Below are 56915 nucleotides of genomic sequence, written 5' to 3' on the forward strand. Positions count from 1 at the left end.
CCCGTTCGTCAACCCGTTCGTCAAGGAGTCCGCTGAGCGGATCGACCGCGGTCTGTTCCGTGTCGTCGTCGTCAGAGATCAGCGCCGCATTGTCATCTCGGGCCGCATCCTGCCCCTCGTGCTGCTTGTCCGCTGTACCAAACGCCCGCGACAACTCGTCGAGCACGGAGTCCTCGGTGCGCACTCGTTCGCTCGCCGGTGTCGGCTCGCCAACGTGATTCTCGGCAGGTTTCTTGCGTCCGAACATCAGAAGTCGTCCTCGAAGCCGATCAACCTGATCTCACTGCGCAATCGCCAGCCCGAAGCAGCTTCGACTCGATCACGGACAAGACGCATCAGCGCTCGAACATCATCGGCGCTGCCGTTCTCGTCGGCCTGAATAAAGTTGGCGTGCTTCTCCGAGACGGTTGCCGACCCGTGCCGAAAGCCGCGGAGGCCGGCGCTGTCGATCAATGCGCCGCAGGTCACTTCGCCAGGTACCGGGTTGACGAACACCGATCCGGCATTCTGCCCACCGGGCTGATTGGCCCGACGCCACTGCACGATCTCACTGAGTTCACCTTCGGCGGCCTCTCGACTACCGGGTGCGAGCTGCACGGTCGCGTCGATGATCAACTGGGTCGGCGAGAGCCCGCTGCCGCGGAAACGCAACCCGAGTTGTTCGACATCCATCGACTGCACGATGTCACCGTTTGGGTCATCAGCGAGGTCAGCCAGCGTGACCGATGTCAGTGACGCCGACATATCCGATCCATGTCCGCCTGCATTCATTCGCACGGCGCCCCCGACCGAGCCCGGCACGCCGACCGCCCACTCGAATCCAGTCAAGCCCGCCGATGCGATACGGCGCGCCAAGACCGGAAGGAGGACGCCACTTCCCGCCGTCACGGTTGATGTCTCAGTGTCGATCTCGATGTCGTTGCAGATATCCGCGATCGAGAGAGCAACCCCACGGAAGCCGGCGTCGGCGACGAGCAGATTCGACCCACGCCCGATGACCAGAAGAGGAAGTCCAGAAACGTGGAGCGCTGTGGCGACGGTCGGGATCTGATCACGAGCAGTGAGACGGACAAACAGATCGGCCGAGCCACCCACGCGGTACGTGGTCATGGGGCCGATCGGCACGTCCCGCGCCGCTAACGGCCCCAGCAGTTCCGCAGCGCGTGCGACCGCCTGCTCATGGTTCGATTCCATGTCAGGCCGATCTTCGGGCATCGAGGACTTCTGACGGGAACGATGCGATGTCGCCACATCCCATCGAAATAACAACGTCGCCCGATCGAGCTTCGCCGGCGACAAACGACACCAGGTCGGAGCGGCTGGGGAGCCAAATAACACGTCTGCCCGGGTGCGCCTCGGTGACGGCGTTGACGATCAGCTTGCCGGTGATCCCCGGAATGGGCGTCGTTCCAGAGGCGAAGATATCGGTGAGCACGACGAGGTCGGCCTGGCCGAATGCATCGGCATAGTCACGCCAGATCTCTGAGATGCGGTTGAAGCGATTGGGCTGGAAGACGGCGATAACGCGATTCCAGCCATCGCCGCTCTCGCGCGCTCCGGTGAGGACCGAGTCGATTTCGGTCGGCAAGTGGGCGTAGTCGTCAACGAAAGTTGCTCCGCCGTCAACGCCGCGAACGTCGAACCGCCGGGCCACCCCACCGAACTTGGCCAGTGCTGCGGCGATGTCGGCAAACTCAACGCCGATCTCCAAGGCCATCGCAGTGGCCGCGAGTGCGTTGCGCACATTGTAAATGCCGCGCATCGGCAGATGAATCGCGCCGAGCCGGTCCATACCGCTCGCTGAGCGCCGTTCGACTTCGAACGTGAACGATCCGTCGGCGGCTTCGATGTCGACCGCACGAACGTCTGCGTCGCTGCCGAGGCCAAACGTGATGGCACCGCACTTGGCGCCAAGCCGACGGGTCACGTCGTCGTCAGCATTGACGATTTTCGGTCCGGGGATTTGCGCCAGATACGTATCAAAGCTGTCGACGATGCCATCGAAGCTGCCGTAGTGGTCGAGATGGTCGGTCTCGATGTTGGTGATAATCGTGCCGTACAACGGCAACTCAAGATGCGTGCCGTCGCTCTCGTCGGCTTCAACGACGAGCCACTCCCCGCCCGACCAGTGCGCACCCGTACCGACATCGGTGACATCGCCTCCAACGATGAAGCTTGGCCGCAGGCGTGCTTCGGCCAGCATCAACATCAGCATGGACGTGGTCGTGGTCTTGCCGTGCGTCCCCGCGACGGCCAGCGACTTGGCCCGCGCGCAGATCGAGGCGAGCATGCCGGCGCGTCGGAGGACGGTGACGCCCGTGGTGCGGGCTTCGTCAAGTTCGATGTTGTGCGCCGGGATAGCGGTCGATGCAGTAACGGCGTCGACACCGTGAACGTAGTTGCGATCGTGCCCCACGTGCACTCGCGCCTGCGCTGCACGAACTCGTTCGAGAACAGGGTGCTCGCGCAGGTCGCTGCCGGACACGTCATGTCCCATCTCGGCGAGGGCGATGGCAATGGCACTCATGCCCGGTCCGCCAATGCCGACGACGTGCAGGCGGTGTGGAATCGAAAGGTCAAGCGGCGGGGCAGGCATCACGATGCAGCAGATGTTAGAGCGACACGCTCGATCAACGCTGCCAATGCGCCAGATCGATGAACATCACCCCGCGAGCTGGCCCCAGCACTGAGTTGGGAGAGTGCTGCCGGGTCGGTGCGCAACCGTTCGATCGTGTCAGCGAGTCCGACTCCGGGATGATCCAAGTTCTGCTCGGCAAGCAGCACCGCCCCACCCTGCTCGCTGAGCCATTCGACGTTGTCGGTCTGGTGATCGTCAGCCGCATTCGGCCACGGCACCAGGATTGCTGGCGTCCCTGTGACGGCAACTTCGTGCACTGTGCTCGCCCCACCGCGTCCGATGAGTAGATCGGCAGCGGCATAGACCGACGGCATGTCATCTTCGTAGCCAACGAGTTGGTGGAGCACGCCCGGTCCGTCGGCAGCACCGTTGCCGACCCGATCAATCCCGTCCACAAAGCGATCACCGGCTACTTGTCGGACGGCGAGTTGGCTGTCGTGAGCGTGCTGTTCCAAGTAGTCAGCCACCGCTCCGTTCAAGACGCCGGACCCCTGCGACCCGCCCATGACCGCCACGACGAAGCGATCTTCCGGAAGCCCCAGACGAGCGCGCGCCGCAGCGCGGCTTGCCACCCGATCGACATCGAAGATCGCCTGACGCACTGGTGCGCCCGTGATCTCGGCCCGTGGGAGCGGCGAGTTCTCAAACGCAACGGCACATGCCACCGCACGGCGCGCCGACAGTCGGCTGGCTCGTCCGGGCGTCCGGTCATAGGAGACCACGACGACGGGCACCTTCAGGCGGCGCGCAGCGAAGACCGACGGCACGCTGGCGTATCCGCCGACCGATACGACAACGGAGGGACGGCTGGCACGGAGGTCCTTGATTGCCTGGCGGGTACTGCGGATCAGCTTCGGGACGAAGCCGAGATTGCGACGAGTCACACTGCGCTGTAGTCCGATGACGTCATAAAACCGGTGCGGGAACGGGGTGCCGGGCAGCAGCCGAGTCTCGATCCCGCGTTCGCATCCCGCATAGACGATGCTCGCTGGATCATGTCCGCGTGCCACCAGCGCTTCGGCCACAGCCAGAGCGGGGAGCACGTGGCCGGCCGTGCCACCACCAGTCACGACAGCGAACGTTGCGCTCGGCGATTCGGTCATCAGCGACGAGGCACGCGCCGAGCGACGCTCAGCAATAATCCCGCAGCAAACATGCTGACGAAGAGCGAACTACCGCCTGCGGAGAAGAAGGGCAGCGTCAGACCGGTGACGGGCATCAAACCCGTCACACCACCGAGGTTGACGATCGCTTGCACCCCGAACCAGGCCGAGATACCGCCGGCAAGCAGCATTCCGAAACGATCGGGAGCAGCCAACGCCGTCTGCACGCCAAAGGCCACGAGCACGATGAAGCCACCGACCACTGCCGCTGCTCCGATCATGCCGAGTTCATCGGCGATGATCGAAAAGATGAAGTCACTGTGCGCATACGGAAGGAAGCCGGTCTTGGCCCGGCTCCCGCCGATACCGGATCCGGTGAGGCCACCGTTCGCGATGCTGACCAGTCCCTGATACACCTGATACGACTCAAACTCTTTGTGGGCTTCGATGTCGGTGAAGGCCGTGAATCGACTGAGCCGCCGCGGGCTGGACACGACAAAGATCAGCGCACCGGCGATCGCAACGAACCCCAACATCGAGATTTGGCGCATCGGCAGTCCGGCAATCCACGCGACGCTCAGCACGATTGCACCGATCACGATGGCCGATCCGAGGTCACCCTGCACCAAGCAGAGTGCCGCAGCGAGTCCGGCAATCGCGGCGACGGGAAGCACGGTGCGAGTGGGGTCTGCCATCCCGCGCTCGCGGCGTGTCAGCAGGTCAGCAGCAACGATGACCACCACAAGTTTGAGGAACTCCGACGGCTGCATCGAGAACCCGCCGACGCGGATCCACGAACGAGCACCGTTGATGCTGACCCCAAGGCCAGGCACGAAGGGTGCTGCCATCGCTCCCACGCCGAGCACCGCAAGGGGGATCGTGAGCGGACGCCACACGGTGTACGGCACCTGCGTGGCGAAGATCATCCCAATGAGACCGAATCCCGCCCACATCGCCTGCCTCCCGAAGACGGCGTAAGGCGAGTTGCCGACGTTGACCTGGGTGATCGCTGATGCGGAGAGCACCATCACGAGTCCAAGCATCACGAACACTGCGACGATGCCGGCAATGACGTAGAACGTGCCGGGTGGCGGGCCGAGTTTCCCGCGGGTCGTCCAGGCGGATTTCGTTGCCTGCCGAGCCGGCTGCAACAGCGGCCGACGGCGTGCTGGAAGCGTCTTCGAGCGCAGGGACTTCGCAGTCTGCGACTTCACACGCGCGGCGGACCGCGCCGGCGCCGCCGACGCAGTGCGGCGTTCGAGCGCCGCCCGACGGCGGTCGGCAACGGTGAGTGTTGATGTCATGCAGAGACCTCCTGCGAAAGAGCGGCGACCAAGCGGCGAAAGGTGTCGCCACGCACTTCGAAACTTGCAAACTGATCGAGGCTGGCGCACCCCGGGGAAAGCAGAACGACATCGCCATCGCCGGCCCACTCGGCCGCCTGTGTCACGGCGCGTTCAAGGGTCTGCACATCGACAACCCGTTCGGCATTGACGCCTGCAGCGATGAACAATTCAACGATGTTTGGCGCTGTTGCACCCAGACCGATCACCCCTGCGAAGCGTTCGGGCTCGGCGGCCATCGATGACAGGGCTACGCCCTTGTCCGCTCCTCCGGCGATCAACACAATCCGTTCGAACGACCTGATTGCGGCGGCCGCGGCGTGCGGTGTCGTGGCCTTCGAGTCGTTGTACCAATCGATGCCGTTGATCGTCGCGATGCGTTCCAATCGGTGCGGCGGACCGACGAACGTTGCGAGACCACTGGCAACGGCGGCCGCGTCGGCGAGCCCAGTCTCGAGCACCAGCGCCGATGCAGCCAACGCGTTGGTGACGTCATGAGGCAGCCGTCGTCGCAGCGATCGCAGCGGCGCAATGGTCCCGTTGGGGCCGACCAGCGTTGCATTCTCGACTCGGTAGTCCGCATCGGGTCCGCCGAAGCTGCACTGCCTCCCAGGGGCTTGAGCCAGCCATGCCATCACGACGGGGTCCTCGGCGAAGCCAATCGCAACATCAGCAGCGGTCTGGTTGGCGAAGACCTGCGCCTTGGCAGCCTCGTATGCGTTCATGGACCGGTGCCAGTTCAGGTGATCCGGTTGCAGGTTGAGCCATGCAGCGGCATCGGCCCGGAATGTCGGGGTCCAAGCGAGGCGGAAGCTGCTGCACTCGACGACGAAAGCGTCGTAGCGTTCGTTGCCAACCTCGTCAACGGCATCAAGAGCGTCAACGAGAGGCGTGTCGGTGTTCCCTGCGTCAATCGAGCGAACGCCGGCTGCTTCGAGCAGGTGAACGGCAAGCTTGGACGTTGTGGTCTTGCCATCGGTTGCGGTGACTGCGAGCATCCGGCGGGGGCCACCCGGACGTTGCTGTTCCCACCGGTAAGCCAGTTCAATCTCTGAGACGATCTCGATGCCGCGAGCGAGCGCAGCTTCGATGATGGGATGCGTCTCTGGCACGCCGGGCGCCGGGCAGAGCATCGAGCAGCCGTCAAGCAGTTCGTCGACGGACCGGACTGAGGAATCGATCAGCTCCACACCGAGTTCAGTGGCAGTCGCAAGGCGTTCTGGTGTGATCGTGTCATCGGCGGCGATGACGTCATGTCCATGGCGAAGCAGGGCGCGCACGGTCGACACACCGGCGACGGCCAGGCCGTAGACCAGCGCCTTCGGACGGTTGTCGGGACGGGCGCTCATGGAACTCTGAGACCGCCGGCGACGTTGGTGAAGTCGGCGATAAAGATCGCAACAGCCGTGGCGATGGAGATGCCGGACAGGAGCCAGAATCGAATGATCACCGTGGTTTCGGGCCAGCCAATGAGCTCGAAGTGATGGTGGATCGGCGACATCCGGAAGAGGCGTTTGGTCCGACCCGATGCCTTGAACACGACCATCTGAATGGCGACCGACCCTGCTTCCATCACGTTGATGCCACAAATCAGGATGATCAGGAGCATGGTGTTGGTGGTCAGAGCGAGAAAGGCGAGTGCGGAGCCGATGGCCAAGGCCCCGACATCGCCCATGAAGATGCGCGCCGGTGCAGCGTTCCACCACAGAAAGCCGAGACAACCACCGGCAAACGCGGCGGCAAACACACCCATGTCGAGCGGGTTGACCGCGCCGTCGTAGACATCGGGATTACGGAACAGCCAGTAGCCGATCAGAGCGAACGCTCCGAAGCCCATCAGCGCGGAACCAGCGGCAAGGCCGTCGAGACCGTCGGTGACATTCACCGCGTTGGTCGTTGCCCAGATAATGGCGCCAGCGAACAGCACCCACACGATCGTCGGCACCTCGATGCCGATCTCTGGGCGGGTAATCGAGATCGTCTCAGAGATACCGGTACCGATGACGAGGAACCACGCCATGGCGAAGCTGGCAAGCATGGTGATGTAGTTCTTCTGCTTCCAGAAAATGCCGCGGTTGTGCCGTTTACGCACCTTGATGTAGTCGTCGAGGAAGCCCATGGCAGCGAGAAAGAGCACGCCACCCCACACGATCATTGTTTGATTGGAAAATGCGAGGTCTCGGACGTGGGCGACGACCCAGCCGACAAATGCGGCCACGACGATCGCAATCCCGCCCATCGTCGGTGTGCCCTGCTTGACCATGTGATGTTCGGGCCCGTGGTCCTCCTTGCCGAGGATCGGTTGGCCCTGTCCGCGAGTCTGAAAAAAGACGATGAGGTATCGAGTACCGAAGAGCGAGACGAGTGTCGACACCGCGGTGGCGATCATGATGGCGATCACGAGAGATCCATGCTTTCTGGGGTTGTCATGTCCAGGAACGAGCGAGCGACGGCCCGGTCGTCGAACGCCACGACGTTGCCGCCGAGGTCCTGTGTTTGTTCGTGACCCTTGCCCGCAATGACGACGATGTCACCCGGGCGGGCCACGTCGAGTGCAGTACCGATCGCCAGGCGCCGATCGGGTTGGGAGACGACATGGTCACGGTAGTGGTCGTCGACACCCTCGTTGATGTCATTGATGATCGACATCGGGTTCTCGGTTCGCGGATTGTCGGAGGTGATGATCACCCGATCTGCGCCCGCCGCCGCAGCTGCCCCCATTGCGGGGCGCTTGGCATGATCCCGATCGCCGCCGCAGCCGAACACAACGATCACCGCTGCGTCGCTCGCGACAACCGAACGAGCTGCGGCGAGCACTTCGGCGAGTCCATCAGGAGTGTGGGCATAGTCGACGACCACCGAGAACGGCATCCGGCTGCCGTGAGATGAGCCGATGCTCTCGAAGCGGCCCGGAACGACCGGGAGACCACTCAGAGCCGATGCCGCGATTGCCGGCTCGACGCCCAACGCCACCGCGGATTCGAGCGCGGCCAACGAGTTTGAGACATTGAAGTCACCACCAATTGCAACCGAGACGTCATGGCCACGCCACCGATAGTCGATCGAGGTGGCGGTCACCCGCACATCGGTGAGATCAGAGGTACTGAAGGGGATCACCGTGATGTCCTCATCGCTGGACGTGACCACATCGACGAGCAGCCGACCATGCGTGTCATCTGTGTTGATCAACGCAAGCGGTGTGAACTCGGACCGAAACAGCGACGCCTTGGCCCTGAAGTATTCCTCAGGAGTTCCGTGCAGGTCGAGGTGATCGTGTCCCAGGTTGGTGAAGACGACCGCATCAAACCGCGTCCCGTCAACACGGTGGAGTGCAAGCGCGTGCGACGAGACTTCAAGCACCGCAGCTTGGTGGCCCTCGGCCACGAAGTGTGCGAGCGTTGCCTGGAGTTCCGGCGCCTCGGGTGTCGTGCGGAGACCGTGCAGCGTGCCGATGATGCCCGTTGCCCACTGATTCGCTTCGAAGACCGCGGCGAGCATCGCACAGACGGTGGTCTTGCCGTTGGTCCCGGTCACGCCGACAGTCCTCAACGCGGATGATGGCTCACCTGCAACAAGCGCGCTGATCGGACCCAACCGGCGCCGAGCACTGTCGACGACAATCTGTGGCACGCCGGACAGCTCGGGTTGGGTCAATTCACGCTCAACCAACAGCGCTGTGGCGCCCGCCTGGACTGCGTCAACGGCGAATTCGTGTCCGTCCGCTCGATCGCCGACGAGGCAGGCGAACAACGTGCCAACCTGGACCTGGCGCGAGTCATGCGTGACCGAGGTGACGACGACCGCGGTGGCGTCAGTGCTGGACGGAACGAGCACGGCGTCTGCTACCTCCAGCAGGGCCATGATGCGACCGACTTCGGTCATTCCTGACATCCGGTGCTGCCAGGTGCGGGCTGGATTCCCAACTCATGGATGAGCGTGGGGACAAGGGCGGCAAAGACCGGCGCAGCGGCGGTGCCACCGAAACGATCATTCGTGCCTGCTGGCGGTTCATCGACCGAGACGAGCACAGTGACCTGCGGGTCGTCGGCCGGGAAGAATCCGACGAAACTCGCGTAGTAGATCCGCTGGCCCTGCTCGTTGTAGTACGTGCCATTTGGCGCCGCCTTGAACGCCGTTCCGGTCTTGCCCGCAATGGGCAGGTTGTCGACCTGTGCCCGCGTCGCAGTGCCCTCACACACGACTCGCTGCATCATGGCGGCGGTCTGGTTTGCGGCTTGCTCGGACACAACCCGTCGGCTCGGGGCGTCTGGAGCCGGGGTCTGCGTACCGTCAGGTCCGACGACCGCTCGCACGAGCTTGGGTGCCACGTAGATTCCGCCATTGGCGATGACGTTGACCGCTGCCGCGAGTTGGAGTGACGTGCTCGAGACTCCCTGGCCATACGACACCGTCACCCGCTCGGAGCCCCACAGTTCGTCCGGCGCCTTGAGGATGCCGTCCGACTCACCAGGGAAGTCCAGTGCTGTTTTCTCGCCGAGGCCGAAGTCCGTCATGTATTCGTGATGTTCGAATCGCCCCAGGGCTTGCTGCACCATGATCGTGCCGATGTTCGACGACTCAGTGAGAATGTCGGACACGGTGAGATAGAGGTCAGGGTGTTCGTGGCTGTCCTTGAGCAAGTCGTCCGCGTACTGCTTGCGCCACGGCACCGTGAACGCCGTGTCGGGCGTGACCGCTCCAGCGTCAAGCGCTCCAGCCACGGTGATGACCTTCGCGACCGAGCCCGGCTCATACGCGTCGACCGCTGCAAAGTTTCCGTTCGTGACTGCATAGCCACCCGTGTCGTCGTCACGTCGCACCGAGGCCATGCCGAGGACCTCACCCGTTGGTGTGTCCAATGCGATGACGGTGCCGCCCTTCGCCCCGATGCGCTCGAGTTGGGCGAGCAGCACCTGCTCGGTGGAGAACTGAATCGAGCGATCGAGCGTGAGGACGAGGTCGTCGCCGTCGACCGGCGCCTGGGCGATCGACTCCGAACCGGCAATCGTGCGCTGCTTCGGGTCGACTTCGCGCGTCATCGAGCCGCTCGTTCCGGTGAGGACATCCTCGTACTGCTTTTCGAGCCCGGCGATGCCCTCGCCGTCGATGTTGGTTCGACCGAGCACGCTCCGACCGGTGTCGCCACCCGGCATCTCTCGACGCGACTCGTCGTCGACGTTGACACCCGCGTGACCCAGGTCGCGAATGAACTGTCCGATATTGGCGTCGATCTGCCGAGCGACATAGACGAACCCGCGGTCTTTGCGAGCAATTTCGTCGAGGAGGTCAGCGCGCTTCTCGTCGGAGAGTTCGAGCAGGTTGTCGAGGTCGTTGACGACCACGGCTCCATCGACGATGAGCTTCGGGTTGATCGAGATCGATGCAGCCGGCACAGACATCGCGAGTTCGTTGCCGTGACGATCGAACATTGTGCCCCGCTGAGCGGGCAGCGTGTAGGAACGCGTCCATTGATCAGCACCGGCAGACCGCAGGCTGTCGGCTTCCTTGGTTTGCAAGTATCCGACGCGAGCGATGATGCCGCACAGGATCAACGCGATGACCACCAGCGCCAACCGAAGTCGACGTTGCGGCAAACCGACACCGCGCTCAGCTGCCCGCTGGTCTGGCTTGGGGGCTCGAACGTTCCGCCGTGACCGCTGCTGGGACCGTTTTGATGCGCGAGGCTTTGATGGGCGAGAGGGCGAGCTGGATGCCGTGCGTTGACTTGGCCCGACCGGCGAGTGCCGGAGATCGCGTCGGGCGCGCTCCCCTGTCCGCTTGGTCGCCGGGCTCTGCGCTCGCCCCGACGCAGCACGCTTCGATGCGACGGTGCCGCGCACGGGTGTCTGCGATGACGAGCGACGAGTTGATGAATGTGTGCTTCGAGGAGTGGATCCGTGTGTGCGAGTCGCCATGTTCAGGTGCTCCTAGGGCTGGCCCGCTGAGACGCGCTTGACGTCGCTGAACTGTTCAAGTGGATCGGTGTCGATGATCACATCGCGCGACTGATCGTCGACAACGCCCGCTGCAGCAAGTTGCCGTGCGAGCTGCCATGGATCGAGTTCGACGAACGTGCCGGTGTCGCCCGGACCCATACCGAGATCATCTGCAGCAGCCGCCAGGCGGACCGGGGAACGCAGTTCGGCGCGCCGGTGACGGAGCTCGTCGAACCGCTCACGCTCGTCGTTGACAGACCGCTCGAGTACCCCGATGCGAATCTGCCGCTCGGCGAGTTGTGTATGGAAGACCGCCGCCCCGAGCATGCCGGCGAGGACTGCGAGCAACGCGAAGCTGCCCAAGACAGCGGGCCAGCGGCGGCGCGGCGCGGGTGAAAGCGTCAGAGCCGGGCGATGTTCGGCGGGCTTCGGCGTACGCCGCGCACTCACCGCGCTGTTCCGCAAGGGAACCGCCATCAGATCGTTCCCACCGGTTGGCCATCTGACTTGCGGACTGTTTCGATCCGTTCGACAACGCGGAGGCGGGCTGAAGCGGCTCGACGATTCGACGAACGCTCCTCATCCGACGCACGCTTCGGGACGCCGCGCACAATCCGTACGGTCTGGACGGCACCGCACACACACGGCAGGTCGTACGGGCAGTCACACGCGCCGGCAGCGACGGCAAACCGTTCCTTGACGATGCGGTCTTCTCCCGAGTGATACGACAGCACCACGACTCGTCCACCGGGGACCGTGGCCTCAACTGCCTGGTCGAGTGCGTCGGGCAGGACATCAAGCTCTCCATTGACCTCGATGCGGATGGCCTGGAATGTGCGCTTGGCAGGATGGCCGCCACTCCGGCGCGCAGGCGCCGGAATGGCGTTCGTGACCGCCTCCGCGAGTTGGGAGGTGGTGGCGATGGGGCGGGCAGCGACAATTGCTGCTGCGATTCGTCGAGCGAACTTTTCGTCGCCGTACTTCTTGATGATCCGGGAGAGTTCTCGCTCGTCATACCCGTTCACGACGTCGGAAGCGGACCATTGCTGTTCGCTGTTCATCCGCATATCGAGTGGACCATCGTTGCGATATGAGAACCCCCGGTCACCGCGATCAAGCTGCGGCGACGAGACACCAAGGTCGAAAAGTGCGCCGCTGATCTCGGTGATCTGATGGTCGGCAAGCGCGTCGTCAAACTCGTTGAATCTGCGATGGCTGGTCCTGAGCCGCTTGCGTTGACTCTTCAGGCGTTCGATAGCTGCACTGAGCGCGTCGGTGTCCTGGTCGATGCCGAGAACGTCGAGGTGGGGATGAGCCTCGAGAATCGATGCAGCATGTCCGCCACCGCCGAGAGTGGCGTCGACGACCGTGCCTGCTGGCACATCGGCGAAGAGCTGAGTGATCTCGGTCAGCATGACGGGGCGGTGTTCGAAATCGTTCGAGGGTGCCGGGGCGCTCATGATGCGTCACCCGTGAGTTCGTTACTTCCGTTGTCGCGGTGTCTTGCATATGCCGCGGGTTCCCAGATTTCGACATGGTCGAGGTCGCCGAGCACAACGATGGCCGACTGCGGCTTGATCCCGGCGTATGTACGAAGTTCCGGGGAGAGGGTGACTCGACCCTGCTTGTCGATCGATGCTTCACTCGCCGAAGCAGCGAACGCACGCTGTCGGTCGCGAGTCGCTTCACCGCGCTTGACACGAGCGATCAAGTCAGTTGCTTCGTCTTTGAACGAGTCGACGCTGCGGATGCTGACGCAACCGTCCTCGCCGGAAAAGAGGTAACACAGATCGCCGAGGGGATGTCGAAAGGTCGGCGGCAGTGCCACTCGTCCTCGATCATCGAGCTGTCGCTCGTGCACCCCGACAAACACCGGTTGCGTCTCGTTCCTGCCATCTCCCCCGGGATGGGCCTGTTACTGCTGGTGAACGAGGGAGATCTCCCCAGCGCGCCCCATTGTGCCCCCATTAAGCCCCACCGTCAACCATCTCCCCCCATTATTTCCCCAAGCACCCCCATGAACTCCCCCGCACCTCCCCGATCACCGGATTCCCGACAGAGGATTCTGGCCCTACCTACCGGTCGGTCGGGCGCGTACCGTTCCTGCAATGGACTCCGCCGCGCCCCAGACCCTGCCGCGTCAGCGCAAGCGATCGCTCAACGACGTCCGGGCGGTGATCCCTGCCACGTGCTACGAGAAGTCCAACACCAAGGCGTGGCTGGCTCTCGCGCAAGGCGCAGTCCTCTACATCGCTCCACTCACGCTGCTCGTGCTGACCACGCAATGGTGGGCGATCCCACTCCTCTGGCTGGCCGTGGGCCTCGCCATCGCCGGGCTCTTCGTACTTGGCCACGACGCCTCCCATGGCGCACTCTTCGACTCGAAACGGATGAATCGATTCGTCGCCCGCAGCTGCATGGCGCCAAGCGCTCACGTCGAAGCAGCTTGGAACCTCGGCCACAATCGCATCCACCACGGCTATACCACGCGGGAAGGATTCGACTTCGTGTGGCACCCCACTACCGTCGAACAGTTCGCGCAGATGGGCACACTCGGGCGGCTTCGCCACCGATTCGAATGGTCACTCCTCGGCTCAGGCGCGTACTACCTACGTGTGGTGTGGTGGGAAAAGATGTGGCGCTTCGCTGCAGCCGGCAAGAACCGCAGCGCAATCCGACGGGACAAGTTCGTGTTGGGGCCGGCGCTGGCGCTCGTCCTCACGGTCCCCGTGCTCTTCGGAGCGACACAGGGCGGGCTCCTTGGAGCCATCTGGCTACCCATCAAGTTGGTGGTGGTGCCATTTCTGATCTTCGTCCACATCATTGGGTGGACCGTCTACGTTCACCACGTATCGCCCGACATTCGCTGGTGGTCGCGTCGCGAGTGGTCCCAGTTCGCAGGACAAATGGAGTCGACGACCATCTTGAGGATGCCGCGCCTGATCAACCGACTGTGGTTCCACAACATCTTCGTCCATATCCCACATCACGTCGATGCCCGCATTCCCTTCCATCAGCTTCCCCAGGCGGCCACCGCGATCGCGAGCGAGTACCCCGACACGGTCAAGGTCGAGCGCTTCTCGATCGTCGACTACGCGCGAGCAACACGATCCTGCAAGCTCTACGACTTCGAGGCGGGTTGTTGGCTTCCGTATTCTGCAGCCGCTGCCTGACACTCACTTCACAATGATCGAGCGAATCCACTGAGCACAGACCGCACATCATCGGGGTCAAGGGTGGCAACCGGGGTCAACTCCTCGACCGCTGGACGCCCGACAGCGTCGAGCAACCCGACAAGGCGAGCCGGGTCGTAGCTGCGATACCAACAACACTGCAGGCGCGAGGCCGCTCTGGTGCGGCGTTGACTGATGCCCACAAGTTTGCGACCGTCGACGAGCACCTCGCCGGGGCCGAGTCCGTCGAAACAGATCAGCGTCGACCACGGCGTCGAAACCATGCCCGGACCCTTGACCGTGGTCTCGCCATCGATCACCGGCGCAAGGAACTGACCCAACCGCTCCCCGAGCCACAACATCGGCGCGTGCACATCGCCGCCCAGTCCGGCGACGGCACCGGTGGGCACGATGACGTCGAACCACACAACCTCATCGGGGATCAACAGGACCGCCCCTCCCCCGCTTCGTCGACGAACGATCTCGATGCTCGCTTCGGCACACGCAGTTTCGTCGACGACATGCTCGACCCGCTGCGTTGAACCAAGCACCAACGCTGGCTCGGTCAGCCGGTTCCACCACACCTGTGGCGCGGCGCTGTCAGGGAGTTCGCGACCGTGAAACCTTCGTGGCGATTCGGCGAACTCGATGAGTTCGAACTGCGTCACGATGCGAGCGGCAAGTACCGGCGCCACGTGTCGGGCACCGAGTTCACCGACACCACCACCCATGCCGTTGAGCGCGGCGCACGGCATGGTCGAGCGAGCCGCATACCGGCCTCCTCCGGCGTGCGATCTCGCTTCGTCAGATTGCACGGCTTACATGCCGCCGCGACGTTCTCCCAGTGATGGCCACCGCCGCGCGAACGCGGAAAGACGTGATCGATCGAGTCGGCGTGCGCACCGCAGTATTGGCAACGATGTTCGTCACGGGCGAAAATTGCTCGACGCGACACAGCGCTGCGGCGCACGTAAGGCACCTTCACCATGTACCGCAACCTGATCACAGAGGGTTGCGCGAAGTCGAGCCTCTCGGAATGCAGCACGATGCCGTCGTCTTCGAGCATTTCAGCCTTCTCAGACAGCACAAGACAGGTAGCCCGGCGGGCAGACACGACGGACAGCGGCTCATAGCTGGCATTGAGAACGAGCGCGCTGTGCATGGCCGGACCCTACTGAGCAGCCCACATGCCGGCGACGGCGGTTATCTCGTACGGTCCCATTCCCGACACCATTGCAGGTATTTCACCACATCGTCAGACTCAGGTCGATGCGCGGCGTCGCCGTATTGGGTCACGAGTCGGAATTCGAGGTAGGCCCCGGACGGAACCGGCAGGAATGGACGACGCTTCCACCACCCTGGCGCAGCGGTTCGGCGAGCCTGACGAATCGCTGTCGGCCACAGACCGGGCCGGCGGACAAGACCGCCGAGCGCGCTGATCACTGTTCGCAATTCATTGGGCCAGACTTCACCGCACCAGAGCTATTTCGCGGGTGCCGGCGGGCGAGGCTCCTTCGGGAGACCAAGGATCATCTCGCCGATGATGTTGCGTTGAATCTGCGACGATCCAGCGTAAATCGTTCCGGCACGAGCGTTCAGGAACGTACCAATCCAGGATGACGGATCGTTCAGCGCGCCCGAATCGTCCGAACCGAACGACGACGGGGGCTTGCGGCCTTCCCAGTGCAACGCGTCGGCGCCAAGAATGTCCATGGCCAGCTCAGTGACAACCTTGTGGTATTCGCTCCACTGCAGTTTGCCAATGGCAGCGTCGGGGCCCGGGTGATGCCCGGCCAGGAACTGCGTGAGCACACGTTGACCGAGGAAGCCCATGATCTGAACCCTCGAGTAGCACCATGCCAGCTTCTGGCGGATGACCGGGTCGTCGGCAAGACCGCGGTCCTGCGCCATCTTCAGGAGGCGGGCGAACTCACCCTTGAAGCGGATTGGACCGGTTGCTGCGGCTTCGCCGCGCTCGTAGCCGAGCAGCGACATGGCGACGGCCCAACCGTTGTTGACACCGCCGATGACGTTCTCCTTCGGGACGCGAGCGTCGGTGTAGAACACCTCGTTGAACTCGCTGTCGCCTGAGATCATCTTGATCGGGCGGACTTCGATGCCCGGCTGGTCCATCGGCACCAGGAGGAACGAAATTCCCTTGTGCTTCGGCGAGTCGGGGTCGGTGCGGGCAAGGGTGAAGATGTGGTCAGCGAGGTGACCCGCAGAGGTCCAGATCTTCTGACCGTTCAGCACCCACTCGTCACCGTCGAGTTCGGCTTTCAGACCAACGTTGCCAAGGTCAGAGCCAGCGTCGGGCTCGGAGTAGCCCTGACACCAGGTGTCCTCACCCTTGAGCAGGCGGGGCAGGTAGTGCGCCTTCTGCTCGTCGGTGCCCCACACAAGAATCGTGTTGCCGAGCATCTGGATGCTGAAAGCGTCGTTGGGGCCACCGGTGGGGACGCCCGCCTTGGCGAACTCCTCAGCCAAGATGACCTGCTCGGTCGCGGACAAGCCGGCGCCGCCGAACTCGACCGGCCAACCCGGGGCGAGATAGTTAGCTTCGTAGAGCGTGTTGCGCCATTCGGTGACGAATGTTTCGAGTTCGGCGTCTTGAAGTCTGCCGATCCCGTTCCAGTTTGAGGGGAGCTTCTCAGCGAGGAATGCCTGCACCTTTTCGCGGTAGGCCTCTGCATCTGCGGTGTACGTCGGATCCATGAACGCGACACTAACGGCTGCGGGTTACCGCGCGGTAGCCGAGCGGCGAAACCACGCCCAGCCCACGGACATCAGCCCTCAGCTATCAGCGGAGAGCGAGCGACGCCGCTGCGGTCAGGGGCGACAGACGCTCGTGGGGCTCGATAACCCGGAGCCCTGACAGATTCTTCAGGCGTGACCGCACCGCCAACTCGCGGTGCATCGATTCAAGCATGGGGTCGCCGAGCACATCGATGACGTTGCCCGACAGAAACACTGTGGTCAGGTCGAGGGTCGCGCAGATCGATGCCAGCGCACGGCCAAGCATGATGCCAGTCCGATCAACGATCGGCGACGTTGCGCGCCCCAACGGACGATTCAGTTCGGCTTCAAGCGCAGTGGACGACACGTACGCTTCGAGGCAACCAAGCGCCCCGCATTGACACTCCTTGCCGCCGGGCTCGACGTTCACGTGCGCAATCGCGCCGGCATTGCCCAGCGACCCGGACAATCGCACCCCGTCGATGACGCAGCCGGACTCGACAGTTGTATCGATCTGCACTTTCAGGTAGCTCGACACCCCGGCCGCCTCGCCGAGCCAGCGTTCCGCCTCGGTGACCGCGCCGCCTGCCGTGTCCAGCTCGACGGGCCGCCCGGTCAGGCGTTCGAGGTGCTCGCGAAGCGGAAAGCTCGTCCAAGCTGGCACGAGCGGCGGGGAGACGGTTCCGGCGCGGACGTCGATCGGCCCGGTGCAGCTCACGCCGACGGCACGTGGCGCACCCAGTCCTTCGGGGGCAGCTGCGATGACTCTCCGAATCAACTGCTCGAGGGCCCGCCACACATCACGAGACGGAGTCGTGACGCGGTCGCGGAGCAGCACGGTGCCAGAGGCATCGACGAGACCTGCGGCCAGGCGTGACGGCTCGATGGCAACCGCCAACACGTGGTCTGGTGAACTCATCGACAACGAACGTAGCGCCGACTTCCCCGGCACAACGTTTGCATCTACCCTTTCATTCGTGACGATCGATGTTGGAGCAGACGGAACGCCTACGGCCTCGGACGGGTTCGCCAACGCCTCGGCAACCGCCGCCGACATTGCGCCACGGGGTTTCGCCGCTCTCTTCGACGCCATCACCGCCAACATCGAACAGGCGATTCACGGTAAGACCGAAGCCGTCGAACTCGCCATCATGTGCATGCTGGCCGAGGGCCACCTCCTCGTCGAGGACGTACCTGGCGTCGGCAAGACCAGCTTGGCCAAAGCGTTATCCGCGTCGGTCGACTGCGTATGGAAGCGCGTGCAGTTCACCCCCGACCTGCTGCCGACCGACCTCGTCGGCGTCAGCGTTTATCAGCGGTCCTCCGAGAGCTTCCGCTTTCAAGCCGGCCCGCTCTTCGCCAACATCGTGCTCGCCGACGAAATCAACCGCGCCTCCCCGAAAACGCAATCCGCACTGCTCGAGGCCATGGAAGAACGCCAGGTCACCGTCGACGGCGTGAGCCGCCAGCTTGCGCCGCCCTTCATGGTCATCGCCACGCAAAATCCGGTCGACCAGGAAGGGACCTACCGGCTTCCGGAAAGTCAACTCGACCGCTTCCTTCTTCGGATCTCGATCGGTTACCCGGGCCGCGCCTCCGAGATCCGCATGCTCGATGATCAGGGGTCGGCCAAGGTCCTCTCCGGTCTCGACCCCGTCGTGTCCGCCGAAGAGATCAACGGCATGATCGACGCTGTGCGCACGGTCTACGTCGCGGGCGCGCTGAAGTCGTATCTCGTCGACCTCGCCGAGGCCAGCCGCCACCACCCCGGAATCGAACTGGGACTCTCCCCTCGGGCCACGCTGCAGCTTGCAGCGGCCACTCGCGCTCATGCCGCAGCGCGCGGCCGCAGCTATGCAACGCCCGACGACGTCAAGGCGGTGGGCATCTCGGCATTGGCTCATCGCATCATGGTGCGCACCGATCGTGGGGCTGCCCTCTCCCCAGAGGATGCCGTGCGCGAGGTCTTCGAGGCCGTCGCCGTCCCGGTCGCGCGGTGAACACCTCTTTTAGCGAACAGCGCAGGGCACGGCAGTCGTGCTGACGCGCCAGGGGTGGAACTGCCTGGCCGCTGGGATCATTGCCATCGTCATCGGACGCATCTTCGCCATCGTCGAACTGTTCGTCATCGGCGCCGGCTTCCTTGTCGCCGTCATGGTCGCATTGCTGTTTGTCCGGCTCCGCCGCCCACGCGTTTCGGCAACGCGCTGGGTCCACCCGACCGTGCTCGTCGCGGGTGACACCGGGCGCGTCGACCTGCGACTCGAGTACCAAGACGCCATTCGTTCGACCAGCTTTGAGTTGGCCGAACGGGTCAGTCGAGCCAATGCGACCGATTACGTCGCCCGACTGTCGGTTGCTCCCCTCGCACCGGGCACGCGATCGTCGGCCGGGTACCAACTCCCCACGACGGTCCGAGGCATCGTCCAGCTCGGCCCGCTTGATGTCGAGATTCGTGACCCGCTGGGGATCGCCACGACCACGGCGGTCGCTGCCGGGACCGACTCGGTCACGGTGGCGCCGCGGACGTACCTCCTGAAGATGCCAGTGCTGGGCCAAGGCCAACTCGGACGGCACCTCGTCGTGCAGGCACGCCGGCTTGGACAGGGTGAGTTTCATGGGCTCCGCACCTATGTCGACGGCGATGAGCCACGCTCGATCGATTGGAAGGCCTCGGCACGCTCTGAGAATCTGTTCGTCAAAGAACACACCGTCGAGGGGCTCAAGCGCTGCACCGTAGTGTTCGACGCCAACCCGACTTCGTACCTCGATGCCGATGGCTTCGAACGTGGTGTCACTGCCGCAGCAAGCCTTGTGCACAGTTCCGAGCAGGCCGGACTCACCACACGGTTTGTCACTTCCGGCGGCATTGATCTCCGGGGACCAGAAACTGGTGCCAACACGCTGAGCGTCTTGGCCCGCATCGAGCCCGACTCGTCTCCGCTTGGCCAACTCGACCGCGACCCGGGCGAGGGTCTCGGACTCATCATCCTCGTCACCGGGTCCCACGGGAGCGCTGGGTGGCGCGCGATCCAGGCGATCGTCGATCCGACCTTGACCACCATCGGGGTCACGACCGACGTGCGCTCACGGTCGGCCATTGGGGTCTCGGCGCGCAGTGAAGTCGAGTTCCTCGACACTTGGAGCGCGATCAACGGGGTCGGCGCATGACAATGACCGACGAACGTCCCCCTGCCGTGGCCACATCGCCGCAACCGGGTCGCCCGCAGACGCCCCCACTTCCACCCTCGATTGATGCAAGGCTCGTCACCGAGTTGCTCGCCACCGTCGCGCTGACCGGGTTTTCAATCGCGGTCGCAGCCGGCTACGCACGCGTCTTTGCTGGCTGGCAGTTCTTCGACAACTTCGTCGTGCTCGCTGTCATCGGCCACGCGTTCGGTTTCGTCACCCGCCGGTTGCGTCTCCCTGGCCTCGTAGCGGTTCCGTTGATGATTGCGCTGATGGGCTGGATCATCGCCATCGTCCACTACCGCGATTCCATGTCGCTCCTGGTCCCAACGGGCGACACTGTCGAACTCTTCCGCCAAGAGATTGAACTCGTTCGCCAGCAGTTCCGAACTGCGGTGGCACCGGTGATCTACGGAGGCGGCTGGGACGTACTCGCCGCAATCGGGATCGCTCTGACCGTCATACTCTCCGACGCATTCGCGTTCCGAGCATTCGCTCGTGCCGAAGCCCTCATGCCTGGTGGCGTGCTGTTCGTCTTCATCGCTGCGCTCGGGGCCGATCGCAGCAGGGTCGCGCTGGCCACAGCGCTCGTGTTCGCCGGCGTGGTGGCCACGGTTGCCCTGCGCGCCCACCACGCTCCGCAGCGCACTACGGTCATCGGCTCACGACGTTCGCCGATTCGTCGCATCGTCCCCGTTGCGCTCGGCATGGCGGCGGTCGTGGCCGTGGCCGCCTCTTTCATCGGGCCACGCCTGCCTGGCGCTGACGCTGACCCCATTTACGAGACGCGTGGCGGGAACGGCGGCAGCGTCACAAATGTCATCAGCCCGTTGGTCGATATTCGCTCGCGGCTCACGAATCGGTCGAACGCCGAGTTGTTCTCCGTCCGCGCCGACTTCGCGTCGTACTGGCGACTCTCTGCGCTCGCCCGTTTCAACGGCACTGAGTGGGGCCTCCCCGAACGCTCTCTCACCAGCGCCGACGGTGAACTCTCCACTGCCCGGGCAGGCGCGAACGAACTCCGTCAAGAATTCACGATCGCGGCGTTGGGCGAGAAGTTCGTACCCACCGCTCCCGACCCTGTCGCTGCCTCCCCGCAGGACGGACTCCGTTGGAATGCTGACTCATCCACGCTCCTGAAGACCGACGGCGACCTTGTCGCCGGCAACACATTCGATATCGTCTCGGCCTCACCGCGCTTCGATCTCGCGACCCTCCAAACTGCCACAAGCACCGACGCTGGGGACCCGATCTACCTCGAACTTCCCGACGACTTCCCTTCGTCGGTCGGCGAACTGGCCCGCAGCGTCACCGCTGATTCGTTGACTCCATACGAAGCCGCAATCACGCTGCAGGATTGGTTCCGCAGTGAGTTTGACTACAGCCTCGAGGTGCAGGCCGGCCACAGCAATAGCGCCATCGAGGGTTTCCTCCGCGACCGTGTCGGGTACTGCGAGCAGTTCGCCGGGACCTACGCGGCGATGATGCGGACGATTGGCATACCCGCCCGAGTGGCGGTCGGGTTCACGCCGGGAAACTTCAATGGTGAGCGATACTCGGTACTGGGCAAGAACGCCCACGCCTGGCCAGAGGTCTGGTTCGACGAACTCGGCTGGGTTCCCTTTGAACCCACTCCGGGCCGAGGCGCCCCGGGTGCCGAGAACTACACCAACGTCGCGCCTGAACAGGACGCGACGGGAATCGACCCCGATTCACTCCCCGACGAGTCACCCGCAGGCGCAGCACCCGACGTCGAGGTCTCACCGCCGACCACCGTCGCCGGACCAGCCGCAACGACACCCGATGGCCTCCCTATCGACCCCAGCACCATTGATCAGTTCGATGATTTCGCTGGAGGTGCGGGCGGGACCGCCAATGAGAAGAACAACTCGTTCCCGACCGGCCGCTTCATCGCGCTGCTGTTGGTCGGTCTGGCACTCGCCGCCCCCGAACTCGTACGACGGTGGCGCCGCCATCGTGTGCCTGCCGACACCGCAGCTGCCATCTCGCTGCTATGGCGTCAATCCGTGGACGACCTCCGCGAGATCGGGGTCCGCCCCGCAGCATCGCTGACTCCGATTGAATACGCTGGGGTCGCAGCCAGCACATTCCCCGTCATCGCGCGGCCTTTCGGCTCGCTGGCCGCGGTCATCACCGAAGTGTCGTACGCACCGAACGGTTCGTCGCATCAGATCGACGAGTGCCGCCAATGGAAACGCCAGATCGAGCGAGCGGTCAAGGATTCGCTCTCGCCGCTGGCGCGTGTTCGACGGTACTTCACCCAGCTGTCGTAAGCGCCGAGACGAGCGTCTGGTTCAGGAGTCTTCTTTGTCCCGGGAGACCGGCCGGCGGCTGGCGTTGAGCCAGGCCGAGATCGGCAACTGCCCGAGTCGGTCGCGTCCGACCAGGCGCAGCTCGGATTCGAGCATGACTGCCATGACCAGAACGAGCACAAAACCAGCGAAGGCGACGACGAAGCTGACGGCCAGGCCGCCGATGGTGATCGCAAGGCCAAGCAGCAGTCCGAGGACGAGCAGAAGCGAACGACGTCGCGGTACTCGATACCCCTTCTGCGCAAAGGTGGGGTCCTGCTGAAGTTCCTCTTCGATCTGGCGAAGAATGCGCTGTTCGTTCTCGGAGAGCGGCACGCTCTCATCATCGCACGTTCGCGGTCGATCCTCAACGCGGGAACCGAGATCATCGCGAGTCCCACGCGTCACATGTCGATCGACGGGGCGGTCGGCACCGCAGGAAGACCCGCCGCCGCATGGCGCTCGCCAGTATCGGTGCCCCATGGCCTGCCTCCAAGAAACTCTGCAAGTCCGTTCTGAAACGCCCCTTCTCAGACGTCCTGGAGTCACGACGTGATCCGGCCTGCGGGAAGCAACTTCCACGGCCGATTCGGGATGGGCGTGGGCGGCGAGAGCGTCGACGGGGTTGCGACCGACTCAGCGAGGTCGACGCTGGAGCCAAGATCAGGACGTGATCAGCTGCGCGAGGGTGCCAGCGGGGAGTAACCGCTCCGCGCAGATTCGCCCGATGCACTCCCAGTAATAGCCGGTGAAGGTGTGCAGCAATGGTGCCGATGGTGCCGATCCAATCGGCACCATCGCAAACTCGGACCGGAACATGACCTCGCGCGCATCGTAGAACGCGGACCGCCGGGCGCCCGAGGCTCCCAAAACGATCGCAGCACACACCTCTTCGCTGATGTGCGTGTTCGAACACGGATATTCCGCCGGCTTGGTGACGAAGTTCAAGGCCACCGACACGAACCGGTCGAGCATCGCTGCGACCTCTCGGTGGAATCCTGATCGGAACAGCATCACGCCGGTGTTGAACACCGGCCAGATGTCGTACCCGGAGGCACGCCCGATCCGGTCCATTGCGGCCCAGTCAACGACGTCACCGCCACGGCCACAGCGCGTCTCCTCGCGGGCCACGAAGTCGGCATCCTGCTCGAAGAACCTTTCGACGTCATCAAAGAGCACGGTGTCGGCATCGAGAAACAACACCTCGTCGACGTCGGGGACGTATTCGAGCGCATGCCACTTGGCGAAGAATGCTCCGCCGGCGCCGCCTGCAAGCGGTGGCGCAGCGACGACCTCCAGCCCTGGGGCCGAGCTGAGGAGATCGCCAGCATCGGCCCGATCGCTGGAGAACACCACACAGCAGACCGGAATCGAGTCGTTGAACGCCCGCAATGACCGAACGCTGTTGACGACCATCTTTTCGTAGAGAACTGGGCCCGACACGGCATAGACGACCAAACGTCGCTTCGGGTCGGCTGCCGAGTGGCTCACTGATCCGGCCCCCACTGCTGCCCGCCCCGTTTCACGTTGCGCACCTCTCCCCCGCGTACTGCGCTCGCCGGCCCGATCGCGTCGGCGCCGAACCGATCTCGAATCTCATCCAATGCAGCATCGGTCGCTCCGTGAGCGGGTGCATCTTCGGCGGCTTCATCGAGCGTCATCTGATGGAACACTGGGCCGAGATTTGATCCGGACACACCGAGCAGTCGAATGCCTGGCGACGGGTCAATCGTCTCCATAATCGGCTCCAACATCTCCATGATCACCGCAGCACTGTCGCTCGCTTCCCTGCTCGTCGTCGATCGGGTGATCGTGTGAAACCCGTCATCGAACCGGATCTTGAGTTGGAGCGTTCGTGCGCCCACACCTGCCTGGCGCAACCGGCTCGCAACCGCGTCAGTGAGACGTACGAGGTTGGTTCGCATCTCGGAAACACTGTGCAAGTTTTGTGCGTACGTCTCCTCGTGCCCGATCGACTTGGCGTCGCGGTCGACCTCGACGGGGCGGTCGTCGAAACCGGTCGACAGAGCAATGAGATGGTCGGCTTGGTTCCGCCCGAGCGCAGCGGCAACAACGGTGGGGTCAACGCGATGCAGATCCGCCACGTGCGCAATTCCCAGACGGTGAAGGCGTTCGAGCGTGGCCGGCCCCACGCCCCACAGTCGTTGGACGGCAAGCGGATCGAGGAACGCCTGCTCGGCATCGGGGGCCACGACCATGACGCCACGGCCCGGTTCGATGCGGTCCGGCAATGCCCTCGGTTTTGCCTCGACCGACGCCAGCTTCGCCAGAAACTTGTTTGATGCAACTCCGATGCAACAACCCAACTCGAGCTCGGCGCGCACGTCGTCGCGAATCTTCCAAGCAATGTCCTCTCCACTCCCGAATAGTCGTCGCGATCCGGTCACGTCGAGAAAGGCCTCATCGAGTGACAGCGGCTCGACGAGTGGCGTGTACCGATCGAAGATCTCGCGTACCTGGGCGCTGACCTTCCGGTACAGCTCATGGTCGCCGGGCAAGAAGATCGCATGAGGACAGCGACGGCGAGCGATCGAGGATGGCAATGCCGAGTGCACACCAAAGCGCCGAGCCTCATACGACGCTGCAGCAACGACACCACGGTTCCCGGTACCGCCCACGACCACGGGCTTGCCCGCCAGTTCGGGATGGCGAAGCAATTCAACTGAGACGAAGAAGGCATCCATGTCGGCGTGCAAAATAGATCGCTCCCCGCCTGACCTCACGCAATCAACCTAGTACCGCGCCCGGCAACGTTGCCCCCTGCCTCACCGTTGCTTCGGAGACACGCGGCTGCCAGCAATGGGCGGGATCTCTGCAGCGTCCCGAGGGCGCCCGCGGCGCCATACTTCGCCGGCTATCGGGCGGGGTCAGTCCAGTCACAATCAGACCGCGTTCCCGCCGGCCGATTCCCGAATCGACTACGAGCGACGCCAGAACGCCGCCGACGGCAAGGAGGTGAACGAACAGGACTGAAGGGGCCAGCGACCGGTCGTCGACTATGGCAGCGTCATGCAACTCAAGCAGGATCTCGTGGCAAATCTGCCTGACGTGTCGTCGCTGCGCGACTTCGGCGGGTGCTACATCGTTGAGGGTCGATACTTGCTGGAGCCCGCCAAAGCGCTCGGAGCGAGTTTTGTGAGCATGGTCGATCACGGAGACATGTCGGCGTATCAGGCGCGTGCCGACGATGCAGCAATGCACCTTCCCGACGCCCGATTCGAGGCAGTGAATGCCAATTTCCGTTATCCCGCGGCATATGTCGGGCTCGAACCCGTCGACGCGTCGATCCTCTTTGAGGTCCTCTTACACCAGGAGAACTACAGCGAGGTTGTCCGCAATGTGACCAACACTTCTACCAAGTTTGTCTGTGTCGCTCAGCCTTGCCTTCGCGAGGAGTGGTTCCCACTACCGGCCAGTTCCACGCTGCTCCAGTTCTGGGACGAGGAACTCAAAGATGAGATCAGGCGCGGCAGCAACCAGCATCGGCGGCAGCCCGCAGCCCTCGGGGGCCGTTGACCCCCATGATCCAGGGAACCTCGATCGGACGTTCCACTGCTTGCCCAGGCCAGTGCAACATGCGCACCGATTGTCCGTCCACCTCAATGTCTTCGCCCCGCAAGAGCGCACGAATATCGTCGACCATGCCTGGGAAGTGTTTCCAACTCAGTGGCTTTTGTCCCATTGCCCGACGACCCGTGAAGCCGGTGCCAGCTCCCACGATGACGCGATCTGGACCCACCAGCCCGACAAGGGTGGCGATAGCCGCCGCCGCCATGGGGTGACGAAGCGATGGAATCATCACGCCGGGTCCCAAGCGGATTCGCTCGGTGCGAACTGCGGCGAGCGCGAGCGTCATCCAACAGTCGAGTTGCAGCGCTGGCGTGTCGTAAACACATGCGGTCTCGAAGCCAAGTTCTTCGGCGAGCACAATGTGGTCGGGGGTCTGCGGGACCGGCGGAAACGCGCAACTGATCTTCATGCAGACACCCTTTCACGTGACCTGGCTGCGGTGTTTACCGGATCTTGCACTCTCACCGAGTCTGCTCGGCATATCGAGCGCCCGATAATCACGGCGGCTGCTCGTCAGCCGAACACGGTCGGTGGTCGCGTTATGTGCGGCCTGTTGCCCGGGTCGAGCCGCACACTTCGCCGGTTATCGGGTGGGTGGCTGAGTTGTAGTTCGAGTGTGGCCATGACTAGCCGGGACCAAGCAGTCGATGAGCGCGTCGCACGGGCGGTGACCGCGGGACTGTTGGCCTAATACTCACAGCACACTTCGCGGGAAGCCGAGCGCGAGACGGCGCGTTCTGAGCCGGGACGATCGCGCGGGTCGGGGCGACTGGCCGACCGAGCGGAAGTACCCTCAGCGGCTCTCACTCTCGGGCGAGTCGGAGAATCGTTCGACCAGCGGGTCACCCCTGTGGGTTTGGACGCCAAACCCGGGCACGAATCAGGCCGACTACGGTCGCGATATGGCCGACTCCCCGTTCGATCCGTCTGCGTACAAGCGCACAACACGCGACCAGTGGGATGCCTCCGGAGTGGGCTATGACGCCTGGGGGGCGACAATCCAGTCAATGATCCGACCAGCGGCCGAAGAGATGCTGGAGACGATGGGCGTCGACCAGGGAAATTCAGTGCTCGAGCTCGCCTGCGGCAGCGGTGCATTCACGCAACTGCTCGCGGAGCGGGTCGGAGCTGATGGGCGCGTCGTCGCGACCGACCTGTCGCCCGGCATGGTGGCGCTCGCCAGTGCGAACGCCGACCGCTCCGGCTTATCGCAGGTCGAGGTGCGTGAGATGGACGGGGAAGTGTTCGAGTTCCACGGCCAACGCTTCGACGCGGTGGTGTCGAGCCTTGGTTTGATGTTCTTCCCCGATCCGGCGTCGTCGTTACGCGCTCAGAAAAGCGCTCTTGTACCGGGCGGTCGCGTCGGAGCGATCGTCATCTCCGGGCCCGCCGCGAATCCGTTCTTTTCGGTTCCGGCACAAGTCATCGGCGCACGCGCCGGAATCGCGCCGCCGGCACCGGGGGTACCGGGCCCATTCGCCCTTGGAGATCCTGCACGGCTCGCAGGGCTTTATGAGGCGGCCGGGCTCTCGAATGTTGCTGCGTGGACGGTCCCGGCGGCCGTCCAGCTCGAATCGGTGGACGAACACCTCCGCTTCCTGAAAGATGCGTTCGGAGCGCTGCACATGCTCATGCAGGACATGTCCGACAGCGAGCAGGCTGACACCTGGGGCGCCGTCGCTGAGGCGCTCGCCGAGTACGAAGGTCCCGACGGGTTCGTTTCCCCCGCCGAGCTCATCGTCTGCACCGGCACCGCCGACTGATGCAACCGGCGCGCCAGGGCGACCCGGTCGGACACCATCAGCCGTCGCATTTCGAGCGACCAGTTGGACGGGCGACCGCGCACACTTCGCCGGTTCTGTCCTCCCAAGCCAAGCGTTCTGGCCCGCGATGAAGAGCGCCCGCAAGGTGAGCCGTCGACTGAGAATCTGGGCGACCCCACAGTTATCGAGGGCGTGCGACCCGAGAAATGCCAACTTGGGAAGCGTCGAGCGAGTGGCCAAGCCAGCAGAAAATATCGAGATGAGAACCTGTCCATGTCGGCAGGACAGATGGAGCACGGTCTTACCTCAACCGCCACACTGCAACCATCAGGCACGCGCAACGAGTCACCATCCCGCTCCGTGTCGAACATGGTGCCTATTCTCTTCGTATGATTAGAAACCTGTTGAGCTTTGTCCTATCCGTCGCAGCCATGCTGATCGTGGCCCTCATCGTCACGTTCCCCGCAACGTGGCTCCTGATGCTCTTTCTGGGCAATGTGATGGACACGGGTCCGTCCTACTGGGGATCGCTCCCAGGCGGCATTCTGCTTGGAGCGATCATCGGCGCCTCGGGCCACAACGATCAGTGGAACGTGTTCGTACGCTCCGACAACCACTGAACAAAAGACGTCCGACGCGGCGGTAGCGGCTGGCCGAGACGCTGAGGTGCATCACCGATACCCTTGGCCACAATGGAAGAGACCGCTCGCCCGTTGTCAGCACTGCCGTCCGTCGGCGTCCGAGTCGGAGCGTTTGTCGCCATCTGCCTCAGCGGTCTCGCCGGCGCATTGATCGGCTATTCACTCATCTCGCTGCAGTGCGAGGGCGACTGTGGGCTGCCGCTTGGCTTGGGCATTGTCGTCGGCGCCATCGTTGCCGCCGGGGGCATGGCCATCGTTGCCGTGCTGGTGATGCGTGCACTGGGTGAGTGGCGCGAGGTTGAGGATCGAAGCGACGCTGGCCATGCCCCGCGCTGATCAATCGGCTGATCCAACGAAACTCCGTACGTTGGCCGAAGGCCTGGCACGGACTGCCGGAACAGCGGCGCTCGCCGGCCGGCGGGAACTGCCGATCGGCCAGCCACCGGCACACGACACCAAGTCCAGCCTCACCGACCCAGTCACCGAGTTTGATCGCGCTGCGGAGGCCTACATCGTCAATGAACTCAGGCGGCTCCGACCCAACGACGCCATTGTGGGCGAAGAGGGCGCCGCCGACATCGGCACCAGTGGCATCGAATGGCACATCGACCCAATCGACGGCACCGCCAACTTCCTGTACGACCTCCCCGCCTGGTGCACCTCCGTCGCAGCTGTCCGCAGTGGCCGGCCAATAACGGACGCAATCGCTGGCGCCGTGTACGTGCCGGTGACCGACGAAATGTTTTCCGCGCACGCGGGCGGCGGTGCCACGCTCAACAACCTCCCGATCTCGGTCAGCAAAGCCGACGCAATCTCGATGAGCTTGATCGGGACCGGCTTCAGCTATCTCGATGATCGGCGCGTCCTGCAAGCGAATCGCATCGGCTCACTTCTGCCGCAGGTGCGCGACATCCGCCGGTACGGATCAGCAGCAATCGACTTGGCGTTCGTCGCGTGCGGTCGGCTCGACGCCTACTTCGAAGAACACTTGAACTCGTGGGACATGGCTGCAGGCCTCCTCATTGCGAACGAAGCCGGCGCCGAAGTGTCCGGGTTCGACGGCGGCGTTCCTGACGAGCTGGGCGCAGTGGCAGCAGCACCGGGCATCCATGCCGCGCTGCTCGCGGCCATCAAAGTTGCGTCGAGCTAGCCCGTCGCGCCACGATTCGAAAGATTTTTTGGCCGGCACTGCCGACCATGGTCGTCAAGCAGGTGCGACTTGGGCCATCATGGTGCTGTGGGAACACGCATCCTCGCAGTTGAAGACGACGAACGCATCCGATCAGCGGTCAAACTCGCGCTCGAGGACGAGGGGTGGATCGTCGACGAAGCCGAGAGCGGCGAAGAGGCGATCGAGAAGTTCAATCGTTCGACACCTGACGTTGTTCTGATCGACATCATGCTCCCGGGCATCGATGGCTTCGAACTGTGTCGCACCCTGCGCCGTACCAGCGACGTCCCTGTCGTCATGGTCACTGCTCGCAATGACACCCACGACATCGTCGCTGGTCTTGAAGCTGGAGCCGACGACTACCTCACCAAGCCATTTGCGCCCAAAGAGCTCTCGGCTCGCATCCGAGCATTGCTCCGTCGCATTCGGCCCAGCGCACAGGGCCATGCTCGCCTCGTCTTCGGTGATCTCGAATTGATTCCCGACGAAGGCAAGGTCTTGCGCGAAGGCACTGAGGTCCACCTCACCAAGACCGAGTTCAGGTTGCTCTGCGAGCTTGCCGAGAGCCCCGGCAAAGTGCTCAGCCGCGAAGCTCTGCTCGACAAAGTGTGGGGCTACGACTACTTCGGTGACGGCCGCCTCGTTGACGTACACATCCGTCGGCTGCGCACCAAGGTCGAGTCCGACGCCGCCAACCCGCGTCACGTCGTCACGGTCCGCGGGCTCGGCTACCGGCTCCAAACGTGAGCGAAGGCGGCTGGTTCCGTCGCCTGCTCCGCAAGTCCCGCCCGAACGCGCTCGGGCTCCGGCGCCGAATCTTGCTCACCATCACGCTCGGCTCAATTGCGCTGTCCGTCTTTCTCGCGATCACGACGTACGGGCTCACACAGAACAACCTCGTGCGCCAGGCCGAGACCGCCGCGGTCCGCACATCGCTCCGCAACGCACAGAGCGTGACGCAGAACCTCAGTTCGAACCCGCCAACAGCACAGAACGCCGAGGACTCACTGACCAATATCGGTGTCCAGCGATTCCTGATTCGGTACCAGGGCCAATGGAGCGGCGGCGTGCCACCGTATGTCGACTCAGTTCTCCCACCCGACATGATCGATGACGTGCTCGTTCGTGGAGAACCGTCGAAACAGATCGTTCGGGTCGGCGACGAACTCAACGTGCTCGTTGGCTGGGAAGTTCCCAACCTGGGCGGCTACTTCCAGTTCACCAGCCTCGGCGATCAGGTCGAGACACTCGACAGCGTCCGATTCAACCTCCTGCTTGCGTCGCTCATTTCGACAGGACTCGGCGTCCTCCTCGGCATCTTCTCGTCACGTCGCGCTGTGCGGCCTCTCTCAACCGCAGCACAGGCCGCATCGGCGATCGCCGGTGGGAGACTCGACACGCGCCTCGAGACCACTGCGGATCCCGACCTGGGTGTCCTCACCGACTCCTTCAACGACATGGCGGAGGCGCTACAGCAGCGAGTCGAACGAGACGCCCGCTTCGCATCCGACGTCAGCCATGAGCTGCGGTCGCCACTGATGACGCTGTCGGCATCGGTCGAAGTCATGGACGCACGGCGCGATGATCTGCCCGAGCGCGCCCAGTCGGCGCTGGACCTCCTGTCGAGCGACGTTGTCAGATTCCAGGGCCTGGTCGAAGACCTGCTCGAAATTTCCCGCTTCGACGCTGGTGCCATTCGGCTTCACATGGAGGAATTGCTTGCTGCAGAGTTCGTGCGACAGGCGGTCGCAGTCAGTGCTGCACCACAGCTCCCGCTCCACGTGTCGGACCGTTCCGAACTGGCAATCATCCGAGGCGATAAGCGCCGACTGGCTCGCGTCGTTGCCAACCTCATCGACAATTCGCTCGCATACGGTGGCGGGGAACCAGAAATCCTCATCAACGTCGTCGAGCCTGATGACGAGCCCATGGCCCACATTCAGATCGCCGTGGTCGACAACGGCACGGGTGTGCCGCCCGAAGAACGCCAGCTCGTCTTCGAACGCTTCGCGCGCGGCGGTGGCGCCGGGCGCCGCACCGGCAGTGAAGGAGCCGGCCTGGGGCTCTCGCTTGTCGATGAACACGTGAAGATGCACGGCGGGCGCGTCTGGGTCGAGGATCGTCTCGACGGACAACCTGGCGCACGTTTCGTCATCGAACTCATGGCCTCGGAACTGGACGACTGATGCGCCGCATTCTCACCAGCGTCACCTGTGTGGCGCTCAGCCTCGCCGGATGCTCCATCGAGGTCGACGAGACCGCCCGTCCTGTGCCCGAGAACGAACGTGGCCAGCTCGGGGAGCAACCGACCGGAGACGAAGCGACCGGTTCGAACCGGGTGTTTTTGCTTGCGCCAGCAGCCGTCGATCAAGAAGCGCGTCTGAGATCGGTGCGGCGCGACGTCCCGAGCGATGCAGAAGGCATCCTGAACTCGCTCATCGATGGCCCCAACAGCGCCGAGCGCGAGGCCGGCCTGTCGAGCAACCTTCCCGACGGCCTGGAACTCAACAGCGCACGGCTGCGCGGCCGGATCCTGACCGTCAGCGTGAACGACGTGTTCGGGGAGCTCACTTCGGACGCCTTGCGGATCGCCGTCGCGCAGCTTGTCGCCACGTCGAACGAGATCGACGGGGTGGAAAGCCTGCGATTGCAGATTGATAACGAGAATCAAGTCTGGCCAATCGGCAACGGCCAGAACACCGATCGCCCGCTCACTATCTACGACTACCCCGGCTTCGTCGAATCATCACAACCAGCGTATCCAGCCATTCCGACCGCCAACAGTTGAGCCCGGCGCCCCGGTCAGGCGAAGAAGTGTTTGGCAACGCCTTCGTACAGGTCCATGTCGACCGTGCGGGTCTTGCCGACTGCAACCGTGAGATCCTCTTGCAGGATCTTTTCGCCGCGGAGCACCGCCATCTTGCCCCAGGCCTCGTCATGAACGGCGTCGATCGCTGCGACGCCGAATCGAGTGGACAGGACGCGGTCAAACGCCGTCGGGGTTCCGCCGCGTTGCACATGACCGAGTTGCACGACTCGCGCTTCAAAGCCGGTGCGTTTCCCGATGGCGATGGCGATGCGGGTGGCAACACCACCGAGCACGACATGCCCGAATCGATCGAGCACCTTGTCCTCCATTTCGAGGGTGCCGGGGATCGGCTCAGAGCCTTCGGCGACCACAACGATGGATGCAAACCGACCTCGATCATGACGGCGACTCAGACGTGCGCACAGTTCGTCGATGTCGAAAGGAATCTCAGGAATCAGCACGGCGGTCGCCCCGCCAGCGATTCCCGCGGACGTGGCGATCCAGCCTGTGTGACGGCCCATCACTTCGACCACCATGACTCGATCGTGACTCTCAGCTGTTGTGTGGAGACGGTCGATTGCGTCGGTGGCAATCTGCACGGCCGTGTTGAAGCCGAATGTCACGTCCGTGCCGACGATGTCGTTGTCGATCGTCTTCGGCACGCCAACGATTGGGATGTTGTGCTCGCTGTGCAGACGACAGGCAACCGACAGGCTGCCGTTGCCGCCGATCACGATGAGCCCATCGAGGCCAAGGTCGCTCATGGTCTGCTTGACGCGTTCCACGCCGTCCTCGGTGTCGAACGGGCTCCCGCGCCGGGTACCAAGCACCGTTCCGCCGCGCGGGAGCATGCCGCGCATGAATTCGACCGACAGCGGGACCGTTCGTCGATCGAGCACGCCGTCCCACGCGTCGAGGAAACCAACCAACTCGTCACCATAGTGACGCTCGCCCTTGCGCACGATGGCGCGGATGACCGCGTTCAATCCGGGGCAGTCGCCTCCTCCGGTTAACACTCCGACGCGCACCCGGGTGATCGTAGGCGACCTGATGCGAGGCGGCACCCCGTGTTCGGAAACGTCCGGTGCATGTGCTCAATCGAACAATCGGCTGATAGGACTGGGGACATGGCGTGGGACAAGACCCGACCGGTTCCGTGGCAGCGGCTCATGCGTGAGTGGCTGATCTACGCGGTCATCATGACAGCGGTATTTCTGCTCATCTTCAACGACGGCAACACCATCGGCGCCGTTGCGGGCGTCTTGGTCAGCGGGCCCCTGTATCTCGGCTTCGGCTGGCTACTTGCAAAGTTCGGTTACCAACGCAAGACGCTCAAAGAGATGCGGACGCCACAAGCGTCATCCGCATCAAGCGACGATGATCGTGATGGCGATGCGAACGCCACACGGCGGTCGGTCGCACCGACCAGCCGAACCGCTGGCGGTGGCAACCGCCCTCCGGCAAAGAAGAACCGGCGGCGCTGACTATTCTGCTCGCGTGACCAAATGTGTGATCGCCCTCGACGCCGGAACCACAGGCGTGCGCAGCCGCGCCGTCTTCACTGACGACACCCCCACGGTCGCGTCGTACCGCGAGTTCACTCAGCACTATCCCCAACCCGGCTGGGTCGAACACGACGTCAACGAAATTTGGGACGCTGCAGTCGCGACCCTGAATGCAGTGATCGAGCAGGTCGGTCGCGAGTCTGTCGCCGCAATCGGCATCACCAACCAACGTGAGACCGTCGTGGCGTGGAACCGTTCGACTGGCGAGCCGTACGGCACGGCCATCGTGTGGCAAGACCGACGCACAGCAAACCGATGTGACGAACTCGCTGCAGCGGGTCACCTCGACCTCGTACGCGAGCGAACCGGACTCGTGCTCGACCCATACTTCTCAGGAACCAAATTCGAGTGGCTCCTGCGCGAGCGCGACATCCCCGTCGACGACGACCTCGCTCTCGGCACGATCGACGCGTGGCTGATCTGGAACCTCACTGGAGGGGAGGTGTTTGCGACCGACGTGACCAACGCCAGCCGCACGATGCTCTGCGATATCAGGACCCGCACCTGGGACCCCGACCTCTGTGCGCTGCTCAATGTTCCGATGTCAGCGCTCCCCGACATTGTTCCGTCCAGCGGTCGTATCGGCGTCACTTCCGAGCACTGTGGCGTCTCCGCCGACATTCCAGTCAGCGGGGTTGCCGGTGATCAACAGGCGGCGCTGTTCGGCCAGGCCTGTGTCGAGCCCGGCATGGCGAAGAACACCTACGGAACCGGCTCATTCGTGCTGCTCAATGTCGGCGAAACCTGCCCGCCGCCGACTGAAGGCATGCTCACGACCGTTGCCTGGACGCTCGCTGACGGCACCACTCACTATGCGCTCGAAGGCGCCATCTTCGTCACCGGCGCAGCGATTCAGTGGCTGCGCGACGGTCTCAACATCATCGACGACGCTGCAGAGACGGGTCCCTTGGCCGAGTCGGTCGACGACACCGGCGGCGTGTATTTCGTTCCAGCCCTCGCCGGCCTCGGATCGCCGTGGTGGGATCCATATGCGCGCGGCACCATTGTCGGCATCACCCGAGGCACCGGCCGGGCAGAAATCACCCGCGCCACCGTCGAGTCGATGGCGTATCAGACCCGCGACGTCGTCGATGCCATGGTGGCCGCCAGCGGCACCGCCCTGAAGGAACTCCGCGTCGACGGGGGAGCTTCGATCATGGACTTCCTCTGCCAGATCCAAGCAGACCAGCTCGGTGTCGACGTACTTCGACCAGTCGACCAGGAGACAACGGCCCTTGGTGCCGCGTTTCTTGCTGGCCTCGCTGAGGGCGTCTGGGCGAGCCCCGAAGAAGTACTGGCACAGTGGTCGCTCGATGCATCCTTCTCCCCCATCGAGGACCGCACTGGGGCCAATGCACAGCACGCCCAGTGGCTGCGTGCCGTCGAACGCTCACGCGGCTGGGCCCACTGACTCTGCGCCCTACAGCAGAGCGTCGGCGAGACGACCGAGCAGGCTGACCCGCACTCGTTCACGCTCGTGAATCGGGCGCTCGGCACGTCCTGCAGCGACGTACATGCCTGACGCGACCAGATGGGCCCAAACCATGTCGCTCGGCGCCGCATCGTCGATGCCGTCGAGGTGTTCACTCCCGGCAAGAAAGGCCTGCAGCCAGGCCAGTTCTGGCGCCTCTCCGTACTCAGCCACGGTGTCGCCACCGCGCATCGCCACCACCCAGTCGGCTTCAACCACCCGTTGCAGACCTGAGCACAGCACCTCGAGGCGATCGTCGGGGTCGCACTCAGCCATCGCGGCGCCCACCGCCAACGCAGCGAGGTTCGTATCGATGCGATCGATATCGACCTGGCGGATGTTCTCGACCGACACACCGTCAACGTCATCGATCTCAGCGGACAACAGGCTGATCAGCTCCTCCCCCGGCAGTGCCACCGTGAGTTCGTCGATCGCTCGTCCCGCTCCCTGTTCGAGAATCTCGATCCCCAGCACGTCGCCGCGCACCGCACCGATCCTGCTCGCGACCTGGCCAAGCGCGCCTGGACGATCCGGCATCCAGACGCGGACAACGACAGTGATCATGGCGAGGAATGTAGCGACCGAGTGTTACCGGCGGGTTTCGCGCAGCTCAGCCGAGCTTGGGCAAGCCGCGCTTCAGGTTCCGAATGGCCTGATTGATGCGCAGCTCGTTCTCGATGAGTGCGAACCGAGCGAAACCTTCGCCGCCTGGGCCGAACCCCACGCCTGGCGAGAGAGCGACGTCAGCCTCACGGACCACATGCGAACAGAACTCGACCGAGCCCATCTCGGCATACGCCTCGGGGATCGGGGCCCAGACAAACATCGTTCCACCCGGCTTGGGCACGTCCCACCCAATGCGGCTGAGGCCGTCGATGAGCGTGTCACAGCGCGACTCGTAGACGCCACGCACCTGGTCCGGGAAGTCAGCCGCCTCGTTGATGGTCACCGTTGCAGCAATCTGCACCGGCTGGAACATGCCGTAGTCCAGATAGCTCTTGATCTTGACCAGCGCTTGCACGACCTCGGCGTTGCCGAGCAGGAAGGCGCAGCGCCAACCCGACATCGAGAAACTCTTCGTCATCGAATACAGCTCGACGGCACATTCCTTGGCACCCTCGGCCTGCAGAATGCTTGGCGGCTCGTGACCGTCGAAGCCGATGTCGGCGTAGGCATGATCGTGGACGACGATCATCTCTTTCTCGCGGCAGAAGTCGACAACGCGCTGCATGAACGCCAGATCAACCGTGGCGCCTGTCGGGTTGTGCGGGAATGAGATCACGAGGACGCGCGGCTTGGGCCAGCCGACATCCCACGCGGTGTTGAGGCTGTCCATGAAGTCGTCCGCGAAGTTCTCGCGCTGGCTTGGGTTCGCAAGGAACTTCATCGGAACCTGCCGCAGGTCGGCGCCGGCAAAGAGCGGGCCGTACATGTGGATCGGATAGCTCGGGCTCGGCACGATGGCCGCATCGCCCCGATCAAGCAGCACCCACATCAGGTGGGTGAAGCCCTCCTTGGAGCCAATCGTGTTGGTGATCTCGAGCTCGGGGTCGAGATCGACGTCCCACTTGTCCTTGTAGTAGCCAGCAATGGCCTCGCGGAGCTTCGGAAGCCCGCGGCTCAGCGAATACCGGTGGTTCTTCGGATTCTGGGCAGCCTCGGCAAGTTTCGCAACCGCCACGTCGGGCGAGGGAATGTCGGGGTTGCCGAATCCGAGATCGACGACGTCATGACCTGCGCGACGTGCCTCGATCTTCAATCCATTGATGATCGAGAAAACGTACGGGGGCAGGTTTTCGATTCGTCGAAAGTCCATCCCCGAAAACTAGCGACTCGACTCCCCGACAGGACGTGCCCATTCCATCCGTCACACCCCACGATCCCGAAATATGGGGCGTGATGTTCGCACAGCGAACATTTTCCCCCACGTTTCAGCAGGGGGCGCTGGAGATACCGGGGAGCAGGGCGGCTCCGACGGCGCCCGCAAGCGGGCCCCACTCGGCGAACTCGACACGCGGCATCGGGCGCAGATCAGGCTGATACAGCAACTCGCCGTACCAACGAACAATCGGATCGAGGTACAGGTCCGCTCCCGACGCCAGCCCCCCACCCAACACGAACATCTCCGGGTCGAACGCATTTGTGAGATTTGACAACCCCAGTGCGACCCAGCGCCCGAAGTCGTCGATGACAGCGAGCGCTTCAGGATCGCCCTCGCGCGCCGCAGCCTGCACATGCTCGCCACGAACTGCTTGCGCATCGCCGCCAGCGAGACGCACCACGTTCTTCAGGCGTCGACCCGTTGCCGCCTCCCGCGCGAGCATCGCCAGACCTGAGCCGGACGCATAGCGTTCCCAGCAGCCTCGTCGACCGCACGGACAGCGTGGCCCATCAGGGTGCACGACCATGTGCCCAAATTCGCCTGCAAATCCGTTGAGCCCGCGCTGCAGCGCACCGTTACTCACCACGCCGCCGCCGATGCCGGTGCCAAGCGTGACGAGCATCAGATTGTCGACGCCTGCGCCAGCGCCAAGCTGCCATTCGGCAACCGTTGCGCAGGTCGCGTCATTGTCGACGACGATCTGGCCGCCAAGCCGGTCAACCAACAGTCCGCGTACGTCGAAGTCAGCAACGCCATCGAGGTTTGGAGCAGCACGCAACACTCCTTCGTGCGTCACGAGACCCGGCACGCCGACACCAAGACTGCCCTCGAGGCCGAGCGACTCAGCGAGTTCGGCCAGTACGTCGATCAGTGGACCGAGGCTGTTGACCCCGCGCGGCGTCGGGCGGCGGTCTTCGGCGACGACCGCACCGGTCGCGTCGAGCGCAACGCCAAGCGCCTTCGTGCCTCCGACGTCAATGCCGACGCGACGAGCCGGCAGTACACCGGCCCCGGTCATCCTTCGGCTCGGACCTTGAGCTCGCGCACGGTGTTGAGGATGCGCACTTCAGCGCGACGCTTCACAAACCCTGGCAGCGGCACCACCAAGTCGATGGCGAGGTCGTACTGCACTTCGGTGCCTGCACCTGACGGCGCAAACTTGAAGACGCCGTCAATCGAGCGTTGGATGTCGCCGCGCAGCATCCGCCAACCAAGCTCGGCGGGAGCGTTGGTGTAGTCGTACGCGAGCGTGTAGTGGGTGCTGCGACCGAGTGCTGACGCCCGGAACTCGACTTCGGACGGACGGCCCCGGTCATCGGTCGCGTGCACCGTCACATTCTTGATGTCACGCGCCCATTCGGGATAGTTCTCGATATCGACAGCGATCTCCCAGACGCGTTCTGGCGACGCCTCGATGGTGATGCTCTCCGTTGCTGTCTCAGCCATGGTCCTCATTCTGGTCGATGGAGGCGGTCGATGTCCCGCCATCTTGGCGCGAATTGGCACTGGCCTCGCGCATCGGGTCGCGCATCGGGGCCCCGTCGGCATCAAGCCGCGGACCGAAGTTCGCGTGATAGGCCGCCCAGAGACCGTTCATGCCGAGTCCGAACATGGGAACGAGCAACCCGACCGCCAGCGATGACCCTGGACTGCCGTCTGGGCCATCGAGCCGCCAGATTGCCGTGCCGAACGCCGTGACCACCTGGATGGCCAGCATTGACAACATGGTGCGGCGAACCGCTGCCGGAGTGCCGGCGCCGAGCAGCAGGAAGAGTTGGGTGACCGAGACCTCTTCTTCGCGGCTGCGTTGAATGGCATTCCAGAAGCCCCACAGGAAGGCAAACACGCCGACCATGAACAGTGCCATCGCCGTCACGGCACCCACCCACTGCGCAGCCGTGGTGAACACCGCAGCGGCGAAGATCGCCGTGACCACAAACAGCGCCGTGCCGACGATGGTGGCTTTGACGATGATGATTCCCTGTTCCGTCGAGCCCCGAGCGGGCGTGCGATCAAGTTCGCCGGTGGTCACCATGCCATTGTGCCAGCAGAGTCAGTCGAAGACGCCGAGCGTCTCACCAAGACGCTGAGCAAGCACGTCATAGGAGAACTCCGCAAGCACGCGCTCGCGCGACCGCGTCGCCATCGACGCGCGCAACTCGTCGTCATCGAGGAGTTGGGCAATGGCGTCGGCAACCATCTGCACGTTCTCGGGTTCGCTGACCACGAGCCCGGTTTCACCGTGGGCAACCGCTTCAGCCGCGCCGCCTGAGTCGCCGGCGATCTGCGGCACGCCGCATGAGGCTGCCTCGATGAACACGATGCCGAAGCCCTCTTGTTCGAGGCCGCCCCATCGATTGCGACACAACATCGTGAACACATCACCGCAGCCGTAGAGCGGAGTCAGGTCAGCGTTGGGCACGCGACCCAGGAACCGCACGGGAGCGTCGAGTTCCTCGGCGAGGCGCTTGAGTCGATTTTCCTCGCGTCCGCCACCGGCAATGACCAGCAAGAGGTCGGGTCGCGAGTGCTTCAGGCGGGCGACAGCACGAATAGCCGTGTCGAAGCCCTTGCGCGGAACCAGCCGCGACACGCTGACCACCAATTCGGCATCGACGGGGAGGCCGAGCTGCTCGCGCGCAGCGGCGCGCTCCGACGGCGACAGCGGCACGAACTTGTCGGGATCGACGCCGCACGGGACCACCGTGGTCGGCAGCGACCGGCCAGCAGCGTGATCCGCCTCGGCTGCGGGATATCCGCCCGCGGCGATGATCTTGCGGGCTCGCTTGAGTGTGTAGGCGAGTGCTTGTTTCGACCCTGGCAATCGTCCCGGGATGGTGACCTCCGCACCATGCAACACCAGGTCGTATGGCACCTTCAACGAAGGGCCAACGAGCCCCAGCGGCACTGCCGGGTCGAGGACGACGAGATCGGCGCCGAAGTCATCGACCAGGTCATTGATCTGCCTGACCATCCACGGATGCGGGAGCAGAAACGGCTCGCGAGTGCGCTCGATCCGATACGGCTCGCCAGCATCGAATTCTGCGGTCCCGTCGTAGGGGCTCGTAAGCACGGCAAACTTGTCCGCCGGAAGACGACGCCACCATTCCCACAGCAGAGACTGGATGCCGCCGATCTTGGGTGGATAGTCGTTGGTGACGAGCAGATGTTTCATGAGCGTGCGAGGAGTTGCCGCGCAGCCCAGTCGGCGTGTTCGACCAGCACTGCGTTGGAGTGTTGACGGTAGCGCTCGACAGTGGCTCGAACACGCATGTCTGTCGGGTCGCCGACGTTGCCGACAACGACCAGTGCATTGCGGCGCACCAAGTCAAAGTCGCGGTTGGCGATGTACCACCGGCCATAGCGATCCTCGATCCAGTCGTCAGGGCGGTCGAGCAGTTCGAGTGCGTCGACCCACGCCTGCGCCTCCGGTGACAACGCCACCGTGTTGCGCTGGCCGAGCCGCACAGAGATCGGGCAAACGTCTTGGCAGTCATCGCAGCCATAGATGCGATCGTGAATCGCCGCTCGGTATTCGAGTGGAATCGAACCCGGGCGCTGCATCACCCAACTGAGGCAGCGATTGCCGTCGATGACGCCGGGCGCAATGATTGCGTCGGTCGGGCAGCCCTCGAAGCACTTGGTGCAACTCCCGCACCCATCAGGGGCAACTCGCTCGTTCCACTCGTAGTCGGCGGTGGTGATGATTGATCCGAGGACAAAGAAGCTGCCGGCACCAGGGATCAGCAAATTGGCGTTCTTGCCGTACCAGCCGAGGCCAGCTCGATGCGCCACAGCGCGATCCACGATGGAGTTGTCGTCGGCGAAAGCGACCGCACGGTGCCCCGAACGGCGGATCAACTTGCTCGCGGACCGCAGGCCTGCGCGCAGCGGTGCGTAATGATCAACCCAGGCGTATTTGCCGACTCGGGCGTGCGGACCAGCATCCGGACCAGGGATTGGCGGTTCGGTGGCCGTGAGGTACGGGCGAGCAGCGACGATGATGGACCATGCGCCGTCGACGGCATGCGCTGGATCGGTTGATCGATCTGGGTTGCGGTAGGTGAATCCCATGTCGGCGTGCAGCCCGGCTGCCTTGCGCTCGTGCAGCGTCGTGCGAGTTTCGGTGAGAATGTCTGCCGAGCAGACACCAACGTGGGTGATGCCCCAGTCTTCGACGTGCGCGGTGATTTCCTCGATCGATGGAACCGGTTGGGGACGACGCACATCGGCAGCGTACGGAACGATCAGGCGTGGACGGGAACGCCGTACCCCGTGAACTCGTCGACGGGAACGAGTTGGATCGGATCGTCGACCAAGCCAGACCGGATGAACAGCGCGATCGCGACCTCCTGCGGATCGGGAAGACGAGGCACTTCGGAAAGCACGACGGGCACGTAGTCGATTGGGCCGTCGTCGTTGGCGAGCAGATGCGTGACGAAGCAGTCATTGCACGCCGTGGTGCCTGCGCCGATGCAGGTTTTACAGTCGATGGAGAAGTCCTCGTGCTCATTCATGTCGCCATCATGCATGAGCACTGTCACAGAGATGCGAAGCTGGTGAGCGACATGAGCACCGATCCCCCTCGCGAGCACCACCTCGATGCCAATCCCGGATCGGGCGAGCTTGCCGACGTCGCAACTGCTCCCGCCACCGAACTCCGCAGGCTCAACCGCCGCTTGCTCACCGACCCCGTCGTCGTCCGCGCCGCTGGCAGCATCGTCATCGGATGCGCGGTGTTGGCGTGGCCAGACCGCACCGACCGCATCCTCGTCCGGCTGCTGGGCATTGCCTTCGTCTGGATTGCAGCATCCACGCTGTGGACCGCAGCCCGTCACCGCGTACTGACCGCCACCAGGGTCTTCACCGCCATTGGGAGCGCCGCCCTCGGAGGGTTCCTGATCGGCTGGCCCGAGCAATCCGAGATCACCATCGGCCGGCTCCTGGGAGCAAGCCTCGTCCTGGTTTCGATCAGGGCCTTCCGAGCCCGTCGCCGCGATCCCGACAAAGAGCTCAGCGCGGTCCGCCCGACGGCGTCGGCGATTGCGGGCATCGTGTTGCTCGCATTTCCGTCCGAGACACTGTCGGCCGCCACCGTGGCTGTAGCGGTCGCGTGGATCATCGTCTCGACGATTGCCATCTTCGCGATCGTGGACCATCGCGACATCGACGTCCACCCCGATGCTTCCGTCGGCGATGTCGCGCTCGCATGGTTGGCCGATCGACACAAGTCGGTCGACGCCCGCGAAGAGCTCTACGACAAGATTCTCTTCGACGGTCCGGATCAGCCGCGACGTATCACTCGCTTTTTCACCTTGATGACCTTCGCTTCGATCATCGCCGCCATGGGGGTCGTGACCGACTCGACGGCCATCGTCATCGGTGCCATGTTGATCGCTCCGCTGATGACCCCGCTCATGGCGATTGCGATCTCGCTCGTGATGGGATGGCCGAACCGGCTCGCCATGGCGGTCCTGATCGCAACGGCCGGCATTCTGCTGGCCATCGGCATCGGCATTCTCCTCGGGCTGATCGTTCCCGTCGCCATCTCACCCTCAACGAACACTCAGATCGTCGCTCGATCAACGCCAACGCCAGTTGACCTCATTACGGCGCTCACCGCAGGCGCTGCCGGGGCATACGGCCTGTCACGGCCAGACGTCTCGGATTCGTTGCCCGGCGTCGCCATCGCGATTTCGCTCGTCCCTCCGCTCTCGGTCGTCGGTATCGCCTACTCCCAAGCTGAGTGGGCAGCCGGCAACGGCGCACTCCTGTTGTTCATGACCAACATGGTGGCCATCCTGACGATGGGTGGAATCACCTTTGTGCTGACCGGAGTCACGCCGCTGTCCGTGGTGTACGAAGGCCAACGTCGAGTGCGAACCGCCCTGACCTCGGTCGGCCTCCTGGCACTCATCGTCATCGGCGGCTTGCTCTTAAACGGCGCGCAGGTCACCTCAGATTCCCTCGATCAATCGCGAACGGCCAAGGCGGTCACGACGTGGCTGAAGGATGCGCCGCTGCACCGATTGGTCGAGAGCAGTGTCGACGACGATGTGGTCAACGTCATCGTGATCGGCCCCATCGACGGGCTCGCCGACGTCGACGATTTGGCCGATGACCTCAGCGCGTCCTTCGGCCGCGACATCACAGCAGACGTCCGCATCGTCGTTGAGGAGCGGATCACGTCGTCGGGTGGCTCGCCGTGATGACCGGACAGCTGACTCAGAGGATCGCCAGGAGGGCATTGCTGGGGACGACGTTGGCGCCGTCCACACGCACGTCACGCACGATTTCGGCATCGTTGGTCACCACGACGACTGCGTGGTTGGCCGGGATGCGTTTGACCTCGTCACGAATGACGTCGTCAGCGATGGTGCCCTCTGGCGAATACACAACTCGGGCCAGCCGCCGACGAGAAGCATGCGCTCCAACAACCGATGCGCCATCGAAGACCACCGTGACGTCGGTGCCGAACCGCCGGGCCAGGTTCTCGACCGCATCAAGCAACACGTCGCGCTGCTCCGCGAGCGGACGATTCGGCCAGCCGAGCTTCGCGACGTTGTAACCGTCGATGATGAGCTGAGCGTCTGACCGGGCGAGGAACTCTGCCGCTTCTCCTGAGCTTGCGATGACGCCGCCAGGCAAAACGAGCGGCGCACGCTGCGATCTACGTTCCTTCGGTGCGGCCTCTACATCGTCCTCCTGGTGCGGCACCAGAAGCGTTTCGAGCTGTGCAGCAAGTCGGCGGGCTGCCTCGGCCGCAGCGGCGATGTCGTCGCTGTGGTCGGGTACTTGCACCGGTTCGGGAGCCTGAGCGGGGGCTGGCTGGTCCCGAACTGATCGGCGCTCGTCCGCGGCGGTCTGTGCCTTGGCCACCGCTGCCGCCTCCCGGTCGCGCGCGTGGCGGATCTCCATCCGAACGTCTGCCAATTCTGCCTTCATCTCGGCAAGCAGTTCACCGGCCTTCGCGACTTCGGCCCGCAGCTCATCAACTTCGGCTGCCTGTAGCTCAATGAACTCGTTGCGCTGGATGAGTTCGGCACGGGTCCGGGCCGCGACCTGTTCGGCAGCATCGCGGCGCTTATCCGCGCGTCGCAGTTGAGCTTGGACATCGCCCGATTCCGCTACGGCGTCACTCTGAGCTGCAAGTTCACTTGCCGTATCAGCCCAGCCGTCACCATGCTCGAGCCACAGTCGACCGATTTCATCGACGAGTTCGGGAAGCGCTCCTGCCGCGAGCCGTGCCCGAAAGACCGGGTCGTCGTCAATGACCCGCCGAAGTCGACCCAAGGCGGCGCTCGGCAGTCGTGGCTTGTTGAAGAATGGCTTCAGCTCCTTCGGGTACGGCAGCGTTGGCTTGCGTTTCTGCCCCTCGGACGCCATGAGCACGGCGAATTCAAGCGCACTGCGAAGGTGCCTGTGCTCGATCTCGACCATCACGCGACGCTACCCGACGAACCTCAGGCGAATCTGTCCAGTTCGCCCCTGCTCGCCAAACACCACCGAACACATTTCTGTTCCATCGGATTGACAACGGACAAACGTTCGTGCTTGAGTTGGGCAGATGTCATCCGGAGGTCTTCGAGACATTCATCAACGGTCGTTCGACGAACTTGGTCGCCCGCTGAGCGACGTCACGTTTTGCGTGGTCGACTTAGAGACCACCGGCGGCAATCGCACCGACGACTTGATCACTGAGGTCGGTGCCGTCAAAGTCCGCGGCGGAGAAGTGCTCGGCACCTTCCAGACACTGGTGAACCCTGGTCGCGCCATCCCGCCGCAGATCACCATCCTCACCGGACTCAGCGACGCGCTCGTCGCTCGGGCGCCGCGGATCGAGACGGTGCTGCCCGCGCTGCTCGAATTCATGGGCGACACCGAATCAGGCCAGACCGTGATCGTCGGCCACAACGTCGGATTCGACGTGGCGTTCATCCGTGCCGCGCTCGAGCGCGCCCAACGACCGCGACTCGAAGGAACCATCATCGACACGGTGGCACTTGCTCGCCGGCTTGTGCGTGACGAGGTACCGAACTGCAAGCTTGGGACATTGGCCGACCGGCTGCGTTTGGAACATCGACCCAGCCACCGAGCTCTCGACGACGCATGGGCCACTGCGGATTTGCTGCACTTCCTCATCGAGCGAGCGTCAGGCATGGGCGTGCTCGGCCTCGATGACTTGATCGCACTGTCGAAGCTCGCCGGGCACCCGCAGGCCGCCAAATTGAAGATGACCGCCGACCTACCCCGCTCCCCCGGCGTGTATATGTTCTGCGGCCATCAGGGTCAGGTGCTGTACGTCGGCAAGGCGACCAATCTCCGGCAGCGTGTGCGGAGCTACTTCGGTGGTGACGACCGCCGCAAGATCGGACCGATGCTGCGTGAAACCCAGACGGTGCGACACCTTGCATTGCCCGACCCGATCACTGCAGAAGTCATCGAGCAGCGGCTGATCGCCCAAATGCTGCCCCGCTTCAACCGCAAAGGCACCCGCGCCGACAAATACTGCTACGTGAAACTCGACAGCGATGAGCCGTGGCCGCGCCTGTCAATTGTCAAGAATCCGGCCAAGAAGGGCATCCACCTCGGTCCGCTCCCGTCGCGCTCCATGGCGCGCCTCGTTGTCGACGCGCTCCACACCGCTGTACCGCTGCGGCGCTGCACCGAGCGGCTGGGACGGAACTTCGTCGCTCCCACCGATGCGCCTGTGTGCAGCGCAGCACAGCTCGGAGTCGCCCACTGTCCATGTTCTGGAACCGCCGACGCAGCCGAATACGCCCGCGACGTCGAGGTCGCGCGCCGAGCGATGACTGGCGACCCGGTCATCATCGTCGGCCGCCTTCACGACACGATGCGTTCGCTCGCCACCCAGCAGCGGTTCGAAGAGGCTGCGACCGTTCGCGATCGGCTCCAAGCGCTGCTGGGGGCAGTGAAGCGCCACCGGTTGGTCGAGACACTGCGTTCCGCTGATCGGGCGCAGATCACCATCGGAGGCACCACGTGGATCGTTGAACACGCCCGGTTGGTCGACGTCACCCAGGATGGATCGGCAACCAGAGCACTCCCCGTCGAACCACCCGACTCAGTTCCGCTTGGCACACCGCTCGGTCGCGAGATGATCGACGAGGCGTTGGTCCTCGCCAAGTTCTTCGAAAAGCACGCGGACTCGGCAACCGCCACGTGCTCGGGCGACTGGGACTTCCCCGTCGCCGCAAGCGACGCCGTTCGGCACCTTCGAGCATCGTAGGGTGCCGAACATGGATGAATCATTGGCGCCGCCATCGCGCTTTGCGCTCGACCGAACGCCGAGTGAGATCACTGCGCTCGTCGAGTTCCTCGACATCCACCGCATCGAGTTCCACGAGCGCGTGTGGGGCCTGAACGACGACCAGCTCCGCCAAACCGCCGCCGCATCGGATCTCACACTTGGCGCGCTCGTCAAACACATGGCGCTGGTCGAGCACAGCTGGTTCGAGCATCGTTTTCTCGGCATGGACGAACGTGAGCCGTGGGCCTCGGCTCCGTGGGACGACGACCCAGACTGGGAGCTGACCACAGCGGCGCATGACACCGGCGAAGAACTCTTTCGGCTCTACGTCGACGCGTGCAATCGATGCCGAGACGTCATTGCAAACGCGGAGTCACTCGATCAGCTCAGCGTCCGTACCGACAACAACGACAAGCCCTGGAACCTGCGTTGGATCATGCTCCACATGATCGAGGAGTATGCCCGACACTGTGGCCACGCCGACCTGATCCGCGAGTCGATCGACGGCGTGTCCGGCTGACACCGCTCGCCGCGTCGCTGATCAGCGTTCGAGCCGACAACCGACAGTGTCGATCGACAGCAGTTTGGCGTGTCCGCCGGCAGGTAATGCCGCAGCGACGGACTCAACGGCGCTTGGCGGACACATGAACCCAACGGTGGGACCGCTGCCGGACAACCAACCAGCCCAGGCTCCGGCCGCAATGCCTGCGACGAGTGCCTCCTCCGCTCCGTGAACTCCAGGGAGCCGAACAGACTGATGCAGCCGGTCTGCTGCCCCTGACGCCAGCAGCGACGGGTCATCATCGACAAACGCCATTACAAACTGGATCGCCCGTCCGATGTTGTGGACGGCGTCGGCACGATCAACCGTGGAGCTCAACGCCTCGCGGGACTTGTCGGTCGATGTCGTCACGTCGGGCACCCACGCGACGAAGTTGGCTGCGGCCATCGTCGGACCGACCGGCATGGACACGAACTCGCCCTGCACAAATCCAGTCACGCCGCCGTGAAGCGAGGCCGCAACGTTGTCGCCATGACCTTCAAGCTGGGCCGTGTAGGCCAGGATCTCGTCGCCGCGGTCGACAATCCCGTCGGCCCCGGCGGTCTGTACCGCCGCCAACGCGGCAGCACTCACGCGGGCTGCGCCGCTGAAGCCGAGCCCACGCCCCATCGGGATGTTGCAACGCATCCACATCGGACCCGTTCCACCAAGTGCCTCGAACGCAATGCGTCCGGGATGGTGAGCATCGATTTGCTGCGCATCGGCCGGCGCCTGGCCAAGGCCACAGTCGGCATACAGGTCGAGTGCCATGCCGAGTACGTCGAATCCGGCGCCGAGGTTGGCGGACGATGCTGGGGCACGAACAAACCAGCTGTTGTCGCGAGTTTCGGTCACGCGTCGCTCGCTGCGGATTGGGAGACCTCGGCCATCTTGGCCAGTGTCGTGGCGGCCCGATCATCATCGATCGCTGCGGCGGCCAGGTCGATACCTGCTCCGATGTCGTCGACTTTGCCCGCGACAACCAGGGCAGCACCGGCATTGAGCAGCACGATGTCGCGGTGCGGACCGAGGTCGCCCGCAAGGACTCGGCGGACGGCCTCAGCATTCTCCTCCGGAGCGCCGCCGCGCAGATCATCGGCGACTGCCGGAGCGAGGCCGAGCGCCTGCGGATCGACAGAGAACTCTTCGACAACGCCGCCCTGCAGCGCGAGCACCGTGGAGGGCCCGGTTGTGGTCAGTTCGTCCAGCCCGCCGCCGTGGACCACCCACGCCGCGGTGAGCCCCTGCGCAGCGAGCGCTTCGACCATCGGCCGAGCGAACGTCGGGTCGGCAACGCCAATGAGTTGGCGTTGCACGCGCCCCGGATTGGCCATCGGACCAAGCAGGTTGAAGACCGTCGGCACGCCCATCTCACGACGCGGTGCTCCGGCAAATCGAAATGCCGGATGAAACGCAGGGGCAAAACAGAATCCGATACCGGCCTCACGTACGCAGCGAGCAACGCCCTCGGGCGAAAGTTCCAGGGCCACACCGAGCAATTCGAAGACGTCCGCAGTTCCGGCCTTCGACGAGGCGGATCGGTTGCCGTGTTTACACACCGGAGCGCCAGCGGCCGCAGTGACTATGGCTGCCATTGTCGAGACGTTGATCGAATGCGACCCGTCGCCACCCGTCCCGACGACGTCAACGCATGCCTCACGCTCGACGTCGGTGAGCGGAACGATGGCCGCCTCAGACATTGCCACGGCGAGCAGTCCAGCGAGTTCGTCGGCCGACTCGCCCTTGGCCCGCAGCGCAACGAGGAAGCCGGCAATCTGCGCTGGAGTGGCATCGCCCGTCAAGATCTCGGACAGCGCCGCTCCGGTCTGGTCACGCGTGAGGTCGCGACCGGCGATGAGCTCGCCGATGAGCGCTGACCAGCCGCCGAATTCAACGAGAGTCGCCATCAGGCGATCGTAGGACCCGGAGCTGTTCGGTCGGAAATATTTTGGTCCGATGCAGGGCTGGGTTAGGCCGTCTTGCGACGCTGGCGAATGATACGGCGCCGATCGCGTTCGGTTGCTCCGCCCCACACGCCTGCCTTCTCACGAAGCGTCAGGGCATGTTCAAGGCAGGCGGACTGCACGACGCAGCTGCCACACACGGCCTTGGCCGACGCTGCGCTGACCTCGTCGTCCGGGTAGAACATTTCCGAGTTCAACCCTTTGCATGCGCCGTGGTCCCACCACTTCGGCTCGTCGTCTGTTGCTGTCTGTTGTTGCGCCGACATCTATAAAACCCCCAAGGTCGATGCTGGTGCCCACTCGTCCGGTGGGCATTCTCATTCCGTGTGACGAATCGTAGGTGACGGTTGGCTCGCAACGCCAGAAAAAGCTGTGCCGAATCCGGCACTTTCTCTTCAGCGCAAGTTCCGCAAGGGGTTCAGGCGGAGGTCAGATCGATCTGCTCAGGGGTCAGTTCGGACCGGATGTAGTGGCCATCACCCTGGTTCGGAAGTCAGCACGGGTGCGCTCGTATTCGCGGACATCCATGATGTCTTCGAGGGTCAGCCTTGACATGTGAGGCTCAGTGCTCTTCCGGGATGCCGTAGGCGCGCGCGATGACTTGCAACGGGTGTCTCGCCGCGCCGCCGGTCTGCTCCATGATTGCTGTGTTGGCGAGGTGACAGTCGCCTGCGACGGCATCGCCATCCGCTTCGGTGATCATGTCGCCAAGCTTCTTGGCGATGGGAATGGAGATGTCTTCGTTTTCGGCCCGAAAGCCCCACATGCCATCGATGCCGGAGCACTGCTGCACCATCTTGACTTTGGCACCGGTGAGCATCATCAGGTCTCGGCTCTTGAAGCCGATGTTCTGGGCCCGCAGGTGACATGGCGTGTGATATGTGATCTTCTCGATGGTCTCGCCGTCGAAGTCGGTATCGAGCACCGTGTCATCGGCCTTGTGCACCTTCATGAGGTACTCGGCGGCGTCGTAGGTGTGCTCAGCAACGAGTTCAGCATCGGGGCCGCCGACATAGTCGAGGTAGTCCTTCTTCAAGACGTAGCTGCACGTTGGCTGGGGGACCACGACATCAGTGCCTGCGCGGATCTCTTTGGCCAGCGTTGCGACGTTCTTCTCCGCAATCTTGGTGAACTGCTTGATGTCACCGGAGTGGAGCCATGGCGCACCGCAGCATCCAGCGCTGGAATTGTTGCATTCGATGCCGTTGCGTTCGTAGACCTTGACGAGGTCCTTGCCGATGTCGGTCTCTTGGTACTCGACGAGACACGTTGGGTAAACCGTGACACGGCCCTGGCGATTACCGAGGCGAACCTTCGGACGCTTGCTGAACCACGTCGAGAACCGCTGCTTGGCGTATGGCGGCAGGAGCCGAACGGCCGATACGCCCGTGACCATTGCCGTGACCTTGCGCACCATCGATCCTGGTTCAGCGTTGACGATCTTGTTCGCCACAGGAGTAGCTGTTGTGGCGGCCTTGCCGAGCAAGTCGGTCCGACCCATCACCTGCGTGGTGGCCTTCGAGCGCGTCGACTTGATGCCGTGCTCATGCTGCATCGCATCCGCGCGCAACATGAGTCGCGGGAAATCAAGCTTCCACTCGTGCAACTCAGGGATATACGGGCAGTTGACGTAGCAGAGTTTGCATTGGAAGCACTCGTCGACGACTTGGTCTTGTTGAGCCGGGGTCATTCGGCCCGCGTCCTGATCGTCGTGCCGATCGATCATCTCGAACAGCGTCGGGAACGACGTGCACAACTTGAAGCACAACCGGCAGCCATGGCACAGGTCATAGACGCGCGTCAGTTCCCCGCGAACGTCAGCTTCGTCGAGATAGAGCGGATGCTTGGGGTCGTACGTGATCGTCATTCGCGTGCGTCGTCAGGCAGGCCTCAGAGGGCGGCGAGTCCTTCGGAGAAGTTTTCGTGTGTTTTGGTACCTGCAAGATCAGGCATGGAGGTTCTCCGTTTGCGTTATTTGAGGGAGTTTTTCAGAGGAAAGATAGGACCCCGCCGCGCCGCAGACAACTCATCGAACCCGCAATCCAAGCCCGGACAGACGTCACACGAAAGGGCCCACATTCGGGGGGTTCGCGCGACACGGCCAAGCGCCCCCAGAGCATCTACGGTGGACCAGCATGAACCCGCGGCAGTTCTCTCGGAGCCACATGCTGGCCGAGCTCCGCTCCGGCGAGCCATTTGACGTCCTCGTCATCGGCGGAGGCATCACCGGGGTCGGTGTTGCCCTCGACGCCGCGGCGCGCGGGCTGCGCACTGCGCTCGTCGAACGCGACGATTTCGCTTCGGGCACCTCATCGAAGAGCTCCAAGATGGTGCACGGCGGACTGCGATACCTGCAGAACGGCGATGTGCGGCTCGTCTATGAGGCCCTGCGCGAGCGCCGGCGCTTAATGCAGAACGCGCCACACCTCGTTGACGTGCTCCCGTTCATGATCCCCATCATGACCAAAGACAGCGTGGTGTCCAAGAAGATCGCCCGGGCCTTGGGGTCAGCGATGTGGATGTACGACTTCACCGGCGGTTGGCGCATCGGCAAGTTCCACAAGCGGGTCAATGCGAAACAAGCAGCCGAACACTTCCCCACGACCAATCTCGACAAGCTCAGCTCGGGATACCTGTACTACGACGCTGGCGCCGATGATGCCCGACTGGTCGTCACCCTGGCGCGCACCGCGGCGCAACGTGGAGCCGTGCTCGCCAATCGGTGCGGTGTTGTCGGCGTCACGACCGACGCAGGCGGCCAGACCAACGGTGTAGTCGTCGAAGCCGACGGCGACCAGTTCCCCGTCGGCGCCCGCGTTGTCGTCAACGCTGCGGGCGTTTGGGCCGACGACGTCCGAGCGCTCGATGAGGGCGCAAACCCCGACTCGATTCGGCCGGCCAAAGGCGTACACCTGACCATTCCGTGGGAGAAGGTGCGCAACGATATTGCCGTGATCATCCCCGTCAGGAGCGACAAGCGCAGCCTGTTCTTGGTTCCATGGGGCCCACAGGCGGACGGCTCCTATTCGCACTGCTACGTCGGCACCACCGACACCGATCACGACGGTGGTCTGGACGATCATCAGACGACAGCTGTTGACATCGACTACGTCCTCACAGCGCTCAACGATGCGCTCGAGACCACAATTACGCTCGCTGATGTCACGGGGGTCTGGTCCGGGCTGCGACCACTCGTCAAGGCCAATGCCGGTGACGAGCCAATGGGCAAGACGGCAGATCTCTCAAGGCAGCACCAGGTGGCCGTGAGCGACTCAGGTGTCGTTCGAGTCAGCGGTGGCAAACTCACCACCTACCGAAAAATGGCTGAGGACACCGTCGAGATCGCAATGCAGCAACTTGGCCGGCGACGCCGGGCATCTCGAAAGCAGTCGACCAAGCGGCTGAAGCTGATCGGTGCACGGGGCCACCGTTCGACTCAGCCGGGAACGCAAGTCGGCCACCTCGCTCGCCGATACGGGTCGCTCGCTGCTGAAGTCAAGGCGCTGATTGCCTTCGAGCCGGCACTCGGCGAACCAATCGCGCCGGGCCACCAGTACGTGCTTGCCGAAGTCGTGTACGCGGCTCGGCATGAGATGGCCACGACGTTGTCCGATGTGCTCGAGCGACGAACCCGACTCCACATCTTTGATCGTGAGGCCGCGCTCACCGCTGCACCGCGTGTTGCCGCGCTGATGGCGACCGAACTGCACTGGGATATGGCCGAAACTGAACACCAACTCGACAACTACCGCCAGCTGTGCGCTGCGGAGGAAGCAGCCGCTCGTGACCAACTGGCAGCCCACATCACCGATTGAGCTGACACCCACCGCCGGGTCTCCCGTCAGTGCTCACTACGCAAATACCCCGACCGCTATCCCTGAGGAGTTGCTGGCCGTTCTGGAAACCATCTGCGAAGTGGTCGACGACGTGGACGCTGTCGCCGAGTCGAGCCGCGATTGGTGGCCACTCGCTCTGCACTGGTCGCTGCGCGGCGAGGTGCCACAACTCGCTGACCTGATCGCCCGGCCATCGTCGACTGCTGAGGTCGTCGCGGTGATGCAGGCGTGCAACATCGGCCGGGTGCCCGTTACCGCGTCTGGTGGACGAAGTGGCGTCTGCGGAGCTGCCGTTCCGGTGTTCGGTGGCGTGATCCTCGACATGACCGGGTTGGCCGGTGTGCGGTCCGTCGATGCTGAGTCGGGCATCGTCGAAGTACTCCCAGGCACGTCGGGCCCGGACCTCGAATCCGCGATCAACAGCGTCAACGGGCTGACGGTCGGGCACTTCCCGCAGAGCTTCGATCTTGCGACGGTTGGCGGATGGGTCGCGTCGCGCGGCGCCGGCCAGTATTCGACGCGGTACGGCAAGATCGAAGAGATGGTGGTCGGGCTCGAGGTCGTGCTGGCCGACGGCACCGTGATGCGCACAGGCGGCGCCCCTGCCGCTGCGGCGGGTCCGGACCTCACCGAGTTGATCGTCGGCTCCGAAGGCACGCTCGGCATCATCACCAACGTGTGGCTCAAGGCGCATCCGCTGGCTGCAGCCGAGCGACGTGCGGCCTACATATTCCCAACTTTCGAGGACGGTATTGAGGCCTGCCGGGCAACGCTGCGCGCTGGGGCCACACCCGCTGTGCTCCGGCTGTACGACGGCCCAGAGTCGGCCCGCGGACGCGGAGGCGATGGGTCGAACTGTGCACTGCTCGTGCTCGACGAGGGCGATGCTCGCCTGGTCGATGCCACCATGGACATCATCGCCGAGGCATGTACTACCGCAGGCGGCGAGCCGGGCGATGTCGAGTTGGTCGAGGCGTGGATGCAACACCGCAACGACACCTCTGCGCTGCAGGGACTCACCCGGAAAGGCTTCGTCGTCGACACGATGGAGATCGCTGCACCTTGGTCAAAGCTGACCGATATTTTCGACGCTGTCCGCGAAGCAATCGGCGAGGTGCCCCACGCCAGGGCGGCCACCTGCCACTTGTCGCACAGCTATGCCGACGGAGCGTGCTTGTACTTCACCTTCGCTGCCACTCCCCCACCCGACGAGATCGAATCGACCTACATCGCGATGTGGGACGCAGGCACGCGTGCGGTGCTGGCGTCTGGTGGCAACCTGTCCCACCACCACGGCGTGGGGCTCAACCGGAGCCGGTTCATGTCCGAGGCGTTGGGACCAACCCATGAGGTGCTGCAACGAGTGAAGGATGCCTTGGACCCCAACGGCGTCCTCAACCCCGGCAAGCTCGGGTTCACATCACCTTTCGGCGAAACTCCGTGGCCATGACCGATCACCACGCTGATCCCCTCGACACGATCAATGCAGTCCTGCCCGGGCGTTGGGATTGGCAAGCACTGCGTGCTGGAGCAACGGTTGCGTTGCTCTTCGCAATCCCGCTCACCATCATCGCGGCCGTCGTCGACAGTGAGAGCGGCGCGCTCAATGCCCTGTTCTTCTTCGGCGCGATGTTTGGGTTCATTCTCGGTGGCGGGTGTGCTGCATGGGTGCAGCGGGCCGGCACACCGATGAGCCACGGTGTCGTCAGCGCCGCTGGCACCTACCTGGCTGCCCAGACCGTCTTCGTTGCCATTCGGCTTGCAGGCGGGGACACCGTGAATTGGTTCTCCGTGTTCTTCACGCTTGGCCTCGTCAGCGTGGCCGGCATGTTCGGCGGGGTGCTCGGCAACCGGTTGCAACAGCGCGGCTTCGTGCCGTCCGCTGCGAGGCAGCAGTGATGACTGCCTTTCTCGTTATCGACGTCGGCACGACCGGCCTGCGTGCTGCGGTGGTCGATGAGTCGCTCCACATTCTGACGTACGAGCATCGGCCGTGTCCGCCCTCTTCGCCAGCACCTGGTCTCGTCGAGTTCGACGCGGTCGATATGGCCAGCAAGGTGCTCGATGCTGCACAGGTGGCGATCGCGAGATTTGGGTCCCCAATTGATGCCGTCGGCATCACCAATCAGCGAGCGAGTGTCGTGGTGTGGGACCGCGAGACGGGCGAGCCCATCGGCCCCGGGCTCGGTTGGCAGGATCTGCGCACCGTGATGGAGTGCATCATGGCAAAGGCCGGGCACGGATGGGCGCTTGCACCAAATCAGAGCGCAACCAAGCTGCAGTGGCTCCTTGCCAATACCCCGGGCGCTGCAGACCGCGACCTCTGCGCTGGGACCGTTGACAGTTGGATTGCGTGGACGCTCAGTCGAGGAGAGCTGCACGTGAGCGACCACACGAACTCTTCGGCCACCACGTCAGGCTTGCGCAACATCGACAGCTCTGGATGGCGCACTGACATTCTCGATGCCTTTGGTCTCCCGGCGTCCATGTTGCCGACTGTCGTCGACTCGGCTGGCATCGTCGGCCGGGCGTCGGCGCTGCCAGGGGCCCCGCCAATTGCGGCGCTGATCGGCGACCAACAGGCCTCGCTGATTGGTCAGGGGTGCGTCCGGCCAGGTCGTGCCAAGATTACGTTCGGCACCGGCGGCATGCTTGATGTGGTGACCGACGGCGGGGCACCCGACGCCGCGCACCGTCACGACAACGGCACGTATCCCCTACCGGTCTGGTCGATCGGTGGCGAGTTGGGATGGGGTGTCGAGGGCATCATGCTGTCAGCGGGCACCAACGTCGAGTGGTTACGCGATGATCTGGGCCTCATCGACACCCCCGCAGAGAGCCACGACATTGCTGCTCAATGCGACGATTCGGGCGGGGTGGTTTACGTGCCCGCCCTGCTCGGACTTGGCACACCGTCCTGGGATTACGGCGCTCGCGGCACTCTCCTCGGTCTCACACGTGGCACCGAGCGCACTCACGTTGTGCGTGCCGTCCTCGAAGGCGTCGCCCATCGGGGCGCGGATCTGGTCGAGGCTGCTGCGGCCGACACCGGGACGGACATCGATTCGATTCGCGTTGATGGCGGCATGAGTCGGAACCCGACCTTCGTGCAGGCACTCGCCGATGCGACGGGTCGCTCGATCTCGGTGGCTCCCGTCGTCGAGTCGACCACCATCGGCGCGGCGTTCCTGGCCGGACTTGGCATTGGGGCATGGAACCGGCTCGAGGACATCGAGTCGCTGTGGAGTCCGGCACATGTCGTGGAGCCTCGAGCGACCGCTCATCGCGATGCAGCACGCCTGACCTGGCGTGATGCCCTCGAACGAGCCGGTGGATGGTTCCCCGAATTGTCTGCCCTCGACTTCTGACCGATCACCGAATGCGGCCCGGCTTGGCCCTAGGATGATCGATCGAATTGGTGATACGCCTTCGAAGCGTGAAGGCTGTTGTGAGTATGAACTCGAAAGGACAATCCCTCGTGGACTTCGAACCCGCTGAGCCCGCATCCACGCGGCGCAGCCTCCTTGGTGCTGCTGGCGTGGTCAGCCTCGTCGGCGCTTCCGTTGCCGCCCTCAGTGGTCAATCCGCTGCAGCCGCCCCCGATCGTCCGACCGACGAAGACCGCGTCGAGCTGACCGAGGCGTTGCGCCTCGAGCTGGCAGCCACAGAGTTGTACCGATTGGCCGCTGCCGAACTCACCGCAGACGCCCAAGTCGTGGCAGCCGTGATGGCGGATCAACATCGGGCATACGCTGAGGCGATCTCCGGCATGATCGGACTGTCCTCACCGGGCCCCAATGCCGAGGTTGTCGACCAGCTCAGCGATGCATTCATGACCTCCGACGCGCAGGCGTTCGGTAACGCCGCCCGGTCGCTCGAAAACACCGCTGTGGCGACCCACATTGCGCTCCTGGGCGGTTACGACAGCATCCAGGCAATCAACTTGACTGCCTCGATCATCACGGTCGAGTCGCGCCATG

The 56915-nt window shown here is 63.8% G+C and carries 56 protein-coding genes (1 of these 56 running past the window's edge); 22 read left to right on the plus strand and 34 right to left on the minus strand.

Going from position 1 to position 56915, the window contains the following annotated elements; genetic code table 11:
* The 12 genes from ACH2DW_RS07345 to ACH2DW_RS07400 form a co-directional block, all read right to left on the minus strand.
* Positions 1-247: hypothetical protein (locus ACH2DW_RS07345; RefSeq protein WP_394929082.1), on the minus strand; the 247-nt coding region annotated here is incomplete at its 3' end.
* A complete protein-coding gene (gene murB, locus ACH2DW_RS07350) occupies positions 247-1194 on the minus strand; it encodes a UDP-N-acetylmuramate dehydrogenase (protein ID WP_394929083.1) in 948 nt (315 codons plus the stop codon). The genes ACH2DW_RS07345 and murB, both read right to left, overlap by 1 nt.
* 1 nt (position 1195) lies before the next feature.
* Positions 1196-2596 carry a UDP-N-acetylmuramate--L-alanine ligase gene (gene murC, locus ACH2DW_RS07355; RefSeq protein WP_394929138.1) on the minus strand — a complete coding sequence of 467 codons (1401 nt, stop codon included), beginning with the start codon at positions 2594-2596 and terminating at the stop codon, positions 1196-1198.
* On the minus strand, positions 2596-3741 hold the full coding sequence (locus ACH2DW_RS07360; protein WP_394929084.1) for a UDP-N-acetylglucosamine--N-acetylmuramyl-(pentapeptide) pyrophosphoryl-undecaprenol N-acetylglucosamine transferase: 1146 nt from the start codon (positions 3739-3741) through the stop codon (positions 2596-2598). The genes murC and ACH2DW_RS07360 overlap by 1 nt, the downstream gene beginning before the upstream one ends.
* Entirely contained in the window at positions 3741-5045 is a 1305-nt protein-coding gene (gene ftsW / locus ACH2DW_RS07365) for a putative lipid II flippase FtsW (protein WP_394929085.1), read from the minus strand. The genes ACH2DW_RS07360 and ftsW overlap by 1 nt, the downstream gene beginning before the upstream one ends.
* Complete coding sequence (gene murD, locus ACH2DW_RS07370; protein WP_394929086.1) at positions 5042-6433, minus strand: UDP-N-acetylmuramoyl-L-alanine--D-glutamate ligase; 1392 nt, start codon at positions 6431-6433, stop codon at positions 5042-5044. Before murD ends, ftsW begins: the two co-directional genes overlap by 4 nt.
* On the minus strand, positions 6430-7485 hold the full coding sequence (gene mraY, locus ACH2DW_RS07375; RefSeq protein WP_394929087.1) for a phospho-N-acetylmuramoyl-pentapeptide-transferase: 1056 nt from the start codon (positions 7483-7485) through the stop codon (positions 6430-6432). Before mraY ends, murD begins: the two co-directional genes overlap by 4 nt.
* On the minus strand, positions 7482-8966 hold the full coding sequence (locus tag ACH2DW_RS07380; protein ID WP_394929088.1) for a UDP-N-acetylmuramoyl-L-alanyl-D-glutamate--2,6-diaminopimelate ligase: 1485 nt from the start codon (positions 8964-8966) through the stop codon (positions 7482-7484). Before ACH2DW_RS07380 ends, mraY begins: the two co-directional genes overlap by 4 nt.
* A complete protein-coding gene (locus ACH2DW_RS07385) occupies positions 8963-10648 on the minus strand; it encodes a peptidoglycan D,D-transpeptidase FtsI family protein (RefSeq protein WP_394929089.1) in 1686 nt (561 codons plus the stop codon). The genes ACH2DW_RS07380 and ACH2DW_RS07385 overlap by 4 nt, the downstream gene beginning before the upstream one ends.
* 363 nt (positions 10649-11011) lie before the next feature.
* Positions 11012-11497, minus strand: coding sequence for a hypothetical protein (locus ACH2DW_RS07390; protein WP_394929090.1), 486 nt, complete (start codon positions 11495-11497; stop codon positions 11012-11014).
* Positions 11497-12480 carry a 16S rRNA (cytosine(1402)-N(4))-methyltransferase RsmH gene (gene rsmH / locus ACH2DW_RS07395; protein ID WP_394929091.1) on the minus strand — a complete coding sequence of 328 codons (984 nt, stop codon included), beginning with the start codon at positions 12478-12480 and terminating at the stop codon, positions 11497-11499. Before rsmH ends, ACH2DW_RS07390 begins: the two co-directional genes overlap by 1 nt.
* Positions 12477-12848 carry a division/cell wall cluster transcriptional repressor MraZ gene (locus tag ACH2DW_RS07400; RefSeq protein WP_394929092.1) on the minus strand — a complete coding sequence of 124 codons (372 nt, stop codon included), beginning with the start codon at positions 12846-12848 and terminating at the stop codon, positions 12477-12479. The genes rsmH and ACH2DW_RS07400 overlap by 4 nt, the downstream gene beginning before the upstream one ends.
* A 280-nt stretch (positions 12849-13128) precedes the next feature.
* On the opposite strand from ACH2DW_RS07400, the gene ACH2DW_RS07405 reads away from it, so the two are divergent.
* Complete coding sequence (locus tag ACH2DW_RS07405) at positions 13129-14193, plus strand: fatty acid desaturase (protein WP_394929093.1); 1065 nt, start codon at positions 13129-13131, stop codon at positions 14191-14193.
* Positions 14194-14201: 8 nt separating this feature from the next.
* Here ACH2DW_RS07405 and ACH2DW_RS07410 read toward each other — a convergent pair whose 3' ends face one another.
* The 4 genes from ACH2DW_RS07410 to ACH2DW_RS07425 form a co-directional block, all read right to left on the minus strand.
* A complete protein-coding gene (locus tag ACH2DW_RS07410) occupies positions 14202-14861 on the minus strand; it encodes a hypothetical protein (RefSeq protein WP_394929094.1) in 660 nt (219 codons plus the stop codon).
* Positions 14858-15355, minus strand: coding sequence for an HNH endonuclease (locus ACH2DW_RS07415; RefSeq protein ID WP_394929095.1), 498 nt, complete (start codon positions 15353-15355; stop codon positions 14858-14860). Before ACH2DW_RS07415 ends, ACH2DW_RS07410 begins: the two co-directional genes overlap by 4 nt.
* Positions 15356-15675: 320 nt before the next feature.
* Positions 15676-16908, minus strand: coding sequence for an acyl-CoA dehydrogenase family protein (locus ACH2DW_RS07420; RefSeq protein ID WP_394929096.1), 1233 nt, complete (start codon positions 16906-16908; stop codon positions 15676-15678).
* 85 nt (positions 16909-16993) lie between these two features.
* A complete protein-coding gene (locus ACH2DW_RS07425) occupies positions 16994-17848 on the minus strand; it encodes an ROK family protein (protein WP_394929097.1) in 855 nt (284 codons plus the stop codon).
* A gap of 58 nt (positions 17849-17906) precedes the next feature.
* Between ACH2DW_RS07425 and ACH2DW_RS07430 the strand changes: the two genes are divergently transcribed.
* The 3 genes from ACH2DW_RS07430 to ACH2DW_RS07440 are packed head-to-tail and all read left to right on the plus strand — an operon-like array spanning position 17907 to position 22412.
* Positions 17907-18929 carry an AAA family ATPase gene (locus ACH2DW_RS07430; protein ID WP_394929098.1) on the plus strand — a complete coding sequence of 341 codons (1023 nt, stop codon included), beginning with the start codon at positions 17907-17909 and terminating at the stop codon, positions 18927-18929.
* Positions 18930-18966: 37 nt separating this feature from the next.
* Positions 18967-20100: a DUF58 domain-containing protein gene (locus tag ACH2DW_RS07435; protein WP_394929099.1), complete on the plus strand. Its 1134-nt coding sequence runs from the start codon at positions 18967-18969 to the stop codon at positions 20098-20100.
* Positions 20097-22412, plus strand: a complete 2316-nt coding sequence (locus tag ACH2DW_RS07440; protein WP_394929100.1) for a DUF3488 and DUF4129 domain-containing transglutaminase family protein — start codon at positions 20097-20099, stop codon at positions 22410-22412. Before ACH2DW_RS07435 ends, ACH2DW_RS07440 begins: the two co-directional genes overlap by 4 nt.
* 21 nt (positions 22413-22433) lie before the next feature.
* Here ACH2DW_RS07440 and ACH2DW_RS07445 read toward each other — a convergent pair whose 3' ends face one another.
* From ACH2DW_RS07445 to dinB, 3 genes are all read right to left on the minus strand, one after another.
* Positions 22434-22766, minus strand: coding sequence for a DUF3040 domain-containing protein (locus ACH2DW_RS07445; RefSeq protein WP_394929101.1), 333 nt, complete (start codon positions 22764-22766; stop codon positions 22434-22436).
* 327 nt (positions 22767-23093) lie between these two features.
* Positions 23094-23921: a glycosyltransferase gene (locus ACH2DW_RS07450; RefSeq protein ID WP_394929102.1), complete on the minus strand. Its 828-nt coding sequence runs from the start codon at positions 23919-23921 to the stop codon at positions 23094-23096.
* Positions 23918-25174, minus strand: coding sequence for a DNA polymerase IV (gene dinB, locus ACH2DW_RS07455; RefSeq protein ID WP_394929103.1), 1257 nt, complete (start codon positions 25172-25174; stop codon positions 23918-23920). The genes ACH2DW_RS07450 and dinB overlap by 4 nt, the downstream gene beginning before the upstream one ends.
* Before the next feature lie 286 nt (positions 25175-25460).
* Between dinB and ACH2DW_RS07460 the strand changes: the two genes are divergently transcribed.
* Entirely contained in the window at positions 25461-25967 is a 507-nt protein-coding gene (locus tag ACH2DW_RS07460; protein ID WP_394929104.1) for a hypothetical protein, read from the plus strand.
* On the opposite strand, the gene ACH2DW_RS07465 is transcribed toward ACH2DW_RS07460, so the two are convergent.
* Positions 25912-26430: an LLM class flavin-dependent oxidoreductase gene (locus ACH2DW_RS07465; RefSeq protein WP_394929105.1), complete on the minus strand. Its 519-nt coding sequence runs from the start codon at positions 26428-26430 to the stop codon at positions 25912-25914. The genes ACH2DW_RS07460 and ACH2DW_RS07465 overlap by 56 nt on opposite strands.
* A gap of 493 nt (positions 26431-26923) precedes the next feature.
* On the opposite strand from ACH2DW_RS07465, the gene ACH2DW_RS07470 reads away from it, so the two are divergent.
* From ACH2DW_RS07470 to ACH2DW_RS07500, 7 genes are all read left to right on the plus strand, one after another.
* The gene (locus ACH2DW_RS07470; protein WP_394929106.1) at positions 26924-27784 is read left to right on the plus strand and encodes a class I SAM-dependent methyltransferase; all 861 of its coding nucleotides are present in this window, start codon (positions 26924-26926) and stop codon (positions 27782-27784) included.
* A 404-nt stretch (positions 27785-28188) separates the two neighbouring features.
* Complete coding sequence (locus tag ACH2DW_RS07475; RefSeq protein ID WP_394929107.1) at positions 28189-28404, plus strand: hypothetical protein; 216 nt, start codon at positions 28189-28191, stop codon at positions 28402-28404.
* Positions 28405-28476: 72 nt separating this feature from the next.
* Entirely contained in the window at positions 28477-28761 is a 285-nt protein-coding gene (locus ACH2DW_RS07480) for a hypothetical protein (protein ID WP_394929108.1), read from the plus strand.
* The gene (locus ACH2DW_RS07485; protein WP_394929109.1) at positions 28748-29575 is read left to right on the plus strand and encodes an inositol monophosphatase family protein; all 828 of its coding nucleotides are present in this window, start codon (positions 28748-28750) and stop codon (positions 29573-29575) included. The genes ACH2DW_RS07480 and ACH2DW_RS07485 overlap by 14 nt, the downstream gene beginning before the upstream one ends.
* Before the next feature lie 87 nt (positions 29576-29662).
* Positions 29663-30343, plus strand: coding sequence for a response regulator (locus ACH2DW_RS07490; protein WP_394929110.1), 681 nt, complete (start codon positions 29663-29665; stop codon positions 30341-30343).
* Positions 30340-31782, plus strand: a complete 1443-nt coding sequence (locus tag ACH2DW_RS07495; RefSeq protein ID WP_394929111.1) for an ATP-binding protein — start codon at positions 30340-30342, stop codon at positions 31780-31782. Before ACH2DW_RS07490 ends, ACH2DW_RS07495 begins: the two co-directional genes overlap by 4 nt.
* On the plus strand, positions 31782-32384 hold the full coding sequence (locus tag ACH2DW_RS07500) for a GerMN domain-containing protein (protein WP_394929112.1): 603 nt from the start codon (positions 31782-31784) through the stop codon (positions 32382-32384). The genes ACH2DW_RS07495 and ACH2DW_RS07500 overlap by 1 nt, the downstream gene beginning before the upstream one ends.
* Before the next feature lie 14 nt (positions 32385-32398).
* Here ACH2DW_RS07500 and ACH2DW_RS07505 read toward each other — a convergent pair whose 3' ends face one another.
* Positions 32399-33433 (minus strand): 6-phosphofructokinase, encoded by a 1035-nt coding sequence (locus ACH2DW_RS07505; protein ID WP_394929113.1) that lies wholly within the window; start codon positions 33431-33433, stop codon positions 32399-32401.
* Between the two features lie 99 nt (positions 33434-33532).
* Between ACH2DW_RS07505 and ACH2DW_RS07510 the strand changes: the two genes are divergently transcribed.
* Positions 33533-33889, plus strand: a complete 357-nt coding sequence (locus ACH2DW_RS07510; protein WP_394929114.1) for a hypothetical protein — start codon at positions 33533-33535, stop codon at positions 33887-33889.
* A 13-nt stretch (positions 33890-33902) separates the two neighbouring features.
* On the plus strand, positions 33903-35381 hold the full coding sequence (gene glpK / locus ACH2DW_RS07515) for a glycerol kinase GlpK (protein ID WP_394929115.1): 1479 nt from the start codon (positions 33903-33905) through the stop codon (positions 35379-35381).
* 9 nt (positions 35382-35390) lie between these two features.
* Here glpK and ACH2DW_RS07520 read toward each other — a convergent pair whose 3' ends face one another.
* The 8 genes from ACH2DW_RS07520 to ACH2DW_RS07555 all read right to left on the minus strand — a co-directional run bounded on the left by ACH2DW_RS07520 (position 35391) and on the right by ACH2DW_RS07555 (position 41840).
* Positions 35391-36005: a hypothetical protein gene (locus ACH2DW_RS07520; RefSeq protein ID WP_394929116.1), complete on the minus strand. Its 615-nt coding sequence runs from the start codon at positions 36003-36005 to the stop codon at positions 35391-35393.
* A 46-nt stretch (positions 36006-36051) separates the two neighbouring features.
* Positions 36052-37257, minus strand: coding sequence for an aminotransferase class I/II-fold pyridoxal phosphate-dependent enzyme (locus ACH2DW_RS07525; RefSeq protein ID WP_394929117.1), 1206 nt, complete (start codon positions 37255-37257; stop codon positions 36052-36054).
* A 115-nt stretch (positions 37258-37372) separates the two neighbouring features.
* Positions 37373-38341 (minus strand): ROK family protein, encoded by a 969-nt coding sequence (locus tag ACH2DW_RS07530; RefSeq protein ID WP_394929118.1) that lies wholly within the window; start codon positions 38339-38341, stop codon positions 37373-37375.
* Entirely contained in the window at positions 38338-38769 is a 432-nt protein-coding gene (locus ACH2DW_RS07535) for an SRPBCC family protein (RefSeq protein WP_394929119.1), read from the minus strand. The genes ACH2DW_RS07530 and ACH2DW_RS07535 overlap by 4 nt, the downstream gene beginning before the upstream one ends.
* Positions 38762-39355: a hypothetical protein gene (locus tag ACH2DW_RS07540; RefSeq protein ID WP_394929120.1), complete on the minus strand. Its 594-nt coding sequence runs from the start codon at positions 39353-39355 to the stop codon at positions 38762-38764. Before ACH2DW_RS07540 ends, ACH2DW_RS07535 begins: the two co-directional genes overlap by 8 nt.
* A 21-nt stretch (positions 39356-39376) precedes the next feature.
* The gene (locus ACH2DW_RS07545; protein WP_394929121.1) at positions 39377-40498 is read right to left on the minus strand and encodes a glycosyltransferase family 4 protein; all 1122 of its coding nucleotides are present in this window, start codon (positions 40496-40498) and stop codon (positions 39377-39379) included.
* Positions 40495-41550 (minus strand): tRNA epoxyqueuosine(34) reductase QueG, encoded by a 1056-nt coding sequence (queG, locus tag ACH2DW_RS07550; RefSeq protein WP_394929122.1) that lies wholly within the window; start codon positions 41548-41550, stop codon positions 40495-40497. The genes ACH2DW_RS07545 and queG overlap by 4 nt, the downstream gene beginning before the upstream one ends.
* Positions 41551-41570: 20 nt before the next feature.
* Positions 41571-41840: a hypothetical protein gene (locus ACH2DW_RS07555; RefSeq protein ID WP_394929123.1), complete on the minus strand. Its 270-nt coding sequence runs from the start codon at positions 41838-41840 to the stop codon at positions 41571-41573.
* 51 nt (positions 41841-41891) lie between these two features.
* Between ACH2DW_RS07555 and ACH2DW_RS07560 the strand changes: the two genes are divergently transcribed.
* Positions 41892-43532: a DUF389 domain-containing protein gene (locus tag ACH2DW_RS07560; protein WP_394929124.1), complete on the plus strand. Its 1641-nt coding sequence runs from the start codon at positions 41892-41894 to the stop codon at positions 43530-43532.
* A gap of 16 nt (positions 43533-43548) precedes the next feature.
* Here ACH2DW_RS07560 and ACH2DW_RS07565 read toward each other — a convergent pair whose 3' ends face one another.
* Positions 43549-44763 (minus strand): NYN domain-containing protein, encoded by a 1215-nt coding sequence (locus tag ACH2DW_RS07565; RefSeq protein ID WP_394929125.1) that lies wholly within the window; start codon positions 44761-44763, stop codon positions 43549-43551.
* Positions 44764-44890: 127 nt separating this feature from the next.
* Here ACH2DW_RS07565 and ACH2DW_RS07570 point away from each other — a divergent pair, with 127 nt between their 5' ends.
* A complete protein-coding gene (locus ACH2DW_RS07570; RefSeq protein WP_394929126.1) occupies positions 44891-46573 on the plus strand; it encodes a DEDD exonuclease domain-containing protein in 1683 nt (560 codons plus the stop codon).
* 10 nt (positions 46574-46583) lie between these two features.
* Complete coding sequence (locus ACH2DW_RS07575) at positions 46584-47114, plus strand: DinB family protein (protein ID WP_394929127.1); 531 nt, start codon at positions 46584-46586, stop codon at positions 47112-47114.
* 21 nt (positions 47115-47135) lie between these two features.
* On the opposite strand, the gene ACH2DW_RS07580 is transcribed toward ACH2DW_RS07575, so the two are convergent.
* The 4 genes from ACH2DW_RS07580 to ACH2DW_RS07595 all read right to left on the minus strand — a co-directional run bounded on the left by ACH2DW_RS07580 (position 47136) and on the right by ACH2DW_RS07595 (position 50966).
* A complete protein-coding gene (locus tag ACH2DW_RS07580) occupies positions 47136-47990 on the minus strand; it encodes a homoserine kinase (RefSeq protein WP_394929128.1) in 855 nt (284 codons plus the stop codon).
* Positions 47987-49042: an anthranilate phosphoribosyltransferase gene (gene trpD, locus ACH2DW_RS07585; RefSeq protein WP_394929129.1), complete on the minus strand. Its 1056-nt coding sequence runs from the start codon at positions 49040-49042 to the stop codon at positions 47987-47989. The genes ACH2DW_RS07580 and trpD overlap by 4 nt, the downstream gene beginning before the upstream one ends.
* A 62-nt stretch (positions 49043-49104) precedes the next feature.
* On the minus strand, positions 49105-49365 hold the full coding sequence (locus tag ACH2DW_RS07590) for a WhiB family transcriptional regulator (RefSeq protein WP_394929130.1): 261 nt from the start codon (positions 49363-49365) through the stop codon (positions 49105-49107).
* Between the two features lie 296 nt (positions 49366-49661).
* Positions 49662-50966 (minus strand): heterodisulfide reductase-related iron-sulfur binding cluster, encoded by a 1305-nt coding sequence (locus ACH2DW_RS07595; RefSeq protein ID WP_394929131.1) that lies wholly within the window; start codon positions 50964-50966, stop codon positions 49662-49664.
* A gap of 268 nt (positions 50967-51234) precedes the next feature.
* Here ACH2DW_RS07595 and ACH2DW_RS07600 point away from each other — a divergent pair, with 268 nt between their 5' ends.
* From ACH2DW_RS07600 to ACH2DW_RS07620, 5 genes are all read left to right on the plus strand, one after another.
* Positions 51235-52914, plus strand: coding sequence for a glycerol-3-phosphate dehydrogenase/oxidase (locus tag ACH2DW_RS07600; RefSeq protein ID WP_394929132.1), 1680 nt, complete (start codon positions 51235-51237; stop codon positions 52912-52914).
* Positions 52883-54385 carry an FAD-binding oxidoreductase gene (locus ACH2DW_RS07605; RefSeq protein ID WP_394929133.1) on the plus strand — a complete coding sequence of 501 codons (1503 nt, stop codon included), beginning with the start codon at positions 52883-52885 and terminating at the stop codon, positions 54383-54385. The genes ACH2DW_RS07600 and ACH2DW_RS07605 overlap by 32 nt, the downstream gene beginning before the upstream one ends.
* Positions 54382-54834 carry a hypothetical protein gene (locus ACH2DW_RS07610; protein ID WP_394929134.1) on the plus strand — a complete coding sequence of 151 codons (453 nt, stop codon included), beginning with the start codon at positions 54382-54384 and terminating at the stop codon, positions 54832-54834. Before ACH2DW_RS07605 ends, ACH2DW_RS07610 begins: the two co-directional genes overlap by 4 nt.
* A complete protein-coding gene (locus ACH2DW_RS07615; protein ID WP_394929135.1) occupies positions 54834-56303 on the plus strand; it encodes an FGGY family carbohydrate kinase in 1470 nt (489 codons plus the stop codon). Before ACH2DW_RS07610 ends, ACH2DW_RS07615 begins: the two co-directional genes overlap by 1 nt.
* Before the next feature lie 86 nt (positions 56304-56389).
* Positions 56390-56915, plus strand: the 5' portion of a protein-coding gene (locus tag ACH2DW_RS07620; RefSeq protein WP_394929136.1) for a ferritin-like domain-containing protein. 98 nt of this gene lie beyond the right edge of the window; only the first 526 of its 624 coding nucleotides appear in the window; its start codon is at positions 56390-56392; its stop codon lies off the right edge, out of view.

The sequence above is a fragment of the uncultured Ilumatobacter sp. genome (assembly GCF_963980585.1).
In the GTDB taxonomy this organism is placed as follows: Bacteria; Actinomycetota; Acidimicrobiia; order Acidimicrobiales; family Ilumatobacteraceae; genus Ilumatobacter_A.

Bases quoted from the DNA above. Each gene is read 5' to 3' on its own strand.
- ACH2DW_RS07500 (WP_394929112.1), top strand. From the start codon at position 31,782: ATGCGCCGCATTCTCACCAGCGTCACCTGTGTGGCGCTCAGCCTCGCC.
- ACH2DW_RS07440 (WP_394929100.1), top strand. From the start codon at position 20,097: ATGACAATGACCGACGAACGTCCCCCTGCCGTGGCCACATCGCCGCAA.
- ACH2DW_RS07600 (WP_394929132.1), top strand. From the start codon at position 51,235: ATGAACCCGCGGCAGTTCTCTCGGAGCCACATGCTGGCCGAGCTCCGC.
- ACH2DW_RS07380 (WP_394929088.1), bottom strand. From the start codon at position 8,966: ATGACCGAAGTCGGTCGCATCATGGCCCTGCTGGAGGTAGCAGACGCC.
- ACH2DW_RS07530 (WP_394929118.1), bottom strand. From the start codon at position 38,341: ATGACCGGGGCCGGTGTACTGCCGGCTCGTCGCGTCGGCATTGACGTC.
- murB (WP_394929083.1), bottom strand. From the start codon at position 1,194: ATGGAATCGAACCATGAGCAGGCGGTCGCACGCGCTGCGGAACTGCTG.
- ACH2DW_RS07545 (WP_394929121.1), bottom strand. From the start codon at position 40,498: ATGAAACATCTGCTCGTCACCAACGACTATCCACCCAAGATCGGCGGC.
- ACH2DW_RS07405 (WP_394929093.1), top strand. From the start codon at position 13,129: ATGGACTCCGCCGCGCCCCAGACCCTGCCGCGTCAGCGCAAGCGATCG.
- ACH2DW_RS07510 (WP_394929114.1), top strand. From the start codon at position 33,533: ATGGCGTGGGACAAGACCCGACCGGTTCCGTGGCAGCGGCTCATGCGT.
- ACH2DW_RS07565 (WP_394929125.1), bottom strand. From the start codon at position 44,763: ATGGTCGAGATCGAGCACAGGCACCTTCGCAGTGCGCTTGAATTCGCC.
- ACH2DW_RS07360 (WP_394929084.1), bottom strand. From the start codon at position 3,741: ATGACCGAATCGCCGAGCGCAACGTTCGCTGTCGTGACTGGTGGTGGC.
- murD (WP_394929086.1), bottom strand. From the start codon at position 6,433: ATGAGCGCCCGTCCCGACAACCGTCCGAAGGCGCTGGTCTACGGCCTG.
- ACH2DW_RS07390 (WP_394929090.1), bottom strand. From the start codon at position 11,497: ATGGCGGTTCCCTTGCGGAACAGCGCGGTGAGTGCGCGGCGTACGCCG.
- rsmH (WP_394929091.1), bottom strand. From the start codon at position 12,480: ATGAGCGCCCCGGCACCCTCGAACGATTTCGAACACCGCCCCGTCATG.
- ACH2DW_RS07555 (WP_394929123.1), bottom strand. From the start codon at position 41,840: ATGAATGAGCACGAGGACTTCTCCATCGACTGTAAAACCTGCATCGGC.
- ACH2DW_RS07535 (WP_394929119.1), bottom strand. From the start codon at position 38,769: ATGGCTGAGACAGCAACGGAGAGCATCACCATCGAGGCGTCGCCAGAA.
- ACH2DW_RS07470 (WP_394929106.1), top strand. From the start codon at position 26,924: ATGGCCGACTCCCCGTTCGATCCGTCTGCGTACAAGCGCACAACACGC.
- ACH2DW_RS07615 (WP_394929135.1), top strand. From the start codon at position 54,834: ATGACTGCCTTTCTCGTTATCGACGTCGGCACGACCGGCCTGCGTGCT.
- ACH2DW_RS07520 (WP_394929116.1), bottom strand. From the start codon at position 36,005: ATGATCACTGTCGTTGTCCGCGTCTGGATGCCGGATCGTCCAGGCGCG.
- ACH2DW_RS07420 (WP_394929096.1), bottom strand. From the start codon at position 16,908: ATGGATCCGACGTACACCGCAGATGCAGAGGCCTACCGCGAAAAGGTG.
- ACH2DW_RS07560 (WP_394929124.1), top strand. From the start codon at position 41,892: ATGAGCACCGATCCCCCTCGCGAGCACCACCTCGATGCCAATCCCGGA.
- ACH2DW_RS07575 (WP_394929127.1), top strand. From the start codon at position 46,584: ATGGATGAATCATTGGCGCCGCCATCGCGCTTTGCGCTCGACCGAACG.
- ACH2DW_RS07460 (WP_394929104.1), top strand. From the start codon at position 25,461: ATGCAACTCAAGCAGGATCTCGTGGCAAATCTGCCTGACGTGTCGTCG.
- ACH2DW_RS07610 (WP_394929134.1), top strand. From the start codon at position 54,382: ATGACCGATCACCACGCTGATCCCCTCGACACGATCAATGCAGTCCTG.
- murC (WP_394929138.1), bottom strand. From the start codon at position 2,596: ATGCCTGCCCCGCCGCTTGACCTTTCGATTCCACACCGCCTGCACGTC.
- ACH2DW_RS07415 (WP_394929095.1), bottom strand. From the start codon at position 15,355: ATGCACAGCGCGCTCGTTCTCAATGCCAGCTATGAGCCGCTGTCCGTC.
- ACH2DW_RS07570 (WP_394929126.1), top strand. From the start codon at position 44,891: ATGTCATCCGGAGGTCTTCGAGACATTCATCAACGGTCGTTCGACGAA.
- ACH2DW_RS07480 (WP_394929108.1), top strand. From the start codon at position 28,477: ATGGAAGAGACCGCTCGCCCGTTGTCAGCACTGCCGTCCGTCGGCGTC.
- trpD (WP_394929129.1), bottom strand. From the start codon at position 49,042: ATGGCGACTCTCGTTGAATTCGGCGGCTGGTCAGCGCTCATCGGCGAG.
- ACH2DW_RS07485 (WP_394929109.1), top strand. From the start codon at position 28,748: ATGCCCCGCGCTGATCAATCGGCTGATCCAACGAAACTCCGTACGTTG.
- ACH2DW_RS07525 (WP_394929117.1), bottom strand. From the start codon at position 37,257: ATGGACTTTCGACGAATCGAAAACCTGCCCCCGTACGTTTTCTCGATC.
- ftsW (WP_394929085.1), bottom strand. From the start codon at position 5,045: ATGACATCAACACTCACCGTTGCCGACCGCCGTCGGGCGGCGCTCGAA.
- ACH2DW_RS07595 (WP_394929131.1), bottom strand. From the start codon at position 50,966: ATGACGATCACGTACGACCCCAAGCATCCGCTCTATCTCGACGAAGCT.
- ACH2DW_RS07465 (WP_394929105.1), bottom strand. From the start codon at position 26,430: ATGAAGATCAGTTGCGCGTTTCCGCCGGTCCCGCAGACCCCCGACCAC.
- ACH2DW_RS07425 (WP_394929097.1), bottom strand. From the start codon at position 17,848: ATGAGTTCACCAGACCACGTGTTGGCGGTTGCCATCGAGCCGTCACGC.
- ACH2DW_RS07590 (WP_394929130.1), bottom strand. From the start codon at position 49,365: ATGTCGGCGCAACAACAGACAGCAACAGACGACGAGCCGAAGTGGTGG.